Annotated in this window: 40 protein-coding genes; 18 read left to right on the forward strand and 22 right to left on the reverse strand. The window is 37.6% G+C overall.

Going from position 1 to position 44,990, the window contains the following annotated elements:
• Positions 1-210: 210 nt before the first annotated feature.
• Complete coding sequence (locus VB694_RS22110; protein ID WP_323362492.1) at positions 211-1,377, forward strand: hypothetical protein; 1,167 nt, start codon at positions 211-213, stop codon at positions 1,375-1,377.
• A 62-nt stretch (positions 1,378-1,439) separates the two neighbouring features.
• Here the strand turns inward: VB694_RS22110 and VB694_RS22115 are convergent, their stop codons facing one another.
• The 4 genes from VB694_RS22115 to topA form a co-directional block, all read right to left on the reverse strand.
• Positions 1,440-4,088 (reverse strand): HD family phosphohydrolase, encoded by a 2,649-nt coding sequence (locus VB694_RS22115; RefSeq protein WP_323362493.1) that lies wholly within the window; start codon positions 4,086-4,088, stop codon positions 1,440-1,442.
• A gap of 82 nt (positions 4,089-4,170) precedes the next feature.
• A complete protein-coding gene (locus tag VB694_RS22120; protein WP_323362494.1) occupies positions 4,171-5,085 on the reverse strand; it encodes an ADP-ribosylglycohydrolase family protein in 915 nt (304 codons plus the stop codon).
• Positions 5,086-5,160: 75 nt separating this feature from the next.
• On the reverse strand, positions 5,161-5,661 hold the full coding sequence (gene aroQ, locus VB694_RS22125; RefSeq protein WP_323362495.1) for a type II 3-dehydroquinate dehydratase: 501 nt from the start codon (positions 5,659-5,661) through the stop codon (positions 5,161-5,163).
• A 507-nt stretch (positions 5,662-6,168) separates the two neighbouring features.
• Complete coding sequence (gene topA, locus VB694_RS22130) at positions 6,169-8,823, reverse strand: type I DNA topoisomerase (protein ID WP_323362496.1); 2,655 nt, start codon at positions 8,821-8,823, stop codon at positions 6,169-6,171.
• A gap of 452 nt (positions 8,824-9,275) precedes the next feature.
• Here topA and VB694_RS22135 point away from each other — a divergent pair, with 452 nt between their 5' ends.
• Complete coding sequence (locus VB694_RS22135) at positions 9,276-10,838, forward strand: NAD(P)H-quinone oxidoreductase subunit N (RefSeq protein WP_323362497.1); 1,563 nt, start codon at positions 9,276-9,278, stop codon at positions 10,836-10,838.
• Between the two features lie 212 nt (positions 10,839-11,050).
• Here the strand turns inward: VB694_RS22135 and VB694_RS22140 are convergent, their stop codons facing one another.
• Together VB694_RS22140 and VB694_RS22145 are read right to left on the reverse strand one after the other, a co-directional pair.
• Positions 11,051-12,418, reverse strand: a complete 1,368-nt coding sequence (locus VB694_RS22140; protein ID WP_323362498.1) for a serine/threonine protein kinase — start codon at positions 12,416-12,418, stop codon at positions 11,051-11,053.
• A 61-nt stretch (positions 12,419-12,479) separates the two neighbouring features.
• Positions 12,480-13,475 (reverse strand): serine/threonine-protein kinase, encoded by a 996-nt coding sequence (locus tag VB694_RS22145; RefSeq protein ID WP_323362499.1) that lies wholly within the window; start codon positions 13,473-13,475, stop codon positions 12,480-12,482.
• Positions 13,476-13,798: 323 nt separating this feature from the next.
• Between VB694_RS22145 and VB694_RS22150 the strand changes: the two genes are divergently transcribed.
• The gene (locus VB694_RS22150; protein WP_323362500.1) at positions 13,799-16,552 is read left to right on the forward strand and encodes a GUN4 domain-containing protein; all 2,754 of its coding nucleotides are present in this window, start codon (positions 13,799-13,801) and stop codon (positions 16,550-16,552) included.
• Between the two features lie 241 nt (positions 16,553-16,793).
• On the opposite strand, the gene VB694_RS22155 is transcribed toward VB694_RS22150, so the two are convergent.
• The 8 genes from VB694_RS22155 to VB694_RS22190 form a co-directional block, all read right to left on the reverse strand.
• Positions 16,794-16,979, reverse strand: a complete 186-nt coding sequence (locus VB694_RS22155) for a hypothetical protein (protein WP_323362501.1) — start codon at positions 16,977-16,979, stop codon at positions 16,794-16,796.
• The gene (locus VB694_RS22160; RefSeq protein ID WP_323362502.1) at positions 16,976-17,824 is read right to left on the reverse strand and encodes an oxygenase MpaB family protein; all 849 of its coding nucleotides are present in this window, start codon (positions 17,822-17,824) and stop codon (positions 16,976-16,978) included. The genes VB694_RS22155 and VB694_RS22160 overlap by 4 nt, the downstream gene beginning before the upstream one ends.
• Positions 17,825-17,836: 12 nt before the next feature.
• Positions 17,837-18,967, reverse strand: coding sequence for a CO2 hydration protein (locus tag VB694_RS22165; RefSeq protein ID WP_323362503.1), 1,131 nt, complete (start codon positions 18,965-18,967; stop codon positions 17,837-17,839).
• A 151-nt stretch (positions 18,968-19,118) separates the two neighbouring features.
• Positions 19,119-19,673: a hypothetical protein gene (locus VB694_RS22170; protein ID WP_323362504.1), complete on the reverse strand. Its 555-nt coding sequence runs from the start codon at positions 19,671-19,673 to the stop codon at positions 19,119-19,121.
• Positions 19,674-19,679: 6 nt separating this feature from the next.
• Positions 19,680-20,207, reverse strand: coding sequence for a hypothetical protein (locus VB694_RS22175; protein WP_323362505.1), 528 nt, complete (start codon positions 20,205-20,207; stop codon positions 19,680-19,682).
• Positions 20,208-20,209: 2 nt separating this feature from the next.
• Complete coding sequence (locus tag VB694_RS22180) at positions 20,210-20,512, reverse strand: hypothetical protein (protein ID WP_323362506.1); 303 nt, start codon at positions 20,510-20,512, stop codon at positions 20,210-20,212.
• 186 nt (positions 20,513-20,698) lie between these two features.
• Positions 20,699-22,177, reverse strand: coding sequence for an NADH-quinone oxidoreductase subunit M (locus VB694_RS22185; protein WP_323362528.1), 1,479 nt, complete (start codon positions 22,175-22,177; stop codon positions 20,699-20,701).
• Positions 22,178-22,307: 130 nt separating this feature from the next.
• On the reverse strand, positions 22,308-24,164 hold the full coding sequence (locus VB694_RS22190; RefSeq protein ID WP_323362507.1) for an NAD(P)H-quinone oxidoreductase subunit F: 1,857 nt from the start codon (positions 24,162-24,164) through the stop codon (positions 22,308-22,310).
• A 659-nt stretch (positions 24,165-24,823) separates the two neighbouring features.
• Here VB694_RS22190 and VB694_RS22195 point away from each other — a divergent pair.
• From VB694_RS22195 to VB694_RS22245, 11 genes are all read left to right on the forward strand, one after another.
• Positions 24,824-25,132, forward strand: coding sequence for a carbon dioxide-concentrating mechanism protein CcmK (locus VB694_RS22195; protein WP_190891121.1), 309 nt, complete (start codon positions 24,824-24,826; stop codon positions 25,130-25,132).
• Positions 25,133-25,219: 87 nt separating this feature from the next.
• A complete protein-coding gene (locus VB694_RS22200; RefSeq protein ID WP_323362508.1) occupies positions 25,220-25,564 on the forward strand; it encodes a BMC domain-containing protein in 345 nt (114 codons plus the stop codon).
• 7 nt (positions 25,565-25,571) lie between these two features.
• Positions 25,572-25,877, forward strand: coding sequence for a EutN/CcmL family microcompartment protein (locus VB694_RS22205; protein WP_323362509.1), 306 nt, complete (start codon positions 25,572-25,574; stop codon positions 25,875-25,877).
• Positions 25,878-25,972: 95 nt separating this feature from the next.
• A complete protein-coding gene (locus tag VB694_RS22210) occupies positions 25,973-27,634 on the forward strand; it encodes a ribulose bisphosphate carboxylase small subunit (RefSeq protein ID WP_323362510.1) in 1,662 nt (553 codons plus the stop codon).
• Between the two features lie 248 nt (positions 27,635-27,882).
• Complete coding sequence (locus VB694_RS22215) at positions 27,883-28,659, forward strand: transferase (protein ID WP_323362511.1); 777 nt, start codon at positions 27,883-27,885, stop codon at positions 28,657-28,659.
• A 49-nt stretch (positions 28,660-28,708) separates the two neighbouring features.
• Positions 28,709-29,503, forward strand: coding sequence for a BMC domain-containing protein (locus VB694_RS22220; RefSeq protein ID WP_323362529.1), 795 nt, complete (start codon positions 28,709-28,711; stop codon positions 29,501-29,503).
• Between the two features lie 256 nt (positions 29,504-29,759).
• Positions 29,760-30,701, forward strand: coding sequence for a LysR family transcriptional regulator (locus tag VB694_RS22225; RefSeq protein WP_323362512.1), 942 nt, complete (start codon positions 29,760-29,762; stop codon positions 30,699-30,701).
• A gap of 179 nt (positions 30,702-30,880) precedes the next feature.
• Positions 30,881-32,509, forward strand: coding sequence for a mucoidy inhibitor MuiA family protein (locus VB694_RS22230; RefSeq protein WP_323362513.1), 1,629 nt, complete (start codon positions 30,881-30,883; stop codon positions 32,507-32,509).
• Between the two features lie 119 nt (positions 32,510-32,628).
• Positions 32,629-33,858 (forward strand): AAA family ATPase, encoded by a 1,230-nt coding sequence (locus VB694_RS22235; RefSeq protein WP_323362514.1) that lies wholly within the window; start codon positions 32,629-32,631, stop codon positions 33,856-33,858.
• 19 nt (positions 33,859-33,877) lie between these two features.
• On the forward strand, positions 33,878-34,927 hold the full coding sequence (locus VB694_RS22240; RefSeq protein WP_323362515.1) for a hypothetical protein: 1,050 nt from the start codon (positions 33,878-33,880) through the stop codon (positions 34,925-34,927).
• On the forward strand, positions 34,924-36,522 hold the full coding sequence (locus tag VB694_RS22245; protein ID WP_323362516.1) for a DUF262 domain-containing protein: 1,599 nt from the start codon (positions 34,924-34,926) through the stop codon (positions 36,520-36,522). The genes VB694_RS22240 and VB694_RS22245 overlap by 4 nt, the downstream gene beginning before the upstream one ends.
• 74 nt (positions 36,523-36,596) lie before the next feature.
• On the opposite strand, the gene VB694_RS22250 is transcribed toward VB694_RS22245, so the two are convergent.
• The 4 genes from VB694_RS22250 to VB694_RS22265 all read right to left on the reverse strand — a co-directional run bounded on the left by VB694_RS22250 (position 36,597) and on the right by VB694_RS22265 (position 38,215).
• Positions 36,597-37,040, reverse strand: coding sequence for a DUF29 domain-containing protein (locus VB694_RS22250; RefSeq protein ID WP_323362517.1), 444 nt, complete (start codon positions 37,038-37,040; stop codon positions 36,597-36,599).
• 181 nt (positions 37,041-37,221) lie between these two features.
• The gene (locus VB694_RS22255; protein WP_323362518.1) at positions 37,222-37,602 is read right to left on the reverse strand and encodes a type II toxin-antitoxin system VapC family toxin; all 381 of its coding nucleotides are present in this window, start codon (positions 37,600-37,602) and stop codon (positions 37,222-37,224) included.
• Complete coding sequence (locus tag VB694_RS22260; protein WP_323362519.1) at positions 37,599-37,850, reverse strand: AbrB/MazE/SpoVT family DNA-binding domain-containing protein; 252 nt, start codon at positions 37,848-37,850, stop codon at positions 37,599-37,601. The genes VB694_RS22255 and VB694_RS22260 overlap by 4 nt, the downstream gene beginning before the upstream one ends.
• A 164-nt stretch (positions 37,851-38,014) precedes the next feature.
• Positions 38,015-38,215, reverse strand: coding sequence for a hypothetical protein (locus VB694_RS22265; RefSeq protein ID WP_323362520.1), 201 nt, complete (start codon positions 38,213-38,215; stop codon positions 38,015-38,017).
• 114 nt (positions 38,216-38,329) lie between these two features.
• Between VB694_RS22265 and mnmE the strand changes: the two genes are divergently transcribed.
• Positions 38,330-39,754: a tRNA uridine-5-carboxymethylaminomethyl(34) synthesis GTPase MnmE gene (mnmE, locus tag VB694_RS22270; RefSeq protein ID WP_323362521.1), complete on the forward strand. Its 1,425-nt coding sequence runs from the start codon at positions 38,330-38,332 to the stop codon at positions 39,752-39,754.
• 74 nt (positions 39,755-39,828) lie between these two features.
• Here the strand turns inward: mnmE and VB694_RS22275 are convergent, their stop codons facing one another.
• From VB694_RS22275 to VB694_RS22285, 3 genes are all read right to left on the reverse strand, one after another.
• Positions 39,829-40,260: a PIN domain-containing protein gene (locus VB694_RS22275; protein ID WP_323362522.1), complete on the reverse strand. Its 432-nt coding sequence runs from the start codon at positions 40,258-40,260 to the stop codon at positions 39,829-39,831.
• An 11-nt stretch (positions 40,261-40,271) separates the two neighbouring features.
• A complete protein-coding gene (locus VB694_RS22280; RefSeq protein ID WP_323362523.1) occupies positions 40,272-40,496 on the reverse strand; it encodes a hypothetical protein in 225 nt (74 codons plus the stop codon).
• A 276-nt stretch (positions 40,497-40,772) separates the two neighbouring features.
• On the reverse strand, positions 40,773-42,110 hold the full coding sequence (locus VB694_RS22285) for a serine/threonine-protein kinase (protein ID WP_323362524.1): 1,338 nt from the start codon (positions 42,108-42,110) through the stop codon (positions 40,773-40,775).
• A 336-nt stretch (positions 42,111-42,446) separates the two neighbouring features.
• Between VB694_RS22285 and purT the strand changes: the two genes are divergently transcribed.
• Both purT and VB694_RS22295 read left to right on the forward strand, forming a co-directional pair.
• On the forward strand, positions 42,447-43,616 hold the full coding sequence (purT, locus tag VB694_RS22290; RefSeq protein ID WP_323362525.1) for a formate-dependent phosphoribosylglycinamide formyltransferase: 1,170 nt from the start codon (positions 42,447-42,449) through the stop codon (positions 43,614-43,616).
• Between the two features lie 202 nt (positions 43,617-43,818).
• Positions 43,819-44,190, forward strand: a complete 372-nt coding sequence (locus tag VB694_RS22295) for a hypothetical protein (protein ID WP_323362530.1) — start codon at positions 43,819-43,821, stop codon at positions 44,188-44,190.
• A 43-nt stretch (positions 44,191-44,233) separates the two neighbouring features.
• Here VB694_RS22295 and VB694_RS22300 read toward each other — a convergent pair whose 3' ends face one another.
• The gene (locus tag VB694_RS22300) at positions 44,234-44,359 is read right to left on the reverse strand and encodes a hypothetical protein (protein WP_323362526.1); all 126 of its coding nucleotides are present in this window, start codon (positions 44,357-44,359) and stop codon (positions 44,234-44,236) included.
• A gap of 158 nt (positions 44,360-44,517) precedes the next feature.
• Here VB694_RS22300 and VB694_RS22305 point away from each other — a divergent pair.
• Positions 44,518-44,990 (forward strand): ISAs1 family transposase (locus VB694_RS22305; protein WP_323362527.1); only part of this gene is annotated, 473 nt, incomplete at its 3' end.

Below are 44,990 nucleotides of genomic sequence, written 5' to 3' on the forward strand. Positions count from 1 at the left end.
CGGTGGTTCGATACATTACCTTTAAACCACAGAGCAAAAGAAAGCGCAAAGTAGAAAAAAAGAGCTTTTTCAAGGCTGCATAAAAACTCTATCCAAAGAAAGGAATAACAGCGAGATAATTTCTTATCAAAAGAAAGATGCAGGCTTACCACGTCAGAGGTTGAAATAAGTATATATTCTCGAAACTTATTGACGTGGAATGAAAATAATATGGCATTTTTATCTATTGATGACTTAAAAACCTTAGTAGAAAATCCCCAAACCCCATCTGTATCGCTGTATATGCCTACTCAAAAAGCAGGGGCAGAAACTCGGCAAAATCCCATTCGGTTCAAAAATTTAATGCGTGAAGCAGAACAACGCTTGGAAGCGATGGGGATAAGACACACCGAATCTGTGGATTTTCTTCAGCCAACGATGGAAATAGATACAGGTGATTTCTGGGAACACCAAAATCAGGGATTGGTAATATTTATTTCCCAAAATCTATTTCGTTACTATTGTTTACCAATTGAATTTCCAGAATTAGTCGTTGTTGATGAGCAATTTCATCTGAAGCCATTACTGCATTTTATTAAAAATGATGGAAAATTTTATGTTTTAGCTTTGAGTCAAAAAGAGGTGAAATTTTTTGCAGGTACTGGTCATAGCCTGAATGAAGTTACAGTCGAAAATATGCCACATCGTCTTGAAGAAACTCTTTTGGAAGATGAGTTCCAAAAAGGTGTACAGCACAGAGTTGGTACACACAGAGGCGGAACTACTGCTGCTCAACATCCTGGTTCATTTCATGGACAAGGTAGTCCTGATAGAGAAAAACATGAAGAAGATGTTTTACAATTTTGTTATGCTATTAATGAAGCATTACATCATCAATTAGTAGAAGAAAAAGCACCTTTAGTATTAGCAGGAGTAGAGTATCTTTTTCCAATTTATCAAGCAGCAAATACCTATCCTCATTTGTTAGAAGAAAGCATTAATGGTAATCCAGAAATTATCAGTCTTGAACAATTACATGATGAGGCTTGGCGAATTGTTGCTCCCTTATTTCAACAAGATGAGAAAGCAGCAATAGAAGTCTATCAACAATTAGCAGGTGAAGGAAATGGAAAAGCTGCTAGTGATATTAAAGAAATTATTCCGGCGGCTTACTATCACCGAGTTGATTCTTTATTTGTTTCCATAGATGAGCAGAAATGGGGCAAATTTAATCCTGAAAATACGACTGTAGATTTACATACAGAACCAGAACCAGCTGATCAAGATATGTTAGATTTTGCTGCTGTGCATACACTTTTAAATGGTGGTAGTGTTTATACTCTGGAATCTGAAAAAATGCCTAACGGGGCTACAGTAGCAGCAATTTTTAGATATTAATTATAGATCCCCGAATTATGGAAAAAGTCGGGGATCTATCTTTTGAGGGTTTCACTATAACCCTATTTCTCTCCAGCAGATTTTGACTTAGGATAGGCAATACGTTTGTGATGAAATTGCTGCCAAACATCCACAAAAATTTGAGCAATTTTTGGCATCTCTTCCCTAGTTAATCCCGAATCTATTAATTGCTCATCTTGCCATTTAGCACGGATAATATTATTCAGCATATTTAATGCTTGTTCTGGAGTCGCATCTTTAAGACTGCGTAACGCCGCTTCACAAGAATCAGCTAACATCACAATTCCTGTTTCCCTAGATTGGGGAATTGGTCCATCATAACAAAAGTCAGCTTTATCAGCAATGATAATAGGATCATCTTTAGCCATTTGCTGTGCCTGATGATAAAAATAAGCGATCGCCATTGTTCCCTGATGTTCAGGAATAAAAGCTTGAATTGCTGTCGGTAAACTATGCTTCTTGGCCATTACCAAGCCCTCACTTACGTGCTTTTTAATAATTGCTGCACTCTTCCAAGGATCTTTAATTTGTGTCTCATGTTTATTGGGACCGCCCATTTGATTTTCAATAAATCCTAGCGGGTCGTGCATTTTGCCAATATCATGGTATAATGTACCAGCCCTAACTAATTCAACATTGCAGCGTAGTTTTTTAGCCGCCGCTTCTGCCAGAGTTGCCACAAATAAAGTATGTTGAAAAGTTCCCGGAGTTTCTGTAGCCAGCCGTTTTAATAAAGGGCGGTTGGGATTAGCCAATTCTGCCAAGCGAATAGGCGTAATTAAATCAAACAGTTTTTCTAGATAAGGGCTTAAACCCAAAGCAATAATACTCCAAGCCAAACCGGATAAACCAAATAAAATCGCATTTTGCAAGACAATATACCAAGCAGGTACAAATGCCGCGCCAATAAGTATATTCAGAATTAAATAAATGCCGCCTTGGGTTAAAGCAATCACAATCCCTAATAACGCCAATTCTTCACGAGATTTGAACCTTTGAGCTAAATAACTACTCAATATTCCTCCAGAAGCACCAGCTACGAGAGCAATTTTATTAATCTCTATGCTAATTGGTAGTATTAAGGACATCAAACCCACAACCGTTACACCCAAAGTCCCGCCGTAAAAACTTCCCAACAATAAACCGATAGCACTCCATGTCGTATAAGGTACACCCACTGCCAGAACACTAGGGATACTCAGAGTGAGTAGTAAGATTAACAAGCGATCGCCTTGTCGTAAATGACTGCCCAGCCGTCGTTCCACCCAGACAAAAACACCAACAGCGGCAATCACCAAACCGCCTAATCCTGTTAAACCCAGCCAATTTACCTCTCGGCGATTCAAGTGATAATAATCCAGGACATCAAATTTCCAATCTGTAATCCGCTCACCTTTTTTAACAATCACTTCTCCTTGTCGCACCTTTCGCATCACAGATGGAACTTGATCAGCTGCTAGTTGAGCCAGTTGTTGCGTTTGTTCTACATCTTGCTGGAGATTTGGTCGGAGTACAGCTAACAATACTTTGGCTGCTAAAAATTCAGCTTCATCCGGTACAGATATTTGTACCTGTAGACTCACCGCATCCTGTAAAATACTGCGTGGTAGTCCTGGTGGTATACCTTGGGTAAGTATCCGTTCTGCACTTTGATGGATTCCCATTTGTGTTTTTGCCCAATCTTGATCTGACAAATCCAAAAGCACAGTTTTCGCGTATACTGATTGTTTTCGTTCAGCCTCCATCTGTAAAAGTTTGCTACTAGCTTGACCATAATCTGCGCGAACTTGGGATATTTGGGTAATTAGTAAAGACAGGTTTTTGTTTGGGGCAGTGAGACTATAAGCTTTTAATTCCGCTAATGCCTGATCAACATCAGGTTTAACAATCTGACTTTCCTCTTTAATTACAGGTGTTGATAACCGTGACAACTGACTAGGTATCGACCGAGAAAATTGGTATCTACCTGTTGTGCTTGACTTTGACTGATAATTTTGTAGCTGATAATTTTCTAAAGCTATCTTCAGTTTTTGCCATTCTGGTTCCCCACAAGAACGAAGATATTGTTGGCTAGGGATAGACAAAATGGAAGCATCGAAAAAAGGAAAAGCTCCAGCAATAGCCCTAAGTTCATTACCATCTTCGATCAATTGGCGCAAATTCTCATTAATTTGCTCATTTTTTTGGGCATTAATCATCAATACAGGCTGGGAATTGGCCTGTACTATTTTGCGTTCGGCTTCTGTTTGTTGCCGATCTTCGATACTTGCAGTGTACGGAGCAATAAATGTCTGTGGCGCAAGAGTCCCGATTTTCATTTGGGGCTGGTTGTATAATTCATGACCCATCACGGCTGTTAAAGATACCACAGCAATGACCAAAATCACCACAGAACGCTTTTGATGTAACCAGCTAAAAAAAACTGCATAAATGCCATGATTACTTTTCAACGATGTTGCTGTTGATTGAGGAGCTTTTCTACCTTGTAAGTGTCCACCTTCCTCACTAGTTGGTAATAAATATAGCAGTAGATTCTTGATAATAACCCTTAAAAGTTTTTTATGACGACTGTGAGTCTTGGAACTGCTGACTAAACCAAGCCACTTTCCTTTACGGCATAACACTTTGTACTGCCGCCGCCATTGCCTTAATTGCTGGGTCAAGGACTGCAAAAATCGCTGCGTTTTCATTACCTCTCACACATTGGCTTGTGTGAATTGTAGCAGTTGATTTCCAAATGGAGATCAGATGCTTTGAGCAAAACTTGATTTTTCATCGCGGACGAATCACACGAGGTGCAGCAAAGATGGAAAGTGGAGTTAATTCCTGATTGATGTCACATCCCACTTGTTTCAACTTCTTGGTATGCGGATTAATATTATACGCACCTGACCAGACTGCCACAAGATCATCAGCCAATTCTAACATCTGGACAAAGCTCTTTGATCCCCATAATGGCTGATGACTAGCTGATAATGAAACTTGCCAATTAACAGGAATTCCCACTGTGCTGTTGTATGACCCTGATAAGGCTCCAGCAAACGGACAACACCCATAATTTGGCTGTGGAGAATTATTCGTAGCCCGCAACATCGTCAGCCGAAAATCTTCTACTGTACTGAGAAAACAGTAAAAGGCTAAGGCCATATTGTCACTTATTTGTTCGTGCTGACTGAATTCCCTTTGCGCCTGTTCTAATCTTGCCTCTTGCTCTAATAAAGTCTTGACTTTTAATAATTTCTGTGGTAAGAGATTGGTTTTTTCTGCCAAAAATTCTATAGTTTGAGGAATAAGGGTGACAGGATCGAGTTTTTCTGTCAGAGATTTGGCGATCGCATATCCCATAGCTAAAGCTGCATCTCTCAGCACTGGGTTAGGATTCCAAATTTGTAATACTTGCAGCAAATTGGATTTGAGTTTAACAGTATCTTCGTGAAAAAAAATCGCCACTGGTAAGGTGGCTACAATTACTTTTCTCCAAGTGAGATTACTAGTTTCTAAATTAACATCTGCTTTTTGGCAACGCTTCAACCAATCATCTACATCTAATCTACCTAATATAATTAAACTTTCGCTACCTAGAACTGCAATTTCCCCTAACTCACCAGCATTCTGAGTAGCTAAACTTTCACCTAACAATACTCCCAGGAAAGTACCTTTAACCCGATTTACGAGAGAATAACGCATACAATTTTGGATTTTAGATTTTAGATTTTGGATTTGATTAAGAATTTACTCCAAAAGCCAAAATCATCAGGACTGTTAAAATACATCCTTTTTGAGATGATGTACCAGTGCTTGTAAACCCAACAAATAACTTTGAACACCAAAGCCACTAATTTGGCCGATTACCACTGGGGCTATGAAAGAATGATGACGAAATTCCTCTCGGCGGTAAATATTGCTTAGATGTACCTCTACGGTAGGCAAATTCACAGCCGCGATCGCATCTCTGAGAGCTAAACTAGTATGGGTATATGCCCCAGCATTGATGACAATTCCTTGATGTTGGCCTAATGCCCCGTGAAGAGTATCAATCAAAACCCCTTCATGATTTGACTGCAAAGTAGTAACTTTCGTATCTAACTTTAGAGCTTCTGCTGCTAATAGACGGTTAATTTCTTCTAGGGTAAGAGAACCGTAAATTCCCGGTTCTCGCGATCCTAGTAAATTGAGATTTGGCCCATGCAGCACTAAAATACTTAAAGGTGGCAATGTTAACTCCAATACATTAAGGTCATTAGCAACGGCGAGAACGTTCATTTACAGGAATCGGAATCAGTTCCGGTTCCGGTTCAGCCTCTGGCCCCAACAAGGCTTCAACTAGCTTCCGCGCTAATTCTTTCAGCTTTTCCAGTACCTTTTCTATATATTCCATTGAACTGAACGCTCCTGAGATACTACCTCAATTTTGATTAACAGGATCATAGAAACTGACTGAATTATTACACTTTTCGTTTCTAATCAGGCTGATACATTCCTGTGTTTTCAGAACTAAACCAAGTGAAAATTTGGTTTTGTGTTCTTGCTTACTTATTAGATTATCACAAGGATTAGGGAAAGGGAAAGGTTGACATACTCCCCGCACTTTTAGGGCGGGGATTCTGGGTTTAAACAACAGTTGCAGTTTCATACCGTCTTACACTATCTCGCCCAACAGACAATGCCCTGCCTGTTTGCACTATTTTATCAGAAAGCCGTCCTAGAAGGACGGGGAAGCTCAAACCCATTTTTTCGGTAAAATTTCGTAATTTCACATCTCCCTAGTCCTTAACTTGATGCTTCTTTCTTTTTTCCTCTACTATTTGATGATTTGCTCGTAGTTGAATTAGTTTTAGAAGTCGTTGATTTACTGGTTTTGCGAGTAGATTTAGTGGTGGATGCTTTAGCTTGCAGTAATTCTAGTGCAGCAGACAGGGTGATAGTTTCTGCTGTCTGACCTTCTGGAACACTCACATTAGTTTTACCATGCTTAATATAAAGACCATAGGGACCCTCATATATATTTATAGGTGCATCATCATCTGGATGAGTACCCAGTTCCCGTAGGGCTGCTTTAGACTTACCACTACTTGATGCACGCCCCTTTTTTGGTTCTGCCAATAACTCTAATGCACGTTCTAGAGAAATTGTCAATACATTATCAGTAGTTTTCAGAGAACGGTAATCTTTCCCTTCCTTGCCTTGGTCATGAACCACATAGGGTCCAAAACGTCCTAAACTAGCTTGAATTTTTGCTCCCGTTTCTGGATGTACTCCCAAGGTTCGGGGTAGTGCCAATAGACCCACAGCCATGTCTAAAGTGAGATTTTCTGGTGTGACACCTTTGGGTAGAGAAGCTTGTTTTGGCTTTGGGTTTTCTTCGGTTTTGTCACCGAGTTGCACATAGGGTCCATAAGTGCCAATCTTTACATAAATTGGTTCACCAGTTTCGGGATGTCGTCCCACTTGATCAGGACCAGTTGTTTTTTGGCGTAGTAGAACTTCTACCTGTTTGGGATTTAGATCAGCGGGTGTGAGGTCTTTAGGAATGGAAGCTGTCACCACACCTTCACCATTTTCTACTTCGATGTAAGGACCATATTTACCAATGCGGACTTTAGCATCTAAGTTTTCTAATTCTACGGTTCTGGCTTTAGTACCATCAATTTGACTTTCCCGTTCTCTCACCAAGGTTTCTAATCCCTGTTCTCCCAGATAAAATTTCTGGAGGTAGGGTAGCCATTTAGCTTCACCTGTGGCAATATCATCTAGAGTTTGCTCCATTTTTGAGGTAAAGCTGGGATCAACAATATCGGGGAAATGTTTTTCCAGTAAGTCAGTAACAGCAAAAGCCGTGAACGTAGGAATTAAAGCATTACTCACCAACTGGGCATAACCTTTGTCGATAATCGTCCCAATAATACTGGCGTATGTACTTGGACGACCGATACCTTCACTTTCCAAGGTTTTCACCAAACTAGCTTCGGTGTACCTTGCTGGAGGTTGGGTTTCATGTCCCACAGATGCCAATTCTGTGCAAGAGGGATGATCACCGACTTTTAGAGGTGGTAAAATTACCTCTTGATCTTCTAAAGCAGCTTCTGGATCATCAGAACCTTCGACATAGGCGCGGAGATAGCCAGGAAAATCAATACGTTTCCCTGATGAACGAAAACCCGCATCTTCAACTTGTAACTGGATAGTAATTTGAGTTTGGCGAGAATCAGCCATTTGTGAAGCAACAGTGCGCTTCCAAATTAAATCATATACCGCAAATTCCCTTCCCCCTAAACCCGTTTCTTGAGGTGTGCGGAAAGTGCTACCAGCGGGGCGGATGGCTTCGTGTGCTTCCTGTGCGCCTTTAGATTTGGTAGTGTATTGTCTGGGTTGGGGACTGAGATATTGTTTACCGTACTTTTGTTCTACACAACTGCGAGCAGCGGTGATCGCTTGATCTGACAAATGCACTGAATCTGTCCGCATATAGGTAATATAACCTTGCTCATACAAATTCTGGGCAACACGCATTGTATCTCGTGCTGAAAGACGCAGTTTACGGTTAGATTCTTGTTGTAGCGTCGAAGTAGTAAATGGTGGTGAAGGTTTACGGGTGACAGGACGTTCTTCCATATCCGTCACAGTCCAGGTTTTGCCCTCCAGACGTTCCTGAAGTTCTAAAGCTTGCTCCTCATTCAGCAGTACCACATTGCGTCCAGCAACTATTTGTCCCGTTGCTGGGTCAAAATCGCTGCCTGTAGCAACTTTTGTACCTCCAAGAGTCACCATTTGGGCGCTAAAGGGGCTTTTTTCCTGTAATAGACTGGCTTTTAAATCCCAATATGTACCTTCATGGAAAGCTCGGCGTTGACGTTCCTTTGTCACCAACAGCCGCACCGCGACAGACTGTACTCTACCAGCGGAGAGTCCCCAAGCGATTTTTTTCCACAACAACGGCGATAGGGTATATCCTACCAATCGATCTAAAATTCGCCTGGTTTCCTGGGCGCGAACCAGTTGCTCATCAATGGTGCGGCAGTTTGTTAAAGCTTTTTTAATAGCTTCCTGGGTAATTTCGTGAAACACCATTCGCTTGGTTGGCACTTTTGGCTTCAGCAATTGGTATAAATGCCAACTGATGCTTTCACCTTCACGGTCTTCGTCAGTTGCCAATATCAATTCATCAACACCTTTGAGGGCATCTTTAAGCTGAGTGACAATTTTCTTTTTGTCCTTGGGGACGACATACACCGGTTCAAAGTCGGCTTCTATATTCACCCCAAGCTGCGCCCATTTTTCCCCTTTGACAGCAGCAGGAATTTCACTGGCTGACTGGGGGAGGTCTCGCACATGACCCATTGAAGCTTCTACCCGATAGTCTTTTGGTAGGTAGTTGCGAATAGTACGAGCTTTGGTTGGAGATTCGACGATGACGAGAGTTGACATGGAAATTTCAAAAAAAGAATAGCTGTGAAGCTAAACAGTCAAGTTGGGGTAATTTTGGCGAAATGTCAAGATGAAATATCACGCCTAAGCAGTGATTTTATCCTGACACAATTTGCCCAAAAGGGGGAAAATTCTCTCAACTTCAGGTACAGTCAGTCTCAGAAGACTGGGGATGGTAATGCAAAATGCAAATTGTTTAGATATTTCCATCTTTAACTTATCTGAGGCACAATTGGCGACTACAGTTTTCAAAATATCCCTGAAGTGTAACTGGGGTGATGCCTTCTTTCGTTGAGGGCTGGAGGTTCTGAGCAATTATAATTGTTAACGTTTAACCCCAAATTAGCATCTGTTTCATTAATACAAACGGATAAATGCAATTTTGGTAAAGAACTATAGATAGAATGAACAAAGTTAGCCTGAATATCTAATCGCCAAAACCTATACATATCATGGATTTTGCTAATATTGCATCCCAGTTGAATGCGGGAACGATTTTACCAGAGGGGATTGTCATTGTCACCCTCTTAGGGGTTTTGATTGTGGATTTGATTTTGGGGCGCTCATCTTCACGCTGGATTGGATATCTAGCGATCGCAGGTTTACTTGCCGCGATTGTCGCCCTATGCTTACAATGGGATGCCACCAATCCCATCGGTTTTACTGGTAGCTTTAACGGTGACGACCTCAGTATTGTTTTTCGCGGTATTATTGCTCTGTCTGCCGCTGTGACTATATTGATGTCGATTCGCTATATTGAGCAGAGTGGTACTGCTTTAGCAGAATTCATTGCAATTTTGATGACTGCGACTTTGGGAGGAATGTTTTTATCAGGTGCTAGTGAGTTGGTGATGATTTTCATCTCCCTAGAAACCCTGAGTATTTCCTCTTATTTATTGACAGGTTATACCAAACGCGATCCCCGTTCTAATGAAGCGGCGCTGAAATACCTGTTAATTGGAGCTTCTAGCACAGCAGTATTTTTGTACGGTGTATCACTGCTGTATGGTTTATCCGGTGGACAAACAGAACTGAGTGCGATCGCTAACGGTATCGCCGCAGCTAATGTCAGTCAATCTCTTGGTTTTGTAATTGCCCTCGTTTTCGTCATTGCCGGCATTGGCTTCAAAATCTCTGCTGCACCTTTTCACCAGTGGACACCAGACGTTTATGAAGGCGCTCCTACCCCAGTTATTGCCTTTTTATCTGTCGGTTCTAAAGCAGCAGGTTTTGCCCTCGCTATCCGCTTATTAACGGTAGTTTTCCCTCTCGTTGCTGATGAGTGGAGATTTGTTTTTACCGCCCTTGCGGTTCTCAGTATGGTATTGGGTAACGTAGTTGCCCTTGCTCAAACCAGTATGAAACGGATGTTAGCTTATTCATCCATTGCCCAAGCTGGCTTTGTGATGATTGGCTTAATCTCTGGTACTGATGCCGGTTATTCCAGCATGATATTTTACTTGCTGGTCTACCTGTTCATGAACCTGTGCGGCTTTGCCTGTATCATTCTCTTCTCCCTGCGGACAGGAACTGATCAGATTGCTGAATATTCAGGTTTGTATCAAAAAGACCCACTACTCACATTGGGTTTAAGTATTTCTCTCTTATCCTTGGGTGGTATTCCCCCATTCGCTGGGTTTTTCGGGAAGATTTACTTATTCTGGGCAGGTTGGCAAGCTGGTCTTTACTGGTTAGTTCTGTTGGGTTTAGTTACCAGTGTGGTTTCCATCTATTACTACATTCGTGTAGTTAAGATGATGGTGGTTAAAGAACCTCAAGAAATGTCCGACGCTGTGAAGAACTATCCTCAAGTGCGTTGGGATTTACCAGGTTTAAGACCTTTACAAGTTGGGTTGATAGCAACCTTAATTGCTACTTCCATCGCAGGTATTTTGTCAAATCCGCTGTTTACTTTAGCTAATAATTCAGTTGCCAATACTCCTATTTTGCAAGCTGCAAAAATGGCGAGTAGTCAAGCAAGTGTAATTATCACTGAACAAGCAGAGAAATTGTAGATTTATTAATGGGTAGTGGGTGATTAACTCATTACCCATTTTTGATCCCAGATTTCGCAGACGTAAGTAGGTAGGCGTTGAAAATTGTCGTTATGGTAAGGCAAAAGGGAAGAGGGAAGAGGGAAGAGGGAAGAGGGAAGAGACTTTCAGAGATTTTACATTTTGTTACATACCTTGGTTTTTTCGAGCCAACTTACTTAACTCATATTATTTTACTTTAAAAAAGCCTGAATTGATACTAAATTAAAAAATTGGGATAACATCCATCCTAAAACCAAACCTATACTAGAAGTCCCAGTAAAAATTAGAAAAGCATGAAATTTACTAAAAAATTTTTTTAATTTAGTCTCAGCCGAAACTAAAGCCCAACCCAAAGTCAAACCCCAAGCCAAAACCCAATAACCAGCAGCAACCCAAGCCCCAACTAAAACTGCAACCCAAGCCAAAGCCAAAGCCAAAGACCAAAACGAAGACAAAGCAAAAGCGCCTGATCCAACCATAGTTAAAGCCAAAGTCAAAACCCAAGACCAAAACAAACTGTTATGCAAGCTTAACCGATAGCCCATGAATACATGAAGGAGTAATAAACTCATTAACGAAACTAAAGGAAGATTTCTGATTAACTTCTTAAGAATGGCTTTTCTCTGTGGTGTCAGTCTGAAAAGATAAAATTCTGGTCTGCGAATTTCGTTAACTGGATTGTTAGCTGGAGGTAGGAGAGTTAATTTTGGAACTTCAATATTAGAACTGGGAATTTTAGGTTTATTGCTTAACATTTCCAACCATAACTGCATAGTCTGGGGACGGTCTTTTGCTTCCAAAGCCATACCAATGAGAATTGCTTCATTTAATTTGTTACTGATACTGGGAATAATCTCTTGTGGTGGAATGAGTCTCTCATTACCAAGTTTGCGAGCTAGGGAATTTGTGGGGTTTTGACTAGTTAACGCATAATATAGTGTTGCAGCCAGACAGTAAATATCAACTCTGGGATCTCTGCTACCCTTGTATCTTTGTTCATAGGGGGCAAATCGCTCATGAGCAGCTTTATCAGTCGAACTCTGGGTTGTGGGAATTATTTGTTTAGCAATACCAAAATCAATTAAAACTGCCTTGCTATTACTTCGTAACATGATGTTTCCAGGGTGGGCATCTCGGTGTACCAATCCCGATTGATGCACTACTATCAAAGCTTCGGCAATTTGGCGAATACAAGGTACAATCTCTGCTGCTGGTAATGCTCCCCTACGTTTAACTAGCTGAAATAAATTTTCACCTGGCACAAATTCCATGACTAGACAATAGATGTTATCTTCTTGAAAGAGTTCAATTACTCCCACAATGTGAGGATGGGGGTCTTGAGATAGATGTGCTAGTATTTGCCCTTCAGATTTAAATCTCTCTATATACTTGTCATACTCAGGATCATGGTGGAGAAATTCATTAGGTGTCTTAATCACAACTGGTCGATTGAGGTTAACCTGCAATGCTTTATAAGTAATTCCAAATCCTCCTTGTCCTAGAATCTGTTCAATTACATAATCACCACTTTTTAATACTTGCCCTATTGCCCAGGCCATGAATACCTCTGGTTCAAAATATTTAGTGTCATATCATCACCTGAGAAAAGTGTACTTGATTCTACGGTTTATTGGTAGAAATAGGATTGGGCTTTTGTGTTGGTGAATTGGTCAAAATGGGCATTAAAGCACCCATACTTTGGAGTAAGGTGGCAAAAGCCGCGATCGCCGCTATCACCACTCCCCAAAATTGCATTTTTTTATCCCAATTCCAACTAGGTTTTTGTTTGGTTGTGTTTGTAGTTGTACCTAAAGAATCAATCCATTGTTTTACTGATTGCGGACGTTCTTGGGAATTTAATTTCATCCCTGCTAAAATTGCTTTGTTGACGCGATCGCTAATTTGTGGATTAATTTCTTTTGGTTCTGGTAAATGAATATTATCCAGTTTGCGTATAATCGCATCCACAGGTATTATTCCTGTCAACAGCACATAAAGAGTTGCAGCTAAAGAATAAATATCACTGGCAGGAGTTGGTTTAATGGATGTAGTATAAAGCTCAGGCGGTGAAAATCCATTCGCATTTTCCTTTGCTCGTCTTGTGGTTAATGGATTATCAAAATCTATGGCTAAATCAAAATCAATTAATACTGCTTCGGATTTTCCTCCACGTAAAATAATATTTTCTGGTCGCACATCGCCATGAATCAATTTGTTTTCATGAACCACTGTCAAAGCTTCTCCAATTTGCCGAATATAAACTAATGCTAGTTCTTCAGGAATTTGTAATTGACTGCGTTCGTCTAAATTTACTCCGTCTATATATTCCATTACTAAACATAAAGATTCGGCTTCTTTAAAAGGTTCAGTAAAACGGACAATATGCGGGTGCTGACAACGAGTAAGTTTTATTGCTTCTTGCCAAAACATTGTTTCTAGCCGTTCCTGTTCTGGTTGACTTAGAAATGTCAGTGAAGTACCATCTAAAGTCTTAATAACTAGGCGATCGCTATTCTGGTTTTTGACTAAATAAGTAATACCAAAGCGTCCCCTTCTCAACTGTCTTTCAATGGTATATTTTCCACCTTGCAATTTTTTACCTGTTACCCAAACCATTTTTTTAGTTCCAAAAAACCTGGATCAAGTTTTACATAAAAAAATTTTCTAATCTGTATTTTTGTTACGCAAAATTATGAAACTCTTTACTAGACCATATTCTTAAGATCAAAATCACATCTTCAAGATGTTTTTTGGGCAAAATATCACTTTTTCTTTATTTTTAATTACGTGACTCTACGGTATAGTCTTTTTTAGAAGATGTTTAAAAAACAAATACAATAAAGCCTCCAGTACACTCCGTAAACACTACTACACAACCAAAGTCCACCTGCGTGGACTGGACTGATGAAAAATCAAGAATTTTAAACTCAAATCAGAAAATGACACAAGAACCACAAAACCAAAACACTCTCATGAATCTGGAAAGTTTTTGGAATCTCTTAGATTCCAAGTTAGTTAGTTATGGGATACCTGGGACTTTGGTTGCAGTTGCACTAGATTTTGCCCGAAAATCAGACTGGAAAAATGCTGGAATTTGTGTATTTTCTGCTGGTGGTGTCTGGTTATTTATTAAAATTGGTAAAAAAATTAGTCCCTATATTGATAAACTAATAGACTGGATAATTACTGTTCAAATTCCTAAATGGTGGACAAAAATTACAGATAAGTTTGCCACAGATTACCTAGAAACACTAATAGCAGAATGTCAAGAATACCAAGGACGTGGATTTAGTGGTGAGGGACTAGATTTAGAAAATGTGTTTGTTCCCTTGGGTTTTTATGAACAGGCAGAATTTAATTCTAATCCTCAAGATATCATACCTGATGATGATACTGAAACATTAGCTATTTCCAATCCACAGGAAACTGAAATTGGCAATTTATTGAAATACGTTAGTCAACCAAAATCCGCATGGCGACGGTTAGTAATTTTAGGCGCACCAGGTTCAGGAAAAACTACACTTTTAAGACATATTACCCTGCTGTTTGCGCTGCGGAAACAATCAAAGTTAGATCGATATTTACCTCCACTGATCCCTATTTTGTTAAGACTTAGAGATATTGCTCCCATTATCATTGCAGATAATACTTTATCCCTAGCAAAAGTAATAGCTAAAGCGAAGAAAGATGAATCTGGAAAAACTGAGCAGTGGTTTCATAAGCAACTTAAAAATGGTAAATGTCTAGTGATGTTAGATGGACTCGATGAAATTGCCGATGATCAGGAACGTCAGCAAATAAGTACATGGGTTTCTCAGCAACTGGAAAATTATCAACAGAAATTACCTTTTATTCTTACATCTCGTCCCCAAGCTTATGATCAAGCACCACTGCCAAATACTCCAGCTTATTTGGTGCGATCATTTACTTCTGCACAGCGCAATCAATTTCTATTTAACTGGTATTTTAATCTGGAGAAAAGACGTAATTCTGGTAAACAATCAGAAAAACAAATCAAAAGGATTGCTAAATCAAAAACAGATGAGTTGGTACGTCAAATTGATGCCGTTGCTTCACTGCGGTTAATGGCAACAAATCCGTTATTATTGGCATTAATCAATTATACTTTTACACAGAAAAATAGTCTTTCTCCTACGAAAATAGGGATTTATAAACAGGTTTGTGATGTCCTTTTGCAAGGACGACAATCTGCTACTGGAACTACCAAATATCCATTAACACCGCAGCAAAAGCAAGCAGCTTTACAAGCACTGGCTTTGGAAATGACTAAGCATCAAGCACTTCAGTTTACCTTAGATGAAAAAAATCTGGATACTCATATTTTTCTCGCTAAAGATTGTCTGCAAGCAGAATTAACGGAAATGGGTGAAGCTGGACAAAAATTTACACCAGAAAATTTTATCGAAAAAGATGATCTTGGTGTGCGAGAATTGTTAAGCGATCGCAAACAAGAAAAACTCTATGAATTTACCCATCGCACATTTCAAGAATATCTCACATCTGTTGAACTGACAAAGACAGAACATCAGTCTGATTTATTAGCTGTTTTTACCCAAGATCAAGAACATCTGGATTGGTGGAGACAAACTATTTTATTCTATGCTGGTCAAGTCAAAATAGATAACCTAATTGATGCTGCTTTAAATAACCCCACGGTAGCTAATCTCACCCTAGCTTATGAATGTTTGCAAAACAAACTCAGAGTTAGTCCAGATAAGGAACAGCAACTACTTAACAAGGTAGAACAAGGGTTACAGTCGGATGATGTGGAAGTGTTTAAGTTAGCAGCATCGGTACAGCTAGAAAAACGCCTGAATTATCTTAACCAAGATTGTTTTTTAGGAAGTGAAGAAACAGAAAAAACAGAAGATATTTGGCAAGGAAAAGTAGTTGATGAAACAGAAATCACTTCAGCAGAATATCGGCTATTTTTGTTAGAAACAACCACCAACGATTTACAAAAAATTATAGAAAGTAATCACAGTGAAATAGAGTTTGTCAAAAGTAATGCTTTTTGTGCTTGGTTGAGTGAAAGAACTAAAGCCAGATTTGCAGAAGCAGGAATTTGTTATCAACGGGAAAAAGCAACGGACACATTTCGCTTAGTTCGGTTTCGCGTACCAGAAAAGTATCATCAACTCGCTTACTACTTAGCAGCAGGAATGTGGGAAGAAGCGGATAATGAAACATTAAAAGTGATGCTAGAAGTAGCAGGAAGAGAAAAACAAGGTTATTTAGAAATTGAAGACATTGAAAAATTTCCCTGTGAAGATTTGAGAATAATTGATCAACTATGGGTAAATTACAGTAATGGACATTTTGGTTTTAGTGTTCAGAAACAAATTTATCTCGAAGTGGGGGGAATTTTACTAGGACAACAAACAAATTCACCCCTGAAAAAAATTCTCACTCCCTTTTTATCCCTTTATAGCCGTTTAGGTGGTAAAGTAAGGGATGAAGATGAACAAATTTACGAAGCTTACCAACGTTTTGGCGATCGCGTGGAGTGGAAAGTGAATAACAAATGGATCGACAACAGCCTACGACATCAAGTAAAATATAGCACAAAAGCCCCAAGGGGACACTTACCTACCAGAATACCAGAAAAGTGCCAGTTCAATTATAAGCACCTCTCTTCTCTCGCGTCGAGACTTGTAAACTGTAACATATAAAGCTTTCAGAAGATTGTAAACATTTATTTCTGCCCCATTTCCCACGCAATAATCAGCATTTCATAAATCCGATACCTGGCACTGGGGGTTTATAGCAGTTAGCCTGGACAAATTTTTCTGCTACCTCCTGCACCTCCGTAGATTCTGTTACTTGCTGATTATTCCAAGGTAACAAAAGCCTGGTTTGAGGTTGCGTTTTGGGCGAGACATAGAGAAAAATTCTATCTTACCCTTAAACGATTCATGGAAATAAAGGACGATCAGATAAACGATCTTCATCCAGAGTATTTTTGAGAAAGTCCCAGGTTTTTTGATGTTCAGTAGCATCTTCATTTTCATTCAGCCAAGAGTCTAAAAGCTCAATTGCTGCTTGATTTTTTTGGGCTTGTTCTGGATTGATAATGGGTGAATTTTGTAAACTGCTCAAGATTTTATGTCGGGTCCCAATTTAGCAATTTCATAACCATGAGGATAGGTGCGAGTAGGATGGTCAATAAAAAAGTCAGATTGATTGGGTGCGGGAAAAAACTGTAAAATTCTACCTCTAATTTTCAAAATCTTTTCTACAGTTCTACACAAAAATGGTGCAGGATGTTCAAAACCAAAAGCATCCAACATCGTTGCATCTAATAAAGTATAAGTTAGTGGTTTTAAAGGTTTTTCTAGCCACTTAGGAAACCAACTTATAAATAAATCACGAGTTGATTCTCCAATTTTTCTATTATCATCAGAATATCTAAAGTTAGCTTTTTCATAATCTAGATTATATCTTTCAAATTCTTGGTATGTATCCGGGATATTTTCAATATCCATCAGTTGACCAATTTGTCGCCAAAAATAAAAAGTTGCTAACTTTTCATTTTCACACATTAACCGCCAACCAAAACGTTGATTCCAGCGAATTGGTTCATAAATAAAAGTTGAAAGCACATATAAAAAATCAGTATTATCTATCTGAAAACGCCGATGAATTGAGTTCATTTTCTGTAATGCTTCTTGACCTCTTTCACTTTCATAACCCCATTTAATAATCTCCGTTAACATGATAGATGTATCATCATAACGTTTTTGGGGTCGATGAATAAATTCTCCTGTTTTATTCAACAATTTAGAAATACTAGGAATGCAATAAGTTCGCATCAAAGCAACTTCTAAAGCCCGAAGACTATCCCAAGGAAATTCATATCCAAGAATCAAATAACAAATCTGCCAATGATCCTTTTCTGGATCAAGTTGCTGAATTAGTTGTAGGTTTTTGTAGCGATTTATCATTTCCTGAACATCCTATTTATTAACTTCCAATATTTGCGAAGTTTCTAACCTATCCATCCACTTTTCTAAATAAACCTGATTAGCAGTTTGTTCAGATAAATCTTCAGTATCCAAAGCATAAGGCATCAGTCCTAAAATTGCAGCAGTAGTTACACAAAACATCGACTTTTGGAAACTCATACAAATTTGCACTCGCAAATCATCTTCACCTCTCAAACTGCGACGATAAACATTATGTAAATATTCTGGTAAATAATGGCGCATATCTTGCATTAATAATGTGGGAGGAATACCTGCACCACCAATAGGCAAAGGATCGGCGTATAATGCACCATATTGAAATCGAGATTGATCTGGAGGAACTTGATATGCTTGTGCATTCAAGGAAACTGTACCCAAAAATGGAGTTCCTCGGAAAAATACAGCCTCTACATAGGGAATTGCCGTATCTGCAAGAAAGGTTAAACCAACGGATTTGGGAATAATATCATAGACTTTACCAGCTATTTCTACATCGTAGGTAATAGGTTTTAAAGCATCTGCTACCAAACCAGCTTTAATATGATCTACAACTTCAGGAATTGTTTTAATCTTTCCTTGGTCATAAAGGTCTGATAAGCTGAGGAACATATCAGCCATGACGCGCCAAAATTGACCCAAACCACTGTAATAGGCAGATACTCGCAACTGTTCAATTAAAAAATCAGGAAACAGTTGATGAATACCTAACATTAAAGGATTGTTTTTTAATTTAGCATTAATCACGACTTTGCATCTATCAGCAAATTCTGGACTATCTAAATATGTATCTAACCCACCACCACCATGCCACATCATGGTTTTCATGCAATATTCTGCATATTCAAAATTAATTCTGTCATGCCATAAATGCCGGATTAATTTAGAGGAAGAAACTTCCCCATCAAAATATTTAAAAAAGGGGAAATTTACTAAAAATTGATGTTCTGCGATGTAAATAAGATTTTTAGAATAAGCATCTAACACTACACCATAACTTTTGAGGATGCCGACAACTTCTAAAACATTGTCGGGACTATCTTTAAGTAATGCTTGACCAGTTTTCAAGCGATTAATATACTCAGACAAGGGATGATTAACAGGTTTATTTTTCATATTAAGCATTAGTTTTAGCTCCCACTATCTCCTATAATGGTATCGGTATTTATAGATTTTAACAAAAATTAAGCTATTTTTGGAGGAAAAATCCTATAATAGTGATTTTTAATGCCGTTTATTAGTTTATTCTTTCAACCGAAAGGAATCTCAGATATTTTCAGTTATTTGAATTTGTAAATAAAACATCTAGCGTTACAGGTTTCTCGGAAAAAGCTCTTCTTAATTTAAGGCGCATTCTGCTCCCTTCCACACGACTAGATATAGTTTGACAGATATCTGCATGAGAAATATCATGTTTATTACCTGTATCATACACACAAAAAGCTTTGAGGTTATCATTAGTTTTTAGTGATCTGACATTTTCACAAGTTGTATAAATAAAACCCAAAAAACTTCTATCTTTACCTCTTTGCTGATCTAGGTTTAGTTTATATTCAACTTTTTTATTTAATTCTTCTAGTGATGTATATATTTTTCTGTTTACTGACATACCTTTATCTTTAGCATCATCAAAGGCTAGAGAGTTGATTTTTCCAGTTTCTTGATCTATATGAATGGGTGAATAAATTTGTCTGATTAGTATTTCATCATCTTCTATAATACCTGGAGAATATTTACTAACTGAAACCTTTTCACAATTACATTGAGAATCATTGTTTTGGACAAACTTACATCTATTGGATGTTACGTTATAAATTTCTGAACAATTCATAGAAAATTAAATTTTCTTGATTAACTTAATTAAGTTGTTTGGTAATTCATTTACCTCTTGAATAGATACAGATTCTTCTCCTATTTCCAAATCACTATCTGTTCCGTAGTACCAAAATGTTCCATCACCTTCAAAACATACTTCAGCATAAATATTGTCTTTTTCCCAAAATAAACCAACTATTCCTGTACCACTTAGCATTGGTTTAGGTAATGATATGGAATTAGGTAAACTTTTTACGAAATAAATTGTTTCTGCAATTGTTTTTGATTGAGGTGCAATTCCTTGATATCCATCCCAATCATCAAGTAAAGACAAATAATTACGTATTTCATTAATTAGTTTAGCTTTTTTTATTACTTTATTAAGCCTAATTTCTTCATTTTCAAAAGCAACACATTTGTGATAGTATTGGTTTGTTTGTACTTTCTGCATTTGCATGGAAATAGAATTTATTGTCTTTGTTTTCCGCAGAAACTCGTAATTATATTTTAATAAGTAAGATTTTTCAGGTTGTGACTTTATCTTTAACATTTTTATTCTCCATCACTTTCTTGTAAGGTTAAACCTGCCAAAGTTTTAATGATTTCCTCTTTATGACTGTCTATAACACTAATGATTTCTAACTCGTCAGTTTTAACTTGCTTTAAGAATCTAGCGCATACTTTGAGCAAAGTAATTGTGGGAATAGCTATCTGTACTTTTAATTCTTCTTCTATTTGCTTTTCGTCATTATCTTCTGAAATATCTACAACAGAGTAAAAATTTAGTTTGCTTACGGTTGAACCAACCATAATACCTGCGCCATCAGCATATATTTCTAAGTGTTTTGATTTCATATATAAAATCCTTTAGTTTGTTTTGTTTTCTCTGTAGTTGCTGTGAATTATTTATCAATAATAACATGATATAGATATTTTAAGCACAAAATTATTGATTAATACTGGTTACTATAATTGGGAATATCAAACTAAATTTTCCCAATCTCTAGTATCCATGATTGAACTTTTGCTTTTACTCTGATATCAGAGTATTTGAGTCAATAGGTTCTGTGTATTTACCATTCCTTGAATCGTAGCTTCTGTCCAATGCACTAACCAAGAGGGTTGGATGCCAAAAATCACAATTAACACAGCTAAGATAAATGCAGGAATGCGATCGCTCCAATAAACTCGTGGTAAATTCATTACCTGTGCAGATAAACGCCCAAAAAAGGCACGATTGAGCAGAATTAGGAAGTAAACAGCAGTTAAACCTGTACCAAGCATTGAAATCAGGGTTTGGACTGGGAAAACCGCAAAACTACCTCGAAAAATAATGAATTCGGAAATAAAACCAACCATTCCTGGTATACCTGCGCTGGCCATGACTCCTAAAACCATCAATGTGCCGATCACAGGCATTCCTCGTTCTGGGTTTAGTAATCCCCGAATCACGTCTAAATCTCGGCTACCAGCTTTTTTATACACAACTCCTACTAGCAGAAACATGAGGGCAGAAATTAAGCCGTGACTGATCATTTGCATTACAGCACCCAAGACGCTTAAAGGTGTAGCTGCTGCTGCTGCTAACAAAATATAGCCCATGTGTCCGATAGAACTATAGGCTACCATTTTTTTCATGTCAGTTTGAGCGATCGCACAGGAAGCACCAAACAGCACACTAATCACTGCCCATGTTGCTAACCAAGGTGCTACATATACCCAAGCATCTGGTAACAAGTTCATCCCAAACCTCAGTAAGCCGTAAGTTCCTAATTTCAACAATACCCCAGCTAAAAGCACAGAAATCGGTGTAGAAGCTTCAACGTGGGCATCTGGCAACCAAGTATGAAAGGGAACTAAAGGAATTTTAATCCCAAACCCTACCAAAATTCCTACTAATAGCAATATTTGTGTTGCCAAAGATAGATGACTGGTGTTTAAGGTTGCTAGTCCAAAACTAGGAGAATTACTTAACCAAACCATGCCCAAGAAACTGGCTAAAATTAAGATTCCCGAAACTGCGGTATAAATCAGAAACTTCGTAGCCGCATAACCCCGTTTTGCACCACCCCAAATTGCAATCAAAAGATATAGGGGAATCAATTCCAACTCGTAAAACAGGAAAAACAATAATAAATCCTGTGCCAAAAAAGCTCCAATTACACCAGCACCAAGCAGTAGGATCAACGAGTAGTAAAATCTCGGACGCTGAAGAGATTCATCGGTACTGTAGATTGCAATACAGGTTAAAAGTCCATTCAACAATAGCAATGGCAATGATAAACCATCTATGCCCAAATTATAGTTTAAACCTAAAGCATCTATCCAGGGTAAAGATTCAGCAAACTGTATGCCGACTTCCCCAGGATTAAATTGAATTGTGAGGAAGACTGTCCACAGGAATATAATTACCGCAAAGGCCAACGCTACTCCACGGGCTATTTTTCCACTAATAGCAGCGGGATAAAAACCGATTAACGCTGCACCCAGTAAAGGCAACAAAATCAACGTACTCAACATCATAAGCTTGTCATTGGTCATTGGTCATTGGTCATTGGTCATTGGTCATTGGTCATTGGGTAATTAATCTTCCCCTGCTTCCCTTGCCCCTGTCACCTGTCACCTGTCACCTGTCACCTGTCACCTGTTCTTAAAAAGGCAATTTATCCAGTAAACCTAATGACCAGCTAATGAAGAAACCAAGGACGCTGATCACTACGAGAATGGTTAACATATAGGCTTGGGATTGACCGGAAATACTGTATTTTAAACTTTGTCCGCCGAAAATAGCTGCAAAGCCGACTAAGTTAACTAAACCATCGACTAAATAGCGATCGCACCAAGCGGATATCTTCGATAATAATGCTACAGCACTAACTATGGTGAGGCGATAAACTCTGTCAATGTAAAAATCATAACCCAGCAAATCTTGAACAAATCTCCAACCTAGAATTGTGGATCTTGACCAACCTTTGTGCAGGTAAATTGTTGAGCCAATACTCACCCCTAATATGGTAGAAGCTAACAAAGACAGGGTTATGTACCAATCAATACTTTCCCAGTCTGGTAGTAAGTACCATTGCTGAAGCATCAGCGGTAATAATAGGGTCAATATAGTTAAAGTCACCATTGGGAAAGCCATTTGCCAACCAACTTCTGGGGCGCGGCGCGTTTTCTGTTGTGGTTCTCCCCAGAAAATCAATCGAAAAACCCTGGTTAAATTCAAGGCTGTCAAGCCATTAACTAATACTAAAACTGCAATTACCCAAGGGCTAACTTTCACTAAGCCATCAGCCCAAGCCAACATTGCCCAAAAGCTGCCTAGTGGTAGTAGTGTCACCATCCCTGCTGAACCAACCACAAAGGCTGTAGTTGTAGCTGGCATCCGTGACCACAAACCACCCATTTCTGTCAAGTCTTGACTTTGGGTAGTATATATGATAGAACCAGAACTCATAAATAATAAAGCTTTGGCGATCGCATGAGTTAACAGCAACATCAAGGCCACACCACCTTGTTCTAAACCCACTGCCAAAAACACTAATCCCATATAGGCACTGGTGGAATGAGATAAAGCTCGTTTAATATCAATCTGAGCTAGTGATACTAATGTTGCTCCCACCGCAGTTACTGTACCCATAACTACCAAAGCATTCAGCGCCACTGGGGATAGGGCTAATATTGGTTGAATTTTGTACAATACATAAGCCCCACCACCCACTACCAAGGAGTTTCGCATTACTGAAGCGGGGTTTGGTCCTTCCATCGCCTCATCTAACCACAAATGTAGGGGAAACTGAGCGCACTTACCAGCAGGACCAGCAATCAAAGCTATACCTAGTAATGTAGATGTTAATGGGCTTAAATTGGCACTTTGCACCCACTCATACAAGTCGGAAAAGTTCAAACTACCAGCTTGGGTAGAAAGGGCAACTACACCCATCAACAATAATAAATCTCCCACCCGCTTGGTTAAAAACGCATCTCGCGCTGCCGTGACTACCAGTGGTTGAGCATACCAAAAACCAACTAGCAAGTAAGTGGAAAGAGTTAGGACTTCCAATAAAGCATAACTTAAAAACAAAGAATCACTGATCGCTAAACCAGTCAGGGCGGCTTCAAAAAATCCCAGTAACCCAAAAAACCTGGCTAAAGACCAGTCTTTTTCCATGTAACCCAAGGCATAAATTTGGGCTAATAGACTTAATCCTGTGATCAAAACTATTGCCCCAATACTCACGGGTGATAGTTCTAAAGCAAAGGTTAACTTAAAATCTGCTGCTTGAAACCAAGTAATTACTAAGATTTCTGGATCTCGATTCCAGATATCTTGAAATACGAATAAGCTATGGATAAAAGCCAATAAGGTCGCCAATAAATTCAAGTAGGCCGCAGGTCTAGGTCCCGTACTTTGAATTAATCCTATACCCCACGGCAATGTTAAAATTGCACCGAGTAAACTATAAAAAGGTACGAACCAACTTGTAAAAAATAGAAACTCATTCATTTAAATTTTCCTTGACGACTTAAACTTTAGTTTCTTAAACAGTTTGAAAAAATCCTGCGCTTTTAAAAAAGTTAACTTTGAAAAAAAATCAAAACTTTCTTAAATATTTTTCAAATAAACTTGACCACGTCTTTTACTTTAACATTCGCTATTAAATGGCAGTTAAATATAACTTTACATAGTTAAAAGCATTTACTAATATTTACAAATTCTCTGCTTGTCAATTTGTATTTCTACTATGAACAAAGAATTTTATCAGTTGTATTTAAGAAACTTATATATTTTTCATTGAATCCATAAGCAAATACCAAAAATTGAGGAAAGACTGAGACGGTAGAATATACAGCCTGTGGTCAATCCTGACCAGATATAGTTAGCCCTGGTTATGAATGAGATTTTCTAAATCTAATTAAAGAAATTATAAAGCATAAGTGGCTACTCTAGGAAACCGTGAACTTTGATCAAATTTAGGAGTGTATTAAGTTTTGTTAAGTTTTCTAAAACTTTTTTATTACAAACTATTATAGTAATTTATGTTGCCAGGGATGCCAAGGTTTCATATCCTTAATTTTAGAAGTATTTTCTTCGCTCAAGATCAGCATCCCCGTCAAAAATTTCCACCCATAGTACAGATTGATTAAATTTTTAGGAGTTCTGCGATGCCAATTGCAGTTGGAATGATTGAGACTAAAGGCTTTCCGGCAGTAGTAGAAGCTGCTGATGCGATGGTGAAAGCAGCCCGTGTAACTTTAGTAGGATATGAAAAAATCGGTAGTGCGCGTGTTACCGTGATTGTCCGGGGTGATGTATCTGAAGTCCAAGCTTCAGTAGCCGCCGGAGTAGAAGCAGCTAAAAGAGTAAATGGTGGTGAAGTATTATCAACTCACATCATTGCTCGTCCCCACGAAAACCTAGAATATGTGTTACCGATTCGGTATACAGAAGCGGTAGAACAGTTCCGCACTTAAAAGCTTTTAAACAAAGTGATTAACGGGGTTGCTTGCTTGAGTAGAAATATTTGCCTGTCGTAAAAATTGATTTAAGGACTTAAAATAATGTCAATTGCAGTAGGAATGGTTGAGACACTGGGCTTTCCAGCAGTAGTAGAAGCTGCGGATGCGATGGTAAAAGCTGCTCGCGTTACCTTAGTAGGCTATGAAAAAATTGGTAGTGGTCGTGTGACTGTCATTGTTCGCGGCGACGTTTCCGAAGTACAAGCTTCAGTAGCGGCTGGAGTTGACAATGTGAAGCGAGTTAATGGTGGACAAGTGCTGTCTACTCACATCATTGCTCGTCCTCACGAAAACTTGGAATACGTTCTCCCCATTCGTTATACAGAAGATGTAGAACAATTCCGGGAAAGTACAAACGCAATTCGTCCTTTCGGTAGAAGACCATAATCTTAGAATGCAAATTGCCAAAGTTCGTGGCACAGTAGTTAGCACCATACAAGATCCTAGTCTGAGGGGTGTAAAACTGCTGATGTTGCAATTAGTAGATGAAAACGGCAATCTCCTACCTAAATATGAGGTAGCATCTGATAATAGCGTAGGAGCAGGCATAGATGAGTGGGTACTTGTTAGCTGTGGTAGTGCAGCTCGTCAAGTTCCTGGCAATGAAAAACGCCCAGTAGATGCCGCCGTGGTGGCGATTATTGATACTATTTACGTAGAAGATCGCCTCATTTACAGCAAAAAAGACCAATATAGATAGTCATTAGTCATTAGTCATTAGTCATTAGTTTTTGATAACACTGACAACTGGCAACTGACAACTGACAAAAAGCTTATTTCAGGAGGAATCTCGCGATGGCAGTCCGCAACACGGCGGCCCCCCCAACCCCGTGGTCAAGGAGTTTAGCTGAACCCGATATCCATCAAACCGCTTATGTACATTCTTCTTGTAATCTCATTGGGGATGTACACCTGGGTCAGAATGTGATAATTGCTCCAGGAACTTCGATTAGAGCAGATGAAGGAACACCTTTTTCTATTGGTGAAAATACTAATATTCAAGATGGTGTAGTCATTCATGGGTTGGAGCAAGGCCGAGTAATTGGTGATGATGGCAAAGAATACTCGGTATGGATTGGTAAAAGTGCTTCTATTACCCACATGGCGCTGATTCATGGGCCAGCTTATGTTGGGGAAAGTTGCTTTATTGGTTTTCGCTCCACCGTCTTTAATGCCAGAGTAGGAGCAGGGTGCATCGTCATGATGCACGCATTAATACAAGATGTAGAAATTCCACCAGGTAAATACGTAGCTTCTGGCTCGATAATTACTACACAGCAGCAAGCTGATCGATTGCCAGATGTACAAGCTCAGGATCAGCAATTTGCTCACCACGTTGTGGGGATTAATCAGGCTTTGCGGACTGGTTATCGCTGTGCGGAAGATCTTAAGTGTATTGCCCCGATTCGGGATGAGATTAATCTTTCCGGGGCTAAATCTTATACAAGTATTGTTGTTGACGAATTAGAAAGGAGTAGTGAAGTGGCGAGCAAATTGGGTGCAGAAACAGTAGAACACGTGCGTTATTTACTGAATCAAGGGTATAAAATTGGTACTGAACACGTTGATCAAAGACGTTTCCGTACAGGTTCTTGGCAAAGTTGCCAGCCAATTGAACCCAGGTCTTTAGGGGAAGCAATCTCCGCACTAGAATCTTGTCTAACAGACCACAGTGGCGAGTACGTGCGTTTGTTTGGCATTGACAATGGTAGAAAACGGGTATTAGAAACCATCATTCAACGTCCCGATGGCGTAGTCGCCAGTACATCCGGTTTTAAAGCTCCTGCTGCTGGATCTTACAGAAGCTACAACGGTAACGGTAACAGTAACGGTAACGGTGCAGTTGCCAGTGGTAGCCTGAGCGACGAAACTATCAACCAAATTCGCCAACTTTTGGCGAATGGTTACAAAATTGGTACAGAACACGTAAATGAGCGTCGTTTCCGTACAGGTACATGGGAAAGTTGCGAACCCATTGAAACCACTTCTGCAAATGCAGTAGTTACTGCTTTGGAAGAATGTATGGTCAATCATCAAGGCGAATATGTACGGTTAATTGGTATTGATAGCAAAGCCAAACGTCGCATATTAGAAACCATTATTCAACGTCCTAACGGTCAAGTAGCAGTATCTTCTGGTAGTGCAAAAACAGCAGTAGCTTCATACAGTGGTGGAACAGCAACAGCAACCAGTACCCGTTTGAGTGCAGAAGTAGTGGACCAACTGAGACAGTTGTTAACAGGTGGGTTTAAGATTAGCGTTGAACACGTAGACCAACGTCGTTTCCGTACAGGGACTTGGGCCAGCTGTGGTCAAATTCAGGCTACATCAGAAAGAGAAGCGATCGCCGCCTTAGAAGCTATCATTTCTGAATATGCAGGTGAATACGTGCGTTTAATTGGAATCGACCCCGCAGCGAAACGCCGCGTGTTGGAAGCAATTATCCAACGTCCATAATTTAGGTGACAGGTGACAGGTGACAGGTGACAGGTGACAGGTGACAGGTGACAGGTGACAGTGAAAAGGAAAGGAAAGGAAAGGGAGCAGAGGAGCAGAGGAGCAGAGGAGCAAATTTTTCCCCAGTTCCCAGTTCCCAGTCCCCAATCCCCAATCCCCAATCCCCAATCCCCAGTCCCCAGTCCCCAGTCCCCATATAAACTTAACTTTCAATACTCATTCTTCCGGCTTCCGAGGTAATAAATTCCATGTCTGTGCCGTTGCTTCGCCTCAGCGACAGATTTGATTCTTATATTAGTGGTGAGGTGAATATTCATCCTAGCGCGGTGATAGCACCAGGGGTGATACTCCAAGCAGCTACCAACAGTAAAATAATTATTGGACCTGGAGTCTGTGTTGGCATGGGGTCAATTCTCCAGGTTAATGAAGGTATCCTAGAAATAGAAGCTGGAGCAAACCTGGGAGCCGGCTTTTTGATGATTGGTCAAGGCAAAATTGGAGCTAGTGCTTGTATTGGTGCAGCTACGACAGTATTTAACTGTTCTGTTGCACCTCAGCAAGTTGTAGCACCAGGTTCGATTTTGGGAGACAGTAGTCGGCAAATTGATGAAAATCAACCGGAAGTAACAACTTCCGCAAATACCACTTCTGCAAATCCCCCAGAAACACAACCAGAGGAAAAGGTAAGTAATTATACTAAATTTTCTGCTGCTGCATTTGTAGATTTCCAACAAAAATCTACTTCCGTATCTTCTCCTTCTCCTATCCCCAAAAGCCAGTCTCCTCCAGTGGCAGAAACCCTGCCAACACAGCAGGTTACTGACTCCACAGCAACAGAAACAAATCTCCCAGGTTCTCCAGAAACTAACTCTCAAGAATCCGAAACCAGTCCAGCGAACTCTGAAGCCCCTAATACTTTCGGGTCTCAGATATATGGACAAGGAAGCATTAACAGACTGTTAACCACATTGTTTCCCCATCGGCAATCCTTGAGCGACGAAAACTCTGACAATTTCTCAGAGTAAGTGTTAATTGTTAGTTGTCTTTCTTTGCGATTATCCTGGAGAATTTATGATGGAAACATCTAATCAACGCGCTCTTAGCACTATCCAGCCATCACGTCGCCGTCATCGAGACAACTTCAAGGATACTGCCTTGGGTTTAGTATCGACACTCAGTTTTCCGGCTATAGTTGGAACAGCTGACATGATGTTGAAATCTGCTGGAGTTCACCTAGTGGGTTACGAAAAAATTGGCAGTGGTCACTGTACAGCCATTGTCCGGGGTGGCATTGCTGATGTACGTCTGGCAGTAGCAGCTGGTGTTCAAACTGCTGAACAATTTGGTCAATTGGTTTCTAGCTTGGTGATTCCCAGACCTTATCCCAATCTTGATATTGTGCTGCCAATTACTACCCGTATCAGTAAATTAATGGAGGAAGGTAGTTACAGCCAACTGAGTAATCAAGCTATTGGCTTAGTGGAAACACGGGGTTTTCCGGCAATGGTAGGTGCTTGTGATGCCATGCTGAAATCTGCTCATGTTCATTTAGCAGCTTATGAAAAAATTGGTGCGGGTTTGTGTACGGCGATAATTCGCGGTTCTGTAGCTAATGTGGCCGTAGCTGTAGAAGCGGGAATGTTTGAAGCAGAACGTATTGGAGAATTGAACGCAGTGATGGTGATTCCTCGTCCCTTGGATGAAATGGAGTTAACTTTGCCTGTGGCTAGTTGTTGGATAGAAGAACGTGAAGCGTTAAACATACCCTTAAATATCAGGGATAAAATTGTCGATGCAGAAGCTGTAGAGTTGCCTGATTTGGCTCAATTGCCTGTAAAAGTGAAGGAAGAATTATGGATTGATGAATGATCAATAATCAATTATTTTCGACATTCAACATTCATTTGGGTAGGAGCAGGTATCTTTTGGAAATATCTTACTTTTTAGGATGTTTTGATGATCATAACTTCTCAATTCCATAAGTCCAATACTGCACTTCTGATAGCGAAGATAGACTTTTATCTATACTTAGACTCATAACTTAGTATGTGTGCCAATACATAATTTGTTAGTGTTAAGTGATACTAAATATATGTTTACGAATTGCTATTAGAGGAGAGTCACCTTGAACCAAGCGACATTGCACCAGTTGAAGGTGTTCGAGGCTGCTGCACGGCACGGTAGCTTTACTCGTGCTGCTGAAGAATTATTTCTCACCCAACCTACTGTGTCGATGCAAATCAAGCAACTGACAAAATCGGTAGGATTGCCATTATTTGAGCAGGTGGGGAAACGCCTATTTCTGACAGAAGCGGGACGAGAGTTATTTGCCACTTGTCGGCAGATTTTTGAGACCATAGCCCAATTTGAAATGACAGTGGCAGATTTGAAAGGGCTAAAGCAAGGTCAGTTACGACTGGCTGTGATTACTACAGCAAAATATATTATCCCGCGTTTATTGGGTCCATTTTGCCAGCTTTACCCTGGGATTGATATCTCCCTGCAAGTTACCAATCATGAAGGGATTTTGGAGCGGATGATTGGTAATTTGGACGACTTGTATATTATGAGTCAGGTTCCAGATCATGTAGATGTCAATTTAGAGCCTTTTTTAGAAAATCCTTTAGTAGTTTTTGCCCCAGTTAATCACCCTTTGGCAAAGGAAAAAAATATTCCTATAGAACGTTTGTCTGAGGAACCGTTTATTATGCGCGAACCTGGTTCTGGTACTCGTCGCGCTGTACAGTCTCTTTTTGACGAACATCAAGTCAAGGTGAAGGTAAAACTAGAATTAGGAAGTAATGAAGCGATTAAACAAGCAATAGCTGGAGGCTTAGGAATCTCAGTGTTGTCTCGTCATACCTTACTCACAGATGCTCATCAGTTCAGCATTTTGGATGTGCAGCATTTTCCGATTAAGCGCACTTGGTATATAGCTCACCCATCTGGCAAACAGTTGTCTATTGTAGCTCGTACTTATTATGAGTATCTGCTAGAAGCAGCAAGAAAAATTGTTGAACAGGATCTTTCACCTCTAAGTATTACGGTTGAGCGACTTCCAGAATAAAGTTGACATCTGAAAACTTCCTTCCTTCTTGACGGTGTAACTGCAAACCATTGACAATTAACCAACAGGACTATTAAACCAGTAAACAGTTATCACAGATCACGGTAGGAGATTTAGCCCCTATCGCTGAAATTGATAACTGATAACTGATAATTTTTAAACATGGTGGAAAACTGGCAATGGTGAATCAAGAAGTATCATCTTGGCGCAAAACAATACAAAGCCAGATTGTTGCTGTCACCGTCTATGGTGATAAAGCTTTAGTTACAAGACGGGGTGTAATATCCTTAACAGGAGATGAACGAGAGTTATTAATTACACCATTGCCTGTAACTCTGGAAACTGATTCTGTGCGGGTAAATGGCAATGGTACGGTGGGAGTGCGGTTACTGGGAGTCAGCAGCGATCGCATTTATACTACTGAACCTGTGGCGGATAGAGTAGCACAGTTGACGAGACAAATTCAGCAATTAGAAGCAGAAAAGCGCCATCTCCAAGCCCAAATAGATGCTTTGGCATTACAATCTAGTTTTATTAATGGTTTGAGTGACAAAACGGAAGAACCTTTTGCTCAAAGTTTGTCACGGAAAAACCTCAGTTTGAGTGAAACTTTGGATTTTCTCAACTTTATTGGTAGTCAGTATAGCGAATATGCGATCGCCTCTGGAGAATGTAAAACCCAACAGCAAGAATTAGAAAAACAATTACAACCTCTTCGCGCTACATTACAAAAAATCCAAACTCCTCATCCTAAAGAAAGTTTAAATGTAATTGTCGAAGTAGAAGTTGCTGGGGCTGGTGAATTTGAATTAGAAATTTCTTATGTGGTAAATCGTGCTAGTTGGAAACCCATTTATGATTTGCGGGTTGATAGTAAAAATAATCTTCTGCATTTAACCTATTTAGCAGAGGTTAATCAAACTACAGGGGAAGATTGGATAGATGTACCGCTGACTCTTTCTACAGCGAAACTAGGTTTAGGTTCGCTACCACCCAAATTAAAACCTTGGTATATTGATACTCCACGTATTCGCACTAACGATACTCTAAGTGTTCAGCGATCAATGTCTCCTCCACCTGCTATGGCAGTGCTTTTACCTGCTGCTGCTAGTATGCCAAAATCAGCAACAGAGGAGAATGAAGACAATTTGATTGATGCGGAAACAGTTGTTTCTGAAGTATCTAAACAAGGAAATGTTGTTACATTTAAATTGAATAGTAGTGGCAATATTCCTAGTGATGGAACACCTCATAAAACTACAATTTTTCAAGCTGATTATCCTTGTAATTTCAATTATGTGGGAATGCCACGATTAGTTAGTTTTGCTTATTTGCAAGCTATTGTAAAAAATAGTCCTGATGGTGCAACTTTATTACCAGGGAAAGCAAATATTTTTCGTGATACGATTTTTGTTGGTACAAGTCAATTAACGAATATTGCCCCAGGACAGGAATTTAAGATTAATTTGGGTATAGATGAAGGTTTAAAAATTGAACGTAATTTAATTGAACGTCAGGTTGATAAGAAATTGATGAGCAGTCAACGTAGAGTTACTTATGCTTATCGGGTGGTAGTTAGTAATTTGTTAAATCAAGCAGCAAATTTGAAGTTAACTGAACAATTACCAGTTAGTAAAAATGAACAAATTAAGGTGCGTTTAACTCGTTCTAATCCACAAATTCAATTAAGTGAAATGGGTATTTTGGAATGGGAGATTGTGCTTGCAGCGCACGAACAACAGGAGGTTTATTATCAGTTTACTGTTGAGCATCCACCGGAGTTAGCGGTTTTGGGTTTGGATATTTAGAAGATAATTCTACACGCACTTAATTAAAGATTCAGTTTCCATAAAAAGAGGGTTATCATATAAATGATGATTACTTATCATGTTTAAATTCGTTTAATTTGAAGGGTTTAATAAAAATTATGAAAGTAAAATCTATTTCCTTTGAAAATTACAAAGCATTTTATGAAAAACAGACAATGCAATTAAAACCAATTACTATTTTGATTGGTAAAAATAGTTCTGGTAAAAGTTCTATTGCTAAACTGTTTACGTTACTGGAAACTTCGCTCAAGGGAGATATAGATGAACCTCTGTTATTAAAAAATAACGGAGTGGAATTAGGTGCAGATTTTGATAATTTATTCCCTGATAATAATCCTGGAGGAATTAGTTTAAATTTTCAAATTATATTTGAGAATAATATACAAATAGAAGTTGGGTTACTAAAAAAAGTAAATGGTTATGGTTTAGATATTTTTAATTGGAAATATAAAGATAATAACCAGGAATTTGATTTACAAGATATGAATAATATGAACCCTTTTACTAAGGGATACATTAATGAGATTGATCAAAAATTTTATGAGTGCAAATTTAAAGGTTTTACACCCACTGAATTTATAAAAGAAGACACAAATGAAAATTTATCTGCAAACTTTACAATACCAAAAATTGATGTAGATTATATTGGACCTTTTAGAATTTTGCCTACAAGATGCTTTTCTTTACCTGGAAAAACGAAATTTAGAGATACAGGTATTACAGGTGAAAATGCTTATATAATGCTTGGAGTCAGTAAATTAGAGAAAAAAGATAATTTGTATCAGAAGGTGGGAGAGTGGTATAAGGAACATTTTGACGGTTGGGAATTGATAGTAGATGATACAAGTAAAAGACCTCTTATCCAAATTCTACTTTCTAAAAATGATACTGAAGTAAATATTATGGATGTGGGACAAGGAATGAACCAAGCATTACCTTTAGTTGTTCGTGCTAATGTTACTGATAGACCTGATTCAATAATTGTTTTAGAACAACCAGAATTACATTTACATCCTGCTGCACATGGTGATTTAGCTGAGTTATTTGCAAAGTCAGCAAAGGAAAATAATCAGACTTTTATTATTGAAACTCATTCTGAGAATATTATCTTGCGCTTGCGTAAGTTGATAGTTGAAAATGATTTTGGTTTCACCAAAGATGATTTAATAATTTACTGGATAGAAGATGCTGAATTGAAAGGTAAAGAACTACGGGAAATAACTGTTGAGGAGGATGGGGTTTTAACTGATTGGCCAGAAGGTGTTTTTACTGAAGGCATGAAAGAAATATTAGAAATGCAAAAAGCACTGAGAAGAAAAGAACAATAACTATAACCAGGATACCAATATGATCATATCTTTTAACCCTGCAATTTTTCAAACTCAAGACGATGATATGCAGTCTATTCTAGCTGATATCCTTATTGAGCTTCTTCAAGATAATCATTTTATAGATCCTAGCAGTATTGAAAGTATTTTTTTTGATAATGACAATAAATATATTTTTAATCAAAATAAAATTGCTCAATCTCATTTGTCAGACGCTAAAAGGCAAAATTTAAAAGATTATATTGAGAAGAAAATACATCAAAATATTACTAAATTGTATAGAAATCATCTTACTCATTTACCTATTGGAAATAATTCTGAAGAAATACACCCCAAGGATGCTTATAAAATTCTGACAGAGCGTTCTAAAATTATCGTAGAAAATGGAATTAATGATTGGAAATTTATTTTGGGTATCTGCCAAAAATATAGTAATAGTAAAATAAAGAGAAAATCTATTTATCAATTATTAAAGAAAGCAATTAGTCAGGAAATGATAGAACCTGATCATGCTGGTGGTATTGGGGATGTTATCAAAATTACAGAACGTTGGATAAATGCTGATCGCTATCATAATATTTATCAATATAAATTAATGGCTATTTTTGATAGTGATAAAGAAATTAGAAATGGTTTCAAAACACCTCATATAGACAAAATTGGATATTTTAAAAGAAAAGAAATTAAAAATATTCAACCCAGCAATTATGAATATGATGCTAACGACTTAATTATATGGCATATTCTATACAAGAGAAAAATAGAAAATTATATTCCTTTAGATATATTGTTTGATAAAGCTCCATTAATTACTCAAACACAGAAAAATGATTTACTTAGTAAAAGTGAAAGTGATCTAGATTTTATAGACTATAATAAGGACAATAACGATATAGGTCAAATAAATATCAAAGAGGAATTTCCAAAAATGTTTCTTGGTAATTTTTCTTACCATCTACTTGAAAAAAGATGTGAACATCACAAAGTGAGAATTGAATTACCTGATGGAACAATAGAGGAAATTTCCGAACTTGAACAAATTTTACTCAAAATAGTGAAAATAATATGAATAATAAAATAAGTGTAAAACCAGATATCATATTTATTGAAGACTTATTAAAAGATATAGCTAGTGGGGAATATAAAATACCTGTATTTCAAAGAGAATTTGTTTGGCAAACTTCTCAAATGCTTGAGTTATTTGATAGTATTTTGAAAGGCTATCCTATAGGAAGTTTATTATTTTGGAATACTCAAGGATATGAAACTAAAGATAAAATAGGACCTTATATTATTACAAAAAACAATAATAATAACACTAAATATATTTTAGATGGTTTTCAAAGGATATCAACATTGTTTGGCGCTTTAATTAATCCTAAAGATTTTCCTGAGAAGAATGAAGATGATGTAAATGATTTTTTGATTTATTTTGATATTAAAGAGAATAACTTTAGTAAAAAGACTAAAAAAGAGAATATTTTTTCAATACCCTTATACAAGGTTTATGACAATCGTGAATTATTTGATTTTGTTCGTCAGTTAGATAGAGAAAATATTACAGAAATTGAAAAAGAGCAATACATTGATAATCTTAGAAATTTACATGACATATTACATAAGTATAAATTACCTTATGTAGAGATAAAAGGAGGTGATATAAAAAGTGCTGTGGAAATTTTCTCAAGAGTAAATTCAACAGGAACAGAAATTTCTGAAGACTTTATGCTCTCAGCACTTAGCTATAATCAAGAAACAGGATTTTTACTGAGTGAATCAATTACTGAATTTTTAAATAGTCTCAATATTTATAATTTTGAAGACTTAAAAAGAGATATAATTTTAAACTGTATTGCTAATAATATTAATAATGTAGATGGTAAGATTTATTTTGATGTAAAGCTAGAAGAATTAAGATATCAAGCTGATTTAGAGTCATGTACAAATAATGCTTACAACTATATTAAGCAAGCAGTTGAGTTCCTATATAAAAGATTATTTGTAATAAATTTACGTTTATTACCATATCCTGCTCAATTAATTTTTATATCTGAGTATTTCAGACTAAATCTAAATCCTACATCTCAAGAATTACAATTGTTAGAAAATTGGTTTTGGATAACTACCTATTCTAATTATTTTACAATATATTCTTTAAGTCAACAAAGAAATGCTTATCAAGTTTTTTGTGAATTTGCACAAGGAAAACATCCTAATGGTATTTATCAGATAAATGATGATATAGAATTTACTACAGCTAAGTATCCCAGTAAATTAAATTTTACAGGAGTTAGACCAAAAGCATTACAATTATTTTATTTAAAATCAATTCTTGGTGATGATAAACCTCAAAATATGGAAGGAATAAAGGAAATTTTTATCTCTTCCAAAAAGGATAGAACTCCTGGTAATATCATTTTAAGATTATCCTCTGAATTTGATCAAGCACCTGATAAAAAGACATTAGATAACTTTATTAAAAATTCTGAACCTGATGTTTTAGAAAAGCACTTCATAACACTGAATATGGTTGTTGTATATGTGCGAGGTAAAATATATAATGATTATGATGATTATGATGATTTTATTTCTCAAAGAGATGAGTATTTAAAATCTAAAGAACGTGAATTTGTAGAAAGCTTTAATATTAAATATATAGATTAAATTCTGATAGATGAAGTTTTTTGTGGATTACTATTTGAGATACTTTTTTCATCTTTCATCCTTGCTACACTCAATCACGGCAGAAAATTTTGATCTAAGATTTGTTCTATAGTAAAAGGACAAGATGAAGGAAATGTAGAAACGGGTAAACCTGTTTCATCACTGGCTTCCATCACAGCACGAGGATAACATTGAGTAAGTAATTCCGCTAATTGAGGTTTCAAGCTAGGACTATCTTGTAATACTTCTTCAATTTCAAAACGATTGTTTCTAATAGTAATCTGCCAGCTTTTAGAACGCTTTTCAGGTTGATATTGCCATTTGAGCAAGTGCATGACAATTAATCTTAGATAGCTTCGCAAAGCTTTCTTTTCACTCCGTCCCAAAGTTTCAAGTTCCTCAATTAAATTGTCAATATCTATAGCTTGAAATTGATGCTCTCGCAATTTTTCTATCGTAGTTTTAAGCCACAGAGAATAATCTTGCTCGTATAATGTTACTTGAGTGTGAACTTTCATCGTTTTTTTATTTTTAATAGTGTAGCTTTTTCCAGACTTTGAGCTTATTCTACAATCATAATTTCATCTTTGAATTTACAGATAATTCCAGTAAGTTAGTGCAGTAGATGATCGCCTTTTGCGCTCCGCGCGATCGCTAATTTTGTACTAACGCACCACGCAGATAATGGATAAAACCCGCCTAACGAATAACACGCACATCTAAAGCCAGACCAAGGTTAGCCCAAACGCGATCAGTAGTCAAAACTGGAATCCCAAGCCTTAAACCCACACTCAGACAAGCCCTGTCCCCAAGAGATAGCCCATATTGACGGGTTTTTTGCCAAAGTTGTCCTGTAAGCAACCCATCCTCTGACGTAAATGGCTCTATTTTCATTCCCAAAGCGTCAAGATCATCACGCATTCCATCAACAAGTACACCAGCAGCGATCGCTTTCTGTACCACTTCAGCCCAATTCACACTAGAAATAACTGACTCCGCTAATACTGCTTCAACTGCTTCACCACCAGGTTCATCCTGCAAATAGGCCAGCAGAGCAGAAGCATCAAGAACCGCTTTCATGCAGTTTCCTCTCGGTTCGTTTCTTCACGACGTTCAGCTACCAACTCATCAGCCAGACTCATATCCTTTGGTAATTGCGAAAACCGGGCTTTGAGTCTGCGCTTAATAGTTTCCTGTTTTTCGAGAATCAGCCGACCTTCTTCAAGATGTGCAATTAATATGTCACCAGGCTCAAAACCAAGTGATTTCCTTAAAGATGCAGGAATTACTAACCGACCTTGAGAACTTAAATGGACTTCAACAAACATATATAGCTACTTTAGACATATTTATGATTTTTGTGCCACATTTTTATTATATATGCCACAAAGTAGTATTCGTGGCAATAGTGATTAGATACTGCCACTACAGATAATAATGAATAAGATGAAATTCGTGATTGTATGCTGCTAAGTTTCCAGAATTAGGTAATTTAAGAATCTTCAGGAAACACCCATTTTGGCGGTTCTGTCATTTTTTTCCGCAGTCTTTCTTCAGCCATCTCTAGCATTTGATCTAAAGAAGTTTCTTCAATAAACTTTGATGTTGCGGCTTTAAACTCAATATTAGGACATTTATCGCCTAAAACGCAACCATTAACGCAAGCTTCAGCGCAATTAATTGTCTGCTCCACAGTAAATTCCTCTCTCAAATACGGCGTTATTACCCTTTAGATAAATATTACTATTAAGTTGATAGGTCAGTTATCACTGTCACCTGTCACCTGTCACCTGTTACCTAAGCTCCCATGTCAGAATTATTAGCTCATACAGGAACGATCGCTGCTATCGCTACTGCTGTTGTCCCCCAACAAGGTAGTGTGGGTATTGTGCGGGTTTCTGGTGATCATGCAATGGCGATCGCAAAAACTCTATTTTTAGCACCGGGAAAACAAGTTTGGTCAAGTCACCGCATCCTTTATGGTTTTATCCGTCAACCCCAAACCAAGCAAATTATTGATGAAGCTTTATTATTAATTATGCAAGCTCCCCGTTCTTTTACCCGTGAAGATGTGGTAGAGTTCCATTGTCACGGGGGAATTATGGCTGTGCAACAGGTATTGCAACTATGTTTAGAAAATGGTGCAAGGTTAGCGCAACCGGGAGAGTTTACATTAAGAGCATTTTTAAATGGTAGATTGGATTTAACCCAAGCTGAAAGTATTGCAGACTTAGTTGGTGCAAAGTCTCCCCAAGCAGCACAAACAGCTTTAGCAGGTTTACGGGGAAAATTAGCCCAACCGATTAGAAATTTACGCTCTCAATGTTTAGATATTTTAGCAGAAATTGAAGCTAGAATTGATTTTGAGGAAGATTTACCACCGTTAGATCAACAAAGAATTATTAACGAAATTGATAAAATTAGTTTAGAAATTAGTAAATTATTAGCGACAAAAGATAAAGGTGAATTATTGCGAACTGGTTTAAAAGTTGCTATTGTTGGTCGTCCTAATGTGGGAAAATCGAGTTTATTAAATGCTTGGAGTCAGAGCGATCGCGCTATCGTTACGGACTTACCTGGTACAACCCGTGATGTGGTAGAATCCCAGTTGGTTGTGGGGGGAATACCTGTACAGGTTTTGGATACTGCGGGTATTAGGGAAACTGTAGATCAGGTTGAGAAAATAGGGGTAGAGCGATCGCGTCAAGCTACGAATAATGCTGATTTGGTGTTATTTACTATTGATGGTTCTGTGGGTTGGACAGATGCAGATCAAGAAATTTATGAACAAGTAAAACATCGTCCTTTAATATTAGTAATTAATAAGGTTGATTTGTTGGAAAATCAGGATTTAGGGAAGGAACGCACCGCAGAGACGCAGAGGACGCAGAGAATAGAAGATGATCAAGTTATTAGGAAGGTTGTGAAAACTGCTGCTGCTAAAAGTCAGGGTATTGATGATTTGGAAGCTGCAATTTTGGAAAGTGTGGAAGTTGGAAATGTGGAAGCTGCTAATATGGATTTAGCTATTAATCAAAGACAAGCAGCAGTTTTGACAAAAGCGAAGATTGATTTAGCACGGGTGCAAGAAACTATTAAAAATCAATTACCTTTGGATTTTTGGACTATTGATTTACGAGGTGCGATTTATGCGTTGGGAGAAATAACGGGTGAGGAGGTGACGGAATCTGTTTTAGATCGGATTTTTAGTAGGTTTTGTATTGGTAAGTAAGTTTAAGAAGTTAAAATACAATCAATCATATCCAATACTTAATATATGGGTTTAATCATCAAATAGAGAAAAACTTATTTCAAAGGGTTAATAAGAGTAAGTTTTTCATCAACAATTAAACCATCCTGCATATCTTCTGAATAGATAATGTTGACATTTGCTGCTAATGCACTACTAACAATTAAACCATCCCAAAAAGATAGACTATATTCGTTTCTCAACTGAGATGCTTTTTTAATAATAGAAGTTGTTATATTTATAACAATACATCTTGTTTCAAATTCTTCAATCAGTTGATAAATTTGTAATTCAGAAAATAAGGCTTTTCTTTTAAGTACAAAACAAACTTCGTTAATCACTTGTGTACTAACAAAAATTGTTGACAAGTTTGTTAACTCAATAGCAATTTTTCGTTTTCTAGCATCTTCCTGTGGTTTAGGATCTTGATCTGATAAAAAACGATACAACCAAATATTAGAATCTATAAAAACTTTTGGATTATTCATTGAATTATTGATTATTCTCTTTTATGAATTTCATCTCTTGTTAGTTTAGATAATCCTTTAACGCTAATAGGATTTTTTGCTAATTCATCCATTAAGCTATATTCTCGTTGAGGTTGATTTTGGAAACTAATTACAACTCTAATTTCACTTCCGTCAACTAAATTAGTTTGATATTCTTGAGGAATTTCAATAATACCTTGTTTAACTTTTGCATTGAATCTAACTGAATTAATCATTTATTTATCTCCATTTGATAAATTATGATAATAATATAATATCACAATTTGTGTATATTCTCAAGTCTTAATTAAATTTTGTTGTCTGAATTAGGATGTCCAGGATTTTAGGATTTACAGGATGTGATTGAATGATTGTTTTTTTGATGTTGAGGATTTTTCAGGATGTTTTTTGATGATTGTCTTTAAATGATTATAAACTATCTAAAAATTACTATCCTGTTCATCCTTTAATCCTGGTTATCCTGATTCAGATTTAATAATTTTCTGTAATCTTTAAATGTTACAATGTACAAGTCTCGACGCGAGAGAAGACAACCCAACCACCTTACAAATCAAAATATCATAACCCCACCCCTTCCACCCTAGTTTCCCCCTCTCAATAAACGGGAGGTGGCCTTTTGGTGCTTTTATATCAAAAGTAATATCACTGTAGTACAACCAGGTGCCTCCTTTTCTCCATCCTACCTTGTCCCCGAACTTCTCCCAGATTTCTCGGTTATATTCTCTTGTTCCACCATAACCTTGATAAATCCTTTTCTGAACGGAAAAACCAAACATACCATCACTGTATTTTACCCACAACTGATCAATGGTGCGGAGGTCTGCACAGGGAAAATTATCAATGTGTTCTACTTCTAACCAACCTTCTTCTTCCCGTTTCACAACCGCTAACATTACCCTTGCTGTTTCCTCATCCGCTTTTTTCCATTTTCCAGCTTTGAGTAAATCACGCAGTTTTCTATAATCCATTCCTACTGCTGATTTTAATTCTACCTCATTACCATTATTCCCACTACTTAAACCAGCCAATAAACCCACCCATTCCTTCATACTTTGCGGACGGTTTATAGGTTCTAATTCTAAACCTTTAACAATTGCTTGATTTAACCTATCACTAATTCTTGAATTTAATTCCTTCGGTTCTATTAAAGTCCGATTATTTAGCTTCCTCGCTAAAGATGCAATGGGGGTATCTCCAGTCACCAAATAAAACAAAGAAGCAGCTAACGTATAAACATCTATAGTTGCTGATTTTTCCGTTTCTAACATTTGTTCCCAAGGTGCAAAAGCTAAATTAGCAGCTTGGTTAATACTTTGACTATTCACATTTCCCGCTAAACCAAAATCTATTAAAATTACAGTATTACTATTTTCTCTTAATATCATATTTCCAGGATGTGCGTCCCGGTGAATAATGCTATTGTGATGACAAATAGATAAAGCGTCAGCAATTTGCTTAATATAATCAATAGCGGTTGATTCTGATAAAATACCCTTATCTTGCACTAAATGATATAAATTTTCACCCTTCACAAAATCCATCACCAAACATGGTAAATTATCCTCTTCAAAAAAATCTATAATTCTGACAATATTGGGATGATGAAATTGGGTAATATGGGCTAATCTTCTTCCTTCCTTGCGAAAACCTTCCACAAATTTAGGATAATTAGCATCTCTACACAAACGACTATTAGGAGTTTTTATAACAATGGGAAAATTCAAATCTTGATGTTTAGCTTTATAAGTAACACCAAAACCTCCAACACCAATTTCTGTTTCTATGATGTATTGGGGACGTTTTTTTAATGCTTTTCCTGGTTGTAGCATAGATCAGGATCATGATTAAGTATGTCGGTAATTATAACATACTGCATAAGTATTAACACGATCAACAATCAATAACATCCTGTAAATCCTAAAAACCTGGTTATCTCAGATCCCCGACTTCTTTTGTTAATCTTCTCATGTCACAGATAAATTATCTCAGAAGTCGGGGATCTTTGACTACACAAACAATCTAAAAATTACTATCCTGTAAATCCTTAAATCCTGGACATCCTGATTCTGACAATTAAAAAATTCAAATCCCCTCTCAAAAATTGTGTATCTAAATAGTTTATTATCTTAAAAGATCAAAATATCAAAACCGACCAAGTTTAACTCATGAAAAAATCACTGCAACTACCCCAAAAACTCATGTTACTCGGTTCAGGAGAACTAGGAAAAGAATTTGTCATTGCTGCACAACGCTTAGGTAATTATGTAATTGCAGTTGATCGTTATGCAAACGCTCCCGCAATGCAAGTTGCTGACTGTTCAGAAGTCATTTCTATGCTCAGTGCAGATGATTTAGAAGCGGTAGTTAGTAAACACAAACCTGATTTTATTATCCCAGAAATCGAAGCCATTAGAACCGAAAAATTACAAGAATTTGAACAAAGAGGAATCACAGTTATTCCCACCGCAGCAGCAACTAATTACACGATGAACCGTGATAGAATTAGGGAATTAGCACATAAACAATTAGGAATCAGAACTGCTAAATATGGTTATGCAGTCAGCTTAGAAGAATTGATTGCTATTTCTGAAGAAATCGGATTTCCTAATGTTGTTAAACCTGTAATGTCATCATCAGGAAAAGGTCAATCTGTAGTTAATGATAGAACAGAAGTAGAAACAGCTTGGAATTATGCAATTTCTAATTCTAGAGGTGATAGTCAAAAAGTCATAGTTGAAGAATTTATCAATTTTGAAATTGAAATTACCTTACTTACTATTAAACAATGGGATGCAGAAACTATTTTCTGTCCTCCCATTGGACACAGACAAGAAAGAGGAGATTATCAAGAATCTTGGCAACCTGCTGGTATTTCTGATGATAAAATATTAGCTGCTCAAGAAATCGCTAAAAAGGTAACTAATGCTTTAGGAGGTGCAGGAATTTTCGGTGTTGAATTTTTTATAACTAAAGATGAAGTCATCTTTTCTGAACTTTCACCCCGTCCCCATGATACAGGTATGGTAACATTAATTTCCCAGAATTTAAACGAATTTGAATTACATCTGCGAGCAATTTTAGGTTTACCTATTCCCAATATTGAACAACTAGGATATTCTGCAAGTGCAGTAATTTTAGCTTCAGAAAAATCTGATTCAATTGCTTTTACTGGTGTTGCAGATGCGTTAGCAGAAAAAGATGTAGATATTAAGTTATTTGGTAAACCAACTGCTCATCCTTATCGACGCATGGGAGTTGCTTTAGCAAAAGGTGCTGACGAGAAAGAAGCAAGGGAAAAAGCCACAAAAGCAGCAAGTAAAGTTAAATTGGTTTAAATATGTTTAAATATGGTGAGTGCTTCAGCACTCACTACAAACCTTAAATAATTGAGCATGACTATAGACTTTTTTGTCATTTGTGGTTAAGATACACTAAATCGATAGGAATACTGTATTTATGAATAAATTACCTGAAACAAGTCAAAGCTTTGACACCACTTTAGAGAAAAAAGAGCAAACCCTTGTAACCAAACCAAGCATGAATATGTGGAAGAAGTTAAGAGGTGGATTTTTTATTGTTTTGGGATACTTTCTTTCTCCCCTATGTTGGTGGAATGATTTATTATTTAATCTACCAATTGCCTACTCTTTTGGATATTTATGCAGTTTTTTGTCACCTAAATTACTTTTTCCTTGTACAATTATTGGCTACTGGCTCTCAAATATTATCGGTATTCTCATGATGCAATTTGGCTCAGGGGATATTTTTCAAAAAGAACCTAAAGAGCGTAACCTGAAAAGAGAGTTATTCAATACTTTAGTTTCTTCAACTGTTTATACATTAGTGATTATGTTGCTGATTCAGTTTAAAGTTATTGATACACCTCTATCAATTCTCAATCATTCTTAAATCAAGAATAAGATAGCCAAATTATTGGAAAATTCGGATATCTTTAATTTTCACTAGCTGTAATTAACTGCTGAATATCCCAGAATTTCAAACTGTCTTTACCCATGATTAATGGTAATTTTCCATTCCATTTTTCTACAGCTTGCTTTTGTAATAATTCTGGTGTCAAGATATTTTTGAATAAGATTAGAGACTCAGCTTCACCCCAGGGTTAGCGCATCTCAAACCCTATTGACAAGGGGATTTATTAGATATGTGGGAGGATGTTCAAGTGACACAACTCAAGGTAGGTTAAAAGATAACCCATCTAGCCATTGTATCTAAGTAATGTCAATAGGATTTAAGAAGAAGTGCAAAACCAGAAAATCTGTTACACCCAGTGTAGACAGTAAAGAGATTACCAGCAACTTTCTGCAACACTTTACAGGAATAAAAGACCCTAGAGTGGAAAGGACTCGATGGCATTTACTCACGGATATTATCACTATTTCCTTGTTGGCAGTCATAGCGGGCGCAGAAGGCTGGGAAGATATTGAAGAGTATGGACTAAGTAAAAAAGAGTGGTTAGAGACATTTTTAGAACTACCAGAAGGAATACTCAGCCCAGATACATTCAGAAGAGTATTTGAGAGAATAAACCCCAAAGAATTTGAGCAATGTTTTCGGAATTGGGTGCAATCATTAGTGGAGAAATTGGGTGTAGAAGTAGTTGCTATAGATGGTAAAACTCATCGGGGGTCATATGACCGAGAATCGAAACTGAAAGCCTTGCATACAGTGAGTGCCTGGGCTTGTGAAAA

This window comes from Anabaena sp. UHCC 0451 (genome assembly GCF_034931405.1).
Lineage (GTDB): Bacteria > Cyanobacteriota > Cyanobacteriia > Cyanobacteriales > Nostocaceae > RDYJ01.

What these genes read in the sequence shown, in the direction of transcription:
- VB694_RS22150 (WP_323362500.1), top strand. Translation starts at nt 13,799, where the DNA reads ATGACACAAGAACCACAAAACCAAAACACTCTCATGAATCTGGAAAGT.
- VB694_RS22175 (WP_323362505.1), bottom strand. Translation starts at nt 20,207, where the DNA reads ATGTTAAAGATAAAGTCACAACCTGAAAAATCTTACTTATTAAAATAT.
- VB694_RS22200 (WP_323362508.1), top strand. Translation starts at nt 25,220, where the DNA reads ATGTCAATTGCAGTAGGAATGGTTGAGACACTGGGCTTTCCAGCAGTA.
- VB694_RS22285 (WP_323362524.1), bottom strand. Translation starts at nt 42,110, where the DNA reads ATGCTACAACCAGGAAAAGCATTAAAAAAACGTCCCCAATACATCATA.
- VB694_RS22135 (WP_323362497.1), top strand. Translation starts at nt 9,276, where the DNA reads ATGGATTTTGCTAATATTGCATCCCAGTTGAATGCGGGAACGATTTTA.
- VB694_RS22115 (WP_323362493.1), bottom strand. Translation starts at nt 4,088, where the DNA reads ATGAAAACGCAGCGATTTTTGCAGTCCTTGACCCAGCAATTAAGGCAA.
- aroQ (WP_323362495.1), bottom strand. Translation starts at nt 5,661, where the DNA reads ATGAACGTTCTCGCCGTTGCTAATGACCTTAATGTATTGGAGTTAACA.
- VB694_RS22295 (WP_323362530.1), top strand. Translation starts at nt 43,819, where the DNA reads ATGAATATGTGGAAGAAGTTAAGAGGTGGATTTTTTATTGTTTTGGGA.
- VB694_RS22145 (WP_323362499.1), bottom strand. Translation starts at nt 13,475, where the DNA reads ATGGTTTGGGTAACAGGTAAAAAATTGCAAGGTGGAAAATATACCATT.
- VB694_RS22185 (WP_323362528.1), bottom strand. Translation starts at nt 22,177, where the DNA reads ATGTTGAGTACGTTGATTTTGTTGCCTTTACTGGGTGCAGCGTTAATC.
- mnmE (WP_323362521.1), top strand. Translation starts at nt 38,330, where the DNA reads ATGTCAGAATTATTAGCTCATACAGGAACGATCGCTGCTATCGCTACT.
- VB694_RS22165 (WP_323362503.1), bottom strand. Translation starts at nt 18,967, where the DNA reads ATGCTTAATATGAAAAATAAACCTGTTAATCATCCCTTGTCTGAGTAT.
- VB694_RS22215 (WP_323362511.1), top strand. Translation starts at nt 27,883, where the DNA reads ATGTCTGTGCCGTTGCTTCGCCTCAGCGACAGATTTGATTCTTATATT.
- purT (WP_323362525.1), top strand. Translation starts at nt 42,447, where the DNA reads ATGAAAAAATCACTGCAACTACCCCAAAAACTCATGTTACTCGGTTCA.
- VB694_RS22180 (WP_323362506.1), bottom strand. Translation starts at nt 20,512, where the DNA reads ATGAAATCAAAACACTTAGAAATATATGCTGATGGCGCAGGTATTATG.
- VB694_RS22245 (WP_323362516.1), top strand. Translation starts at nt 34,924, where the DNA reads ATGAATAATAAAATAAGTGTAAAACCAGATATCATATTTATTGAAGAC.
- VB694_RS22110 (WP_323362492.1), top strand. Translation starts at nt 211, where the DNA reads ATGGCATTTTTATCTATTGATGACTTAAAAACCTTAGTAGAAAATCCC.
- VB694_RS22240 (WP_323362515.1), top strand. Translation starts at nt 33,878, where the DNA reads ATGATCATATCTTTTAACCCTGCAATTTTTCAAACTCAAGACGATGAT.
- VB694_RS22140 (WP_323362498.1), bottom strand. Translation starts at nt 12,418, where the DNA reads ATGGCCTGGGCAATAGGGCAAGTATTAAAAAGTGGTGATTATGTAATT.
- VB694_RS22260 (WP_323362519.1), bottom strand. Translation starts at nt 37,850, where the DNA reads ATGTTTGTTGAAGTCCATTTAAGTTCTCAAGGTCGGTTAGTAATTCCT.
- VB694_RS22220 (WP_323362529.1), top strand. Translation starts at nt 28,709, where the DNA reads ATGGAAACATCTAATCAACGCGCTCTTAGCACTATCCAGCCATCACGT.
- VB694_RS22210 (WP_323362510.1), top strand. Translation starts at nt 25,973, where the DNA reads ATGGCAGTCCGCAACACGGCGGCCCCCCCAACCCCGTGGTCAAGGAGT.
- VB694_RS22120 (WP_323362494.1), bottom strand. Translation starts at nt 5,085, where the DNA reads ATGCGTTATTCTCTCGTAAATCGGGTTAAAGGTACTTTCCTGGGAGTA.
- VB694_RS22235 (WP_323362514.1), top strand. Translation starts at nt 32,629, where the DNA reads ATGAAAGTAAAATCTATTTCCTTTGAAAATTACAAAGCATTTTATGAA.
- VB694_RS22160 (WP_323362502.1), bottom strand. Translation starts at nt 17,824, where the DNA reads ATGATAAATCGCTACAAAAACCTACAACTAATTCAGCAACTTGATCCA.
- VB694_RS22230 (WP_323362513.1), top strand. Translation starts at nt 30,881, where the DNA reads ATGGTGAATCAAGAAGTATCATCTTGGCGCAAAACAATACAAAGCCAG.
- VB694_RS22170 (WP_323362504.1), bottom strand. Translation starts at nt 19,673, where the DNA reads ATGAATTGTTCAGAAATTTATAACGTAACATCCAATAGATGTAAGTTT.
- VB694_RS22275 (WP_323362522.1), bottom strand. Translation starts at nt 40,260, where the DNA reads ATGAATAATCCAAAAGTTTTTATAGATTCTAATATTTGGTTGTATCGT.
- topA (WP_323362496.1), bottom strand. Translation starts at nt 8,823, where the DNA reads ATGTCAACTCTCGTCATCGTCGAATCTCCAACCAAAGCTCGTACTATT.
- VB694_RS22280 (WP_323362523.1), bottom strand. Translation starts at nt 40,496, where the DNA reads ATGATTAATTCAGTTAGATTCAATGCAAAAGTTAAACAAGGTATTATT.
- VB694_RS22250 (WP_323362517.1), bottom strand. Translation starts at nt 37,040, where the DNA reads ATGAAAGTTCACACTCAAGTAACATTATACGAGCAAGATTATTCTCTG.
- VB694_RS22190 (WP_323362507.1), bottom strand. Translation starts at nt 24,164, where the DNA reads ATGAATGAGTTTCTATTTTTTACAAGTTGGTTCGTACCTTTTTATAGT.
- VB694_RS22255 (WP_323362518.1), bottom strand. Translation starts at nt 37,602, where the DNA reads ATGAAAGCGGTTCTTGATGCTTCTGCTCTGCTGGCCTATTTGCAGGAT.
- VB694_RS22195 (WP_190891121.1), top strand. Translation starts at nt 24,824, where the DNA reads ATGCCAATTGCAGTTGGAATGATTGAGACTAAAGGCTTTCCGGCAGTA.
- VB694_RS22205 (WP_323362509.1), top strand. Translation starts at nt 25,572, where the DNA reads ATGCAAATTGCCAAAGTTCGTGGCACAGTAGTTAGCACCATACAAGAT.